The following is a 47,492-nucleotide window of genomic DNA, read 5'->3' on the forward strand; positions in this document are numbered from 1 at the left end:
CCCCCCCCCCCCCCCCCCCCCCCCCCCCCCCCCCCCTTTTTTTTTTTCACCCACAAGCCGCCATACCCGATACTGATCGGTCTCGTGGGCTCGGAGATGTGTATAAGAGCGAAGAACTCTCCGACGCGGCGGTGGTGTCGCGTTCGTGGGGCATGGCGGTCGCGACACTGGTCAGCCGGCTCACCGGGTTCGCCCGCATCGTGCTGCTCGCGACCATCCTCGGCGCCGCACTCACCAGCGCGTTCTCGGTGGCCTACCAGCTACCCAACTTGATTGCGGCGCTCGTGCTTGAGGCGACCTTCACCGCGATCTTCGTGCCGGTGCTGGCGCGCGCCGAGCGCGACGATCCCGACAACGGCACGGCGTTCATCCGGCGCCTGGTCACGCTGACGACGACGCTGCTGCTGATCATCACCGCGCTGTCGGTGGCCTCGGCGCCGATGCTCGTCAACCTCATGCTCGGCAGCGACCCCGAAGTCAACCGCGACCTCACCACCGCGTTCGCATACCTGCTGCTGCCCCAAGTGCTGTTCTACGGGTTGTCGTCGGTGTTCATGGCAATCCTGAACACCCGCAACGTGTTCGGGCCACCCGCCTGGGCGCCGGTATGCAACAACATCGTCGCGATCGTGACGCTCGGCGTGTATCTCATTGTCCCCGGCGAACTCTCGGTCGACCCGGTGCGGATGGGCAACGCGAAGCTCCTCGTGCTCGGCATCGGTATGACGCTCGGAACGGTGACGCAGGTCCTGGTGCTGTTGGCCGCGATCCGCCGCGAACGCATCAGCCTTCGCCCGCTGTGGGGCATCGACGAGCGGATGAAGCAGTTCGGTGCGATGGCCTCGGCGATGGTGCTGTACGTGTTGATCAGCCAGGTCGGGTTGATCGTCGGCAACAGAATCGCCAGTGGCGCCGCGGCTTCCGGGCCGGCGATCTACAACTACACGTGGCTGGTGCTGCAGTTGCCGTTCGGAATGATCGGGGTGACGGTGCTGACCGTCGTGATGCCACGGTTGAGCCGCAACGCCGCCTCCAATGATCAACGCGCGGTGCTCGCCGACCTCTCGCTTGCCACCCGGCTGACGATGGTGACGCTCATCCCCATCGTCGCGCTGATGACGGTCGGCGGACCCGCGATCGGCAGCGCGCTGTTCGCCTACGGCAACTTCGGCGAGGTCGACGCCAACTACCTGGGTATGGCGATCACCCTGTCGGCGTTCACACTGGTGCCCTACGCGCTTGTGCTGCTTCAACTTCGGGTGTTCTACGCGCGACAACAACCGTGGACACCGATCCTGCTGATCGTCGTGATCACGACCGTCAAGATCATCGCGTCGTTGATCGCGCCCTACCTCACCGACGACCCCGACCTGGTCGCCGGCTACCTCGGAACGGCCAACGGCCTGGGCTTCGTCGCGGGTGCGGTGGTCGGCTACTTCCTGCTGCGCGCCAATCTCGACCCGCCGGGCGGCCGGCTCATCAACCTGCAAGTCGTGCGTTCGGTGCTGGTCACGATCGCCGCCTCGCTGCTCGCGGCGATGGCCGGCCAGGTCGCCGACAAATTGTTCGGCCTGGAGTCGCTGACCCGAAACTGGGGCGGTGCCGGCTCCCTGCTGCGACTGGTCGTGCTCGGCGTGGTCATGGTGCCGGTCATCGTCGGCGTCCTCCTCGGCGCGCGCGTCCCCGATGCCCAGGCGGCCTTGAACGCGGTCCGGCGCCGACTCGGCGTTGGTGCCGGGCCCGGCACCCGAGGCGACGGGGTAGCTGTCGGGGCCGCCGACCGGCCACGGACGCGCACCCCTCTCCCGTACCCTGAACAGAGGAATTCGTCCGCACCAGGGCGTCGGCACCGCCCGCCGGCCGTCCGGCGCGGACCACCTGCCCCCGTTGCCGGGGACCGGATGCGGAAAGGACCAGCGGTGAGCGACGAACCCGCAGGCGGCTCCGCGCCCACACCCGATTCCGCGACCAGGGAGATTCCGACCGGGCAGTCCGACGTCGTCGCCGACGACCTGCGGCCCGACGTCCCCGACCCCGGTCATACCACCGAGTTCGCCGCCGAGAACGGCACCACCCGGCTACCGGTATCGGGCCGGCCACCCTCGGACTACGGCGGTGATCCCACCCGCGAGCCCCTCGCGTTCGACCCGCCGCGCGAACCGGCCATCGAGGCCGCCACCTCCGACGAGGACGTCCACCTCATCCCGGGCGCGATGGTCGGCGGCGGTCGCTACCGCCTGCTGGTGTTCCACGGCGGCCCGCCGACACTGCAGTTCTGGCAGGCACTCGACACCGCCCTGGACCGCCAGGTGGCGCTCACCTTCGTCGACCCGGACAACACCTTGTCCGACGAGACGCTTCGCGAGATCCTGACCCGCACCCGCAAGCTGAGCAGCATCGACATGCCCGGCATCGCGAGGGTGCTCGACGTGGTCAACACCGGATCCGGTGGACTGGTCGTGTCGGAGTGGATCCGAGGCGGCTCGTTGACCGAGGTCGCCGACACGTCGCCGTCCCCGATCGGCGGCGCCAGGGCGATGCAGTCGCTGGCGGCCGCCGCCGAGGCCGCCCATCGGGCCGGGGTCGCGCTCTCGCTCGATCACCCGGGGCGGGTCCGGGTCAGCATCGAGGGTGACGTCGCGCTGGCCTTCCCGGCGACGCTGCCCGACGCGACGCCCGAGGACGACATCCGCGGGATCGGGGCGGCGCTGTACGCCCTGCTGATCAACCGGTGGCCACTGCCCGAGCACGGTGTGCGCAGCGGCCTGGCCCCCGCCGACCTCGACTCGGCCGGACAACCGATCGAACCGCGCGCGGTCGATCGCCAGATCCCGTTCCAGATCTCGGCCGCGGCGGCGCGAGCAGTACAGGAAGGCGGCGGTATCCGCAGCGCGCCGACGCTGTTGAACCTGCTCCAGCAGGCGACGGCGATCGCCGATCGCACCGAGCTGATCTCCCCGGTCGACGAAGCCGACCGCTCGGTGTCTCCGGGCGTCGCCGGCGCTACCGACCCGGAGACCGAGGCGCGGCGGCGCAAGGCCCTGATGATCGGGCTTGGCGTCGGCGGCGCCATCGTCGTGGTCGCGCTCGTGGTGCTGGCGACGGTGCTGAGCCGGATCTTCGGCGACGTCGGTGACGGCCTGGGCGGCGACCGGCTCGGGCTCAACGACCCGACCACCGCCGAGGCGGCCGAAGGCAGCACCGACAGCGGCAATGTCGTCAAACCGACTGCGGTGACGGTCTTTTCACCCGAGGGTGAGGCCGATGCGCCGTCCGATGCGCCCAAGGCGATCGACGGTGACAAGTCCACGGTCTGGCCGATCGACACCTACACCGACCCGGTGCCGTTCCCGAACTTCAAGAACGGCGTCGGGCTGATGCTGCAGTTGCCGCAATCCACCACGGTCGGCGAGGTCGACATCGACCTCAACAGCACGGGCACGGCCGTCGAGATCCGCTCTGCGCAGTCACCGACACCGTCCTCGCTTGCCGACACCACCGTGCTGACGCCGGCCACCCAACTCAAGCCGGGCTCCAACACCATCAAGGTCGAGAACGCCTCGCCCACCTCCAACCTGCTGGTCTGGGTGTCGACGCTGGGCCAGGTCAACGGGGAGAGCCGGTCGGACATCGCCGAGATCACGGTCAGGTCGGCGTCCTGACCGGACGGTTGGCGTTGACCGGATTCATCCCCAGCCCGCCAAAGATGTGTCGGGAGGTACCCGCGTAGCCGTTTAGTGTTCGGCTGTGGGGAGCTTCGGGGGGCCGGACGGGGGACGCAGCGACGCGGAGTTGCTCGCCGCGCACGTCGCCGGTGACCGCTACGCGTTCGAGGAGTTGTTCTACCGCCACCAGCGGCAGCTGTACCGGATCGCGCGCATCACCAGTCGTAATCCCGACGACGCCGCCGACGCATTGCAGGACGCGATGCTCAAGGCGCACCGGCGGGCGCCCGCCTTCCGCTACGACGCGGCGGTGAGCAGCTGGCTGTACCGCATCGTCGTGAACTCGTGTCTGGATCGGCTGCGGCGCAACAAAACCCGCGTTGCCGAGACGCTGTCCGACGACGACGGACACATCGGCGATCCGGCCTCGCGCGTGGACACCGCGATCGTCGTCGAACGGGCCCTGATGCGGTTGCCCGTCGAACAGCGCGCCGCGGTGGTGGCCGTCGACATGCAGGGCTACTCCGTGGCCGAGACCGCCCGCATGCTCGGCGTGCCCGAAGGCACCGTCAAGAGCCGATGCTCCCGCGCCAGGGCCAAGCTGGCCGAGGCACTCGAGTACTTCGACGCGAAAACCACCGCTCGCACCGACTGAGCGGAACCGCCGGCACATCCGCCGCGTCTTATGTGTCGTGGTGGAGACTGGCTAGCGATGCAGACCGGAACGGACGACGACTCGGATCCCGCAGTTGAGCGGGTGCGTCGCGGCCTGGCCGAGTTGGCGCACGACGAGGACTCCGCGCCGGAGGTGCCCGCGGGCGTCACCGCACGCATCGGTGCTGCGATACGGGCCGCCGGTGAACCTCATCACGCCGTCGAACGGCCCCGGCTGCGCCGAACGCAGGTTCTCGGGCTGGTGACCGGCCTCGCCGCCGTGACCGCCGGGGTCGTCATCGGCACGTCGATGGCGGTGCGCGATCCCGCACCACGGTTTTCCCAGGCCGGGCCCACCGCCGGGCACATCACCGTGCCGCGTCGTGCGCCGGCCTTCCCGCTGACCGGTCCCCAGCTCGCCGGCCTGCTGTCGGCACCCCCCGAATACGGACCGCTGTCCGATCCGCGCCGCCGCGCCGCCTGCCTCGAGGGGCTGGGGCACTCGGCGACCACGCCCGTCCTCGGGGCGCTCCCGGTCGAGCTGTCCGGGCGTCCGGCTGTCGTGCTGCTTCTGCCCTCGGGCGCGGACACCGACGTCCTCGCGGTGGCCGTCGACGCCACGTGCCATGCGGCTCACGGTGGGCTGCTGGCCGAAACCGTGGTCGCACGACCGTAGTCTGTCCCCCGAGGTTGTTCGGAAACTCCGGGAACACCACCGCCTACGCTGGTGTTATACCGGTGCCGCGAAAGTGGCAGAAAGGCGCTCATGACCACCACATCCACGGTTCACGATCTGATCATCATCGGATCCGGTCCGGCCGGCTACACCGCAGCGATCTACGCGGCGCGTGCGCAGTTGAAGCCGCTGGTGTTCGAAGGCGTCCAGTTCGGCGGTGCGTTGATGACCACCACCGAGGTGGAGAACTATCCCGGCTTCCGCAACGGCATCACCGGTCCCGAGTTGATGGACGAGATGCGCGAACAGGCGTTGCGCTTCGGTGCGGACCTGCGCATGGAGGATGTCGACGCTGTCTCGCTCGAGGGTCCGGTCAAGACCGTCACGGTCGGCGACGACACCTACCGGGCCCGCGCGGTCATCCTGGCGATGGGCGCTGCGGCGCGGCACCTCGGCGTGCCGGGCGAGGAGGCCCTGATGGGCATGGGCGTGAGCACGTGCGCGACCTGTGACGGGTTCTTCTTCCGCGAAGAGGACATCATCGTCGTCGGTGGCGGCGACTCGGCGATGGAAGAGGCGATCTTCCTCACCAAGTTCGCCCGCAGCGTCACCCTGGTGCACCGCCGCGACGAGTTCCGCGCGTCGCGGATCATGCTGGATCGTGCCCGCGCGAACGAGAAGATCACGTTCCTGACCAACACCGACGTCCTCGCGATCGAAGGCAGCCCCAAGGTCAGCGGAGTCCGGTTGCGCAACAAGGTGACCGGCGAGGAGTCGAAGCTGGCCGTCACCGGTGTGTTCGTCGCGATCGGCCACGACCCGCGTTCGGATCTGATTCGCGGGCAGGTCGACCTCGACGAGGACGGTTACGTCCTGACGCAAAAGGGTTCGACCAGCACCTCGATCGAAGGTGTCTTCGCCGCAGGCGATCTCGTCGACCGCACTTACCGCCAGGCCATCACCGCTGCGGGCACCGGCTGCTCGGCGTCCATCGACGCCGAACGCTGGCTCGCCGAAATCGGTTCTGGCCCAAGCGATGAAACCATCGAAACACCCGTCTGATAGGAGTACCCCGATGACCGAGACCACCGGATCCACGGTAGCGGTGACCGACGACTCGTTCTCTCAGGACGTGTTGTCCAGCAGCACACCGGTGCTGGTGGACTTCTGGGCGACCTGGTGCGGTCCCTGCAAGATGATCGCCCCGGTGCTCGAGGAGATCGCCACCGAAAAGGCTGGCGCGCTGACCGTCGCCAAGCTCGACGTCGACGCCAACCCGGTCACGGCGCGGGATTTCCAGGTGGTGTCGATCCCGACGCTCATCGTGTTCAAAGACGGCTCCCCGGTGAAGCGGATCGTCGGCGCAAAAGGCAAGGCTGCGCTGCTGCGCGAGCTTTCTGACGTGCTCTAGCGGCCGTCCGGCGCGGCAATCCAGGGCACGGACACCCGCCTGGCGTTTTCTTGAATCGGCGAAGTGTCTGCGACAATCGTGCCAGCCCGTCAACTTGGTCGGCGCCCTCGCGCAGCTGACAACCGTGACTGAAAGGCCGCATATGTCCAGTCTGCGTCGCGGTGACCGCGGGTCCGCGGTCACCGAGATCAGGGCTGCATTGACGGCGCTGGGCATGCTCGACAACTCCGACGAGGAGATCACCACCGGCAGGCATATCGCGCTGGACCTGTTCGACGCCGAACTCGACCATGCCGTGCGCGCCTTCCAGCAGCACCGAGGTCTGCTGGTCGACGGGATCGTCGGCGAAGCGACGTACCGCGCGCTCAAGGAGGCGTCGTACCGGCTCGGCGCACGCACGCTCAGCCACCAGTTCGGCGCCCCGATGTTCGGCGACGACGTCGCCACACTGCAGGCCCGACTCCAAGACCTCGGCTTCTACACCGGCCTCGTCGACGGACATTTCGGTCTGAGCACGCACAACGCGTTGATGTCGTACCAGCGCGAGTACGGCCTGTACCCCGACGGGATCTGCGGCCCGGAGACGTTGCGCTCCTTGTACTTTCTGGGATCACGCGTCACCGGCGGCTCTCCGCATGCGATTCGCGAGGAGGAGCTGGTCCGCCGCTCCGGTCCCCGGCTCTCGGGTAAGCGCATCATCATCGACCCGGGCCGCGGCGGTGACGACCACGGTCAGATCATGCAGGGCCCGAGCGGGCCGATCAGCGAGTCAGACATCCTGTGGGATCTGGCGAGTCGGCTCGAGGGCCGGATGACCGCGATCGGGATGGAGACGTTCCTGTCGCGCCCGGCCAACCGTGCCCCCTCGGACGCCGAACGCGCCGCGACTGCGAACGCCGTCGGCGCCGACCTGATGATCAGCCTGCGCTGCGCCACCCAGCCCAGCCCCGGGGCCAACGGTGTCGCATCGTTCCACTTCGGGAACTCGCACGGCTCGGTGTCCACCATCGGCCGCAATCTCGCCGACTTCATCCAACGAGAAGTCGTGGCCCGCACCGGATTACGCGATTGCCGCACCCATGGGCGGACGTGGGACCTGTTGCGTCTGACCCGGATGCCCACGGTGCAGGTCGATGTCGGCTACATCACCAACCCGCACGACCGGGCCATGCTGGTGTCCTCGCAAGCCCGCGACGCCATCGCCGAGGGCATGCTCGCCGCCGTCAAGCGGCTCTACCTGCTCGGCAAAAACGACCGTCCCACAGGCACTTTCACGTTCGCCGAACTGCTCGCCCACGAGCTCTCGGTCGAGCAGGCCGGACGCGTCAGCCCGTCCTGACCGCCGATCGCGGTCAAAGACACCGAACTCGCACCCGCCCCGACCGGCTGGCGTATCTGCGCGAACTCGAACAGCCGCTCCAACGCCGCTTCGACATCGGCCTTCCAGCCCAGCCCCTGCTCCAACTCCAGACGCAGCCGCGGAAAGTACCGGTGCTGGGCGACGACGACGAAACCCGCGTCGAGAAGTAGATCAGCGTCGAGCACGCACTGTTCGACCGAGCAGTCGCCGAGGACTTCCACGACCGGGCGCAGCGCCGGCGTCACCGCACCCGGTTCGGCGAGCTCGCGGACTTCGGTGGTGTGCGCGAACGCTTCGAGCGCACGAGCACCGCGACGCACAAGATCCCCCACCACCGCCGAGATCAGCGCCCGCGACAATCCCTCGGAGTCCTCACCGGATTCGATACCCAGCGACGTGAGTAGGACGGCGTCGGCGCTGACGGGTGCAGTCGGGAACCGGTGTGCACGGGGAACGGCGCCGGGCGGCGCGTAGAACGCGTATCCCAGGCACGCCTCGTCTCCGCGAAGCGGGACGGGTCCGTCGTCGGTCTCGCCCTCGGCACACTGCACCGCGACCTGACCGCACGATCCCCATTCGAGCATGACCATCGACAGCCATGCTTCTTTCTCGAATTCGGGATCCGACAGGTGGTCGTCGACGCCGGGAACCGCTGCGCCGGTCGCATCCCGCCCGAGGGTCGAGGGATCGACCTCCCAATACACGCAGCGACGGGCATGCTTGGGCAACTGCTCGAACGCTTCGAGCCGCAGAGGCGTGATGCGTGCCGACACTAGAGTCCCCGAGTCCTACGCGGTGCAGAGGTACATAGCTGCCCCTCCAGAATAGAAGGGTGCGGACACCTCGACGCTCCGATTCGGGTGCCTCTCGCAAGGAGCGGCGAAACGCGTTGTGTCACAGGTGGTTTCCTTCGAAGGGCGGCGATCACGCCGATGAGGCCCGGGTTGTGTCACAGTGACGTAATTACCCGGTGTGGTAGGTCACCGTTCGGATGCGCTCATCAGTTCGACTATGCGCTGCAGATCGTCGACTGAACCGAATTCGACCACGATCTTGCCCTTGCGTTTGCCGAGGCTGACCGTGACGCGCGTATCGAACGCCGTGGACAGTCGCTCGGCAACGTCCTGGAGGCCCGGCATGTTGATCGGCTTGCGTTTGGGCGCGGCCGGCGCCGCCGGGCCCGCGCTGTTGGCCAGCGTGACCGCTTCCTCGGTCGCTCGCACGGACAGCCCCTCGGCGACGATCCGCGCGGCGAGCTCCTCCTGCTTCTCCGGTCCGCCTTCCAGCGACAGGAGAGCGCGCGCATGTCCGGCGGACAGCACCCCGGCGGCGACCCGGCGCTGCACGGCGATGGGCAGGCGCAGCAACCGGATCATGTTCGTGATCACCGGACGCGAGCGCCCGATCCGTGACGCCAGTTCATCGTGGGTGACCTCGAACTCGTCGAGCAGCTGCTGATAGGCGGCCGCCTCCTCTAACGGGTTCAGTTGCGCGCGGTGGATGTTCTCCAACAACGCGTCGCGCAGCATGCTGTCGTCGGTGGTCTCGCGGACGATCGCCGGGATGGTGGCGAGGCCGGCCTCTTGGGCGGCGCGCCAGCGCCGCTCCCCCATCACGAGTTGGAAGCGGGCGCCTCCCGGTTCGGGCTGCGGAAGCGGGCGCACGACGATCGGCTGCATGAGACCGAACTCGCGGATCGAGTGGACGAGCTCGGCCAGCGCCTCCTCGTCGAAGACCTGTCGCGGCTGCCGCGGGTTCGGCTCGATCGATGCCGGATCGATCTCGCGGTACACCGCGCCGACCTCATTCACCACGCCGTTGGACGGCCCGCCGATCACGACATCGGCGGCGGCGTCCCCCATCCGCGGGCCGAGCCCGGACTGGTCGCCGTCGGCTGGGCCGGTGGGGATGAGCGAAGCCAGGCCGCGGCCGAGACCGCTGCGCTTGCGTGTGGGTTGGCTCATCGTCTGCTCCTCTTCGCGTAAGCGCTCATCAGTACGTTCTGCCTTTCTCCGCACACGCTCATCGGTTGTTTCGATTCTGGCCGCGATCGGCGATCTCGCGGCTGGCATCCAGATAGCTCATCGCACCGCGCGAGCCCGGGTCGTAGCCGAGGATCGTCATTCCGTAACCGGGCGCCTCGGACACTTTGACGCTGCGCGGGATGACAGTGCGCAGAACCTTCTCGCCGAAGTGGGCGCGCACATCGGAGGCCACCTGGTCGGCGAGTTTGGTTCGGCCGTCGTACATCGTGAGGATCACCGTGGTCACGTCGAGTTGCGGATTGAGGTGCGCCTTGACCATTTCGATGGTCCGCATCAGCTGGCCGACACCTTCCAGTGCGTAGTACTCGCACTGGATCGGGATCAGCACCTCGGGCGCTGCGACGAACGCGTTGATGGTTAGCAGGCCGAGCGACGGCGGGCAGTCGATGAACACGTAGTCGAAGTTGAACTCCGTGAGCGACGCCAGCGCCGTGCGCAGGCGGCCTTCGCGGGCCACCATGCTCACCAACTCGATCTCGGCGCCGGCCAGGTCGATGGTCGCGGGCACACAATAGAGCCGCTCGTTGTGGGGGCTGCGCTGCAGGGCGTCGCGCAGCGGGATCTCTCCGATCAACACCTCGTACGACGACGGCGTGCCCGGCCGGTGCTCGATGCCCAATGCCGTGCTCGCGTTGCCCTGCGGGTCGAGGTCGATGACGAGCGTCTGCAGTCCCTGCAGAGCGAGCGCCGCCGCGATGTTGACGGCCGTGGTCGTCTTGCCGACCCCGCCCTTCTGATTGGCGATCGTGAACACGCGTTGCCGGTCGGGCCGCGGAAGACTGCCCTTCGATGCGGCGTGAAGCAACCGCACCGCGCGCTCGGCCTCGGCGCCGATCGGCGTATCGAGACCAACGGGATCTTCCCAGCGGTCCTGTGCCGCCTTCTCCGGCCACTGCTCTTTGGGAGCGGTGCCGGGCGAGGTTTCACGTGAAACATCGGCCGTTCCCGTTGCAAGGCCGACTGCGACGTCGCCGGTTTCACGTGGAACATTCGCGGCCGGGCCGGCGGGTGTCGGCACCCCGTTTTGTGACGCCATCATCCTCGTCCCCTGCCCGTTGGCCGGTGCGTTACCGCCTTCTCCCGCCGTGCCACGACGACGGTCGCGGGTGGATCCAAGTAGTTCGCGCCACACCTCATCACCCTTACATCGGCCGCGCCGAGCGACGCCATCACACGCCGATGGTCGCGGATCTCCTCTTCGGCACGCTCACCCTTGAGGGCGAGCATGTGGCCGTCGACGCGAAGGAGCGGCATGCTCCATCGAGTCAGCCTGTCCAGGGAGGCCACCGCCCTGGACACCACTACGTCCGTCTCCCCCAACTGCTTCCTCACCCCCGGCTCCTCGGCCCGTCCGCGAACGACCGTCACGTCGATCCCGAGTTCGTCGACCATCTCGCGCAGGAACTCGCTGCGGCGCAGGAGTGGTTCGATGAGCGTCACGTGTAAGTCGGGTCGGGCCAACGCCAACGGTATCCCGGGAAGGCCCGCGCCACTACCAATGTCGGCGACTCTCTGATCCGGCCCGATGAGTTCGGACAGCGCCACACTGTTGAGGATGTGGCGCTCCCAAATTCGCTCGACTTCCCGCGGACCGATCAGCCCGCGTTCGACGCCCGCGCCCGCAAGAGTCGCGGCGTACCGCTGGGTTCGGTCGAGGCGCTCCCCGAACAAGGAGGCGGCCACGTCCGGCGGCGCCGACACCTCCCCATGTTTCACGTGAAACATCCTCCGGATCGTCGCGTCGGACCGATGACGCCAATGAACTACACAGTTGTAACTCTGGGTCAGTCGGCGAGGACGACCACACGCCGCGACGGCTCGACGCCCTCGCTCTCGCTGTGGACGCCGTCGACGGCCGCCACCGCGTCGTGCACGATCTTGCGCTCGAACGGCGTCATCGGGGCCAGTTCTTCGCGTTCGCCGGTCTCGAGCACGCGGCGCGCCACCTTGTCGCCGAGTGCGGCCAACTCATCGCGACGCCGGCGCCGCCAGCGCGCGATGTCGAGCATCAGCCGGCTGCGCTCCCCCGTCTTCTGGTGCACGGCCAGGCGCGTCAGTTCCTGCAAGGCGTCGAGCACTTCACCCTTGCGACCCACCAACTTGTTCAGGTCGTCGCCGCCGTCGATGCTCACGACCGCGCGGTCCCCCTCGACGTCGAGATCGATGTCACCGTCGAAGTCGAGCAGGTCCAACAACTCCTCGAGATAGTCGCCCGCGATCTCACCCTCGGCGACCAGCTTCTCCTCCAGATCGTCCTCGGCTACCGGCGCGGAGGCATTGCCGTCCTCATCGACGAGTTCGTCGCGCTCGGTCGTCTCGGCGTCAGTCATGTCCTTCTCTCCTCATTCCACCGGGATCGTCCGGTCACCGTTTACGTTTCTTGGGCCGCGCGCCGGGTCGCGGCGTGCGGTTCGCTGCACCACTCGCTGCCTTGCCGCTCGCTGCCTTGCCCGGGCTACTGCCCGCCGGCTTCTTGCCCGCCGCGCCGTTCTCCGACGCCGCCTCGCTGCTTTCGGACTCGTCGCTCGACCCCGGCTCGGAAACCTCGGAGGCGTTCCCCGTCTGACTCTTACGGGTGCGTTTCGGCTTGGCTCCCGGCGGTGGTGCGTTCTTCGCCTGCCGCTCCTGCGCCTCGAGCTTCTTCGCCTCTTCTTCCTTCTCGATCTTGCCGAACACATAGTGCTGCTGACCGAAGGTCCAGATGTTGTTCGCGAGCCAGTACATGATGATGGCCAGCGGCAGGAACGGCCCGCCGGCGACGACGCCGAATGGGAACACGTACAGCGCCAGCTTGTTCATCAACGCCGTCTGCGGGTTGGCTGCCGCTTCGGGGCTCTGCCGCGCCACCGAAGCCCGGCTGTTGAAGTACGTCGCGACGCCGGCCAGGATCATGATCGGCACACCGACGGCGATCACCGACGCCCGGTTGAACTCCTTGAACGCATCCAGGCCGGTCGTCTGGATCATCCACCCACCGATCGGCGCGCCGAACAGATGGGCGTCCAGGAAGTGCCCGACGTCGGTGGCGCTGAACACGTAGTTGGGCAGCGACCGGTTCGCCGCCGGGTCCAGGTGCTGGGCCCCGATCCCGTAGCCGCCGGTGCGGTTGAACGACCGCAGCACGTGGAACAGGCCGATGAACACGGGGATCTGAGCGAGCATCGGCAGGCAGCCGAGGATCGGGTTGAACCCGTGTTCCTTCTGCAGCTTCTGCATCTCCAGCGCCATGCGTTGACGGTCCTTGCCGTACTTCTTCTGCAGTGCCTTGATCTGCGGCTGCAGCTCCTGCATTTGGCGCGTCGTCCGGATCTGCTTCACGAACGGCTTGTAGAGGATCGCGCGCAGGGTGAACACCAGGAACATCACCGAAAGCGCCCACGCGAAGAAGTTCGATGGACCCAGCAGGAAGGCGAACAGCTTGTACCACACCCACATGATCGCCGACACCGGGTAGTAGATGATGTCGAGGCTGAACCAGTTAAACACGCGTCTCGCTTCCTGCTCGCAATGCTGGATGGCCGCCACTGACGTCGGCAGTGGTGTTCCGATCCTCTGAAGACTCGTCCGCGGGAGCGCCCGCCCCGTCTTGGTCGCCGTGTCCGCCGGCGGCCGGGCGCTCTGGGATCGGGTCCCATCCTCCCCTATGCCACGGCCCGCATTTCAACAGCCGTACCGTCGCGAGCCAACCGCCGCGCACCAACCCGTACTCGGTCAATGCGTCGACGGCGTACTGGCTACAGGTCGGGGTGAATCGACACGTCGGCAGCCGCAACGGCGAGATGGTGTGCCGGTACAGCTGAATCACGAAGATGACGGCGCGCGCCGTCCGCGCCCCGGCCGACCTCACCGGGCGGCCTCGGACTTGGGTCTGACTCGGCGAAGGGCGGTGCGCAGTTCTTGTTCGAGCCGCGCCGATATCGCATGCCGACTGCTGGGCAGGGCGCGGATCACCACGCGATCGGCGGGGTCCAGCTCATCGACGAGGGATCGCGCGACGTGGCGCAGCCGCCGGGCGACGCGATGGCGTTGCACCGCGGTGCCGACGGCTTTGGAGACGACCAGCCCGATCCGCGGTCCGGGCTCTGAGGGCTCGTCGGACCGCAGGGCGTGCACGACGAGATCGGGCTGCACAGCGCGCATCCCTCGACTGACCGTGTTCCCGAACTCCGTTGACCGCGTCATGCGGTACCGCGCCGGAAGCACCAGCGTCAACTCCCGCTCGAAGTCACGTGGGAGTCACGCAGTCAGCTTGCGCCGACCCTTGCTCCGGCGGTTCGTGACGATCGCACGGCCTGCCCGGGTGCGCATCCGCAGCCGGAAGCCATGCACGCGCGCCCGGCGCCGGTTGTTCGGCTGGAAGGTCCGCTTGCCCTTGGCCACGGCTGTCTCCTTGTTGCGTCTGGCACCCGCAGCCCCCACCGACGACGTACGAATCGGTTTGGACGCAGTTGCCGTTGGTAAGCTCGTCCATCTTGCTAGCCGGCGCGGTCCCCGGTCGATGCCCGGGTCGCAGCCGTATCACCTCGTACGGGCGACTGTTCGAGGGTACTGAGGAGTTTTCGCTGGGTCAAACCTGGCCGAATGTCAGTGTGGACAGCCACATTTGCAACACGCGTCACCGCCGACCACCAGCCGAAAATATCCGTCCATGCAATGTTGCAGAACGGTTGGCACCCGCGAAGAAAACTGTTAGCTTCTGCCAGTGCCGTTCGATAACGAAACGGCGACGGACAACGAAGCGAGGATGCCCGACCAGTCGTGAGCCCACAGGATGCCTCACATCTGTGATGTGGCCCGACCCGCGGCCTCCCCGCCGGTAGAAAACAGAACGACGACGACTGTCCAGTCTCCACAGCCTGTGGATAACTTTGTGGACAGATCGTCATCGTTCCTTTGGTCGTCTCTGGGCCGGCCGCAAGGGGGTAGTCGTCGTTGACAGCTGACCCCGACCCCCCCTTCGTGGCCGTATGGAACACAGTGGTCGCCGAACTGAACGGCAGCCCCGCAGGTGCGGGTGGCGACATGGCGGGCCCGGGCCTCACTCCTCAGCAAAGAGCCTGGTTGAAGCTGGTCAAACCCCTTGTGATCACCGAGGGCTTTGCCCTGCTGTCGGTGCCCACCCCGTTTGTGCAGAACGAGATCGAACGCCATCTGCGGGAGCCGATCATCACCGCGCTGAGCCGCCAGCTCGGACAGCGCGTCGAACTCGGTGTGCGTATCGCCGACCCCCGGCCCGACGACACCGACGGCCCGCTCAGCGGCCTTTCGGCCGTCGGTGAACCCGACGAAGTCGACGACGATCTCGAAGCCAGGGCCAGCGCCGAGGAAAGTTGGCCGACCTACTTCACCAGCCGGCCACCGAACACGCTGACCGACGACCCGACAGCGGTCAACCTCAACCGGCGCTACACCTTCGACACGTTCGTCATCGGCGCCTCGAATCGGTTTGCTCACGCGGCGACCCTCGCGATCGCCGAGGCACCCGCGCGCGCGTACAACCCGTTGTTCATTTGGGGTGAGTCCGGGCTGGGCAAGACCCACCTGCTGCACGCGGCGGGCAACTACGCCCAGCGGCTGTTTCCCGGGATGCGCGTCAAGTACGTGTCGACCGAGGAATTCACCAACGACTTCATCAACTCGCTGCGCGACGACCGCAAGGCCTCGTTCAAGCGCAGCTACCGCGACATCGACGTGTTGTTGGTCGACGACATCCAGTTCATCGAGGGCAAGGAAGGTATTCAGGAGGAGTTCTTCCATACCTTCAACACGCTGCACAACGCCAACAAGCAGATCGTGATCTCGTCGGACCGGCCGCCCAAGCAGTTGGCCACCCTCGAGGACCGGTTGCGCACCCGCTTCGAGTGGGGCCTGATCACCGACGTCCAACCCCCGGAGCTGGAGACGCGCATCGCAATCCTGCGCAAGAAGGCCCAGATGGATCGTCTCGATGTGCCCGACGACGTCCTCGAGCTCATCGCCAGCAGCATCGAGCGCAACATCCGCGAACTCGAAGGCGCCCTGATCCGGGTCACCGCGTTCGCGTCGTTGAACAAGACCGCGATCGACAAGTCGCTGGCCGAGATCGTGCTGCGCGATCTGATCTCCGATGCCAGCACCATGCAGATCAGCACCGCGGCGATCATGGCCGCCACCGCCGAGTACTTCGAGACGACGGTCGAGGAGTTACGCGGCCCCGGTAAGACGCGCGCGCTCGCACAATCGCGACAGATCGCCATGTATCTGTGCCGCGAGCTGACCGACCTGTCCCTGCCGAAGATCGGGCAGGCGTTCGGCCGTGACCACACCACCGTGATGTACGCGGAGAAGAAGATTCGCGGTGAGATGGCCGAGCGGCGTGAGGTCTTCGATCACGTGAAAGAACTCACGACGCGCATCCGTCAACGCTCCAAGCGCTGACTCACTTCGCCCCACTCCCCTCCCGTCGCGCTCGTTCGCGTCCGGATACGGCCGTCCCGACAGAAATTTCGTCAAAAATCTTCTGTACCGCTGGCACCGCCAGTCACAGCGAGGCGTTGTGCACACCGGTGTGGAGAACCTGGGATCAACGGCCGAACTGCCACCCGGTTGCTACACAACCTCCAGCATCTCCACAGTCCGTCCCGCCCGGCGCCGCAGACATCCACAGTTACCTCACAGCCGCCTACGCCCGTACGCAGCGCTGACATGTGTTCATCCCCAGTCTCCACAGGCCCTAATACTGTTGCTTGTATATCTCTGAAGAATCTCCTTCGAAGAAGGCGCTTGGGGAAGCACCGAAGCATCGACGGTCCCACCGGCCGGAGGGCCCCGATGTCAGCCCGATCGATTAGCTTTCAAGTTGGGGCGGAAAGCTCTACGGTGATTCAGCACAGCCGTTACCGTCGTCGGGGACGCATCGTTGAGACGCGTGGTGAGACACCGGGAAACCGCTGTTTGAGGCTTGTCGTGATTGTGATCGAAGGGACCCTATGGACGTGGCGACGACAACGGTTGGTGTCACCGATCTGAAGTTCCGTCTGGTACGTGAAGACTTCGCCGAAGCCGTGGCATGGGTGGCCCGCAATCTGCCCACCAGGCCCACGGTCCCAGTGCTCGCCGGCGTCCTGCTGACCGGCTCCGAGGACGGGTTGATGATCTCCGGATTCGACTACGAGGTTTCCGCCGAGGTGCGGGTGCCCGCCGAGATCGCTTCACCCGGCAGCGTTTTGGTTTCCGGTCGGCTGTTGTCCGACATCACCCGGGCGTTACCCGCCAAACCGATCGACGTCAGCGTCGACGGCACACGGGTGTCGCTGACGTGCGGTAGTTCGCGCTTCTCGCTACCGACGATGGCCGTTGAGGACTACCCCACGCTGCCCGCGCTGCCCGACGAGACCGGCGTGGTGTCCGCCGAGCTGTTCTCCGAAGCGATCGGCCAGGTCGCCGTCGCGGCCGGCCGCGATGACACGCTGCCGATGCTGACCGGTATCCGCGTCGAAATCGCCGGGGAGAAAGTCGTTTTGGCCGCCACCGACCGGTTCCGGCTCGCGGTTCGCGAGTTGACGTGGTCCACGGCCGGGCCTGACCTGGAGGCCGCCGTGCTGGTGCCCGCCAAGACCCTTTCGGAAGCGGCCAAAGCCGGCTCCGACGGCGGCGACGTGCATCTGTCGCTGGGTGCCGGATCGGCGGTCGGCAAGGAAGGCCTGCTCGGTATCAGCAGCGGGGGAAAGCGCAGCACCACTCGTCTGCTCGATGCGGAGTTCCCGAAATTCCGGCAATTGCTGCCCACCGAGCACACCGCGATGGCGACGATCGGTGTCGGTGAACTCACCGAGGCCATCAAGCGTGTGGCGCTGGTGGCCGATCGCGGCGCCCAGGTGCGGATGGAATTCTCCGAGGACTCGCTGCACTTGTCGGCGGGCGCCGACGACGTGGGCCGCGCGGAGGAGGATCTTCCGGTCAGCTTCGCCGGCGACCCGCTGACCATCGCTTTCAACCCCACGTATCTGACCGACGGCCTGAGCTCGTTGCACTCCGAGCGGGTCACCTTCGGTTTCACGACGCCCAGCCGTCCCGCGGTATTGCGCCCGGCCAATGACGACGACGCAGATGTCGGTGCGACGGGACCGTTCCCCGCCCAGCAGACCGACTACGTCTACCTGCTGATGCCGGTGCGCCTACCTGGCTGAACCGGCTGGACGCCAGAAAACGCCGGAGAAGGGGCGCACACATGCAACTCGGCCTGGTCGGTCTCGGCAAAATGGGCTTCAACATGCGCGAGCGCCTGCGTGAAGGAGGCCATGAGGTCGTCGGTTATGACCCGAGACCGGAGGTGACCGACGTGCCCACGCTCGCGGCCCTGGCGGAGGCCCTCGACGCCCCGCGGGTGGTGTGGGTCATGGTGCCCTCGGGACCGATCACCCACGACACCATCGCCGCCCTCGCCGAGGAGCTCAGCGAAGGTGATTTGGTGATCGACGGTGGCAATTCGCGCTACACCGAGGACGGCCCGCACGCGAAACTGTTGGGTGACAAGGGAATCACCTTCGTCGACGCCGGTGTCTCCGGCGGCGTGTGGGGTCTGACGGAAGGCTACGGGCTGATGGTCGGCGGCAGCGACGCCGACGTCGAACGCGCGATGCCGATCTTCGACACGCTGCGACCGCCGGGGCCGCGCGAAGACGGGTTCGTGCACGCCGGGCCGGTCGGTGCGGGCCACTACGCGAAGATGGTGCACAACGGCATCGAGTACGGCTTGATGATGGCCTACGCCGAGGGCTATGAGCTGTTGGCGGCCGAAGAACTGATCACCGATACCCAGGCCGTCATTCAGGCGTGGAGCAACGGCACCGTCGTCCGGTCCTGGCTGCAGCAGCTGCTGGCCAAGGCGCTGAAGGAAGACCCCGAATTCGGTGAGATCAGTGGCTACACCGAGGATTCCGGTGAGGGCCGATGGACCGTCGAGGAAGCCATCAGCCATCGGGTGCCGATGCCGGTGATCGCGGCGTCGCTGTTCGCACGGTTCGCCTCGCGGCAGGAGGACTCGCCAGCGATGAAGGCGGTCTCTGCTCTGCGCAACCAGTTCGGTGGGCACGCGGTCAAGCGGGTCAGCGAGTCGGGGTAGGCGGTCGCGTCGTGTACGTCCGCCGCCTGGCGTTGACCGACTTTCGATCGTGGCCGCGCCTCGAACTGGATCTCGAACCAGGCCGCACTGTGTTCGTCGGCCCTAACGGGTTCGGGAAGACGAATATCGTTGAGGCGCTGTGGTATTCGTCCACGCTCGGATCACACCGGGTCGCCACCGACGGCCCCCTGATCCGGACCGGCGCCGAACGCGCGGTGGTGTCGACCATCGTCGTCAACGAAGGCCGGGAACTGTCGGTGGACCTGGAGATCACGGCCGGTCGTGCCAACAAGGCACGTATCAACCGCTCCCCCGTTCGCTCCGCGCGCGAGATCCTCGGCGTGCTGAGGGCTGTGCTGTTCGCGCCGGAGGACTTGGCGCTGGTGCGTGGAGACCCCGGTGAGCGGCGCCGATATCTCGACGAACTCGCCACCACCCGGCGCCCGCAGGTCGCCGCGATCCGCGCGGACTACGACAAGGTGCTGCGCCAGCGGACCGCGCTGCTGAAGACGGCATCCGGCGCTCGATTCCGCGGTGACCGAGGCGTTTTCGACACCCTCGATGTGTGGGACGGCCACCTCGCCGAGAAGGGTGCGAAGCTCATCGCGGCACGGGTGGATCTGGTCAACCAACTGGCGCCGGAGGTGGAGAAGGCATATCAACTGCTGGCGCCGTCGTCGCGGCCCGCGGCGATTCGTTACCGCAGCGGTGTCGACGTGGTGGAGGCAGAGGCGGCGGTCGGCACCGCTGACGCGGAGATGTTCGAGGCCGCGCTGCTCGACGCGTTGGCACGCCGGCGGGATGCCGAACTGGAACGCGGCGTGTGCCTGGTGGGCCCGCACCGCGACGACCTCGAACTGCGGTTGGGCGATCAGGTCGCCAAAGGCTTTGCCAGCCATGGGGAATCATGGTCGATGGCGTTGTCGCTGCGGCTGGCTGCCTACGAACTGCTACGCGCCGAAGGGAGCGATCCGGTGTTGTTGCTCGACGATGTGTTCGCCGAACTGGACAAGGCGCGCAGGCAGGCACTGGCCGCCGTCGCGGCCTCGGCCGAGCAGGTCCTGGTCACGGCGGCGGTCTCAGAGGATGTCCCGGTCGACTGGGATGCGCGCAGGATTGGAGTGACGATGCGCGACGAGGATTCCGGACGAATCTCGGTGGTGGAGCCGTGACGTCGCCCGACGATGAAGTCAAGCCGCCCGCGCACCTGGCGAACCTACGCGGTATGGATCTGGTCCGGCGCACGCTCGAGGAGGCGCGCGGTGCGGCGCGCAGCCAAGGTAAGGAGGTGGGTCGCGGTCGCGGCGCGGCGCCTCGAAGGATCGCCGGTAACAGTCGTCGGCGGTGGTCGGGTCCCGGCCCGGACTCACGCGATCCCCAGCCGTTCGGACCCGCGGCCAGTGACCTGGCCCGCAACCGCGGATGGTCCGGCCGCGTCGCCGAGGGCGCGGTGTTCGGCCGCTGGACCGGTGTGGTCGGTGAGGGCATCGCCGCGCATGCGACGCCGACCTCCCTGAATGATGGTGTGCTGACCATCTCGGCGGAGTCCACCGCCTGGGCGACGCAGCTGCGGATGGTGCAGGCGCAGGTGTTGGCCAAGATCGCGGATGCGGTGGGCGACGGCGTCGTGAAATCGCTCAGAATCGTCGGCCCGGTCGCGCCGTCGTGGCGGAAGGGCCGCTATCACATCGCCGGCAGAGGACCACGCGACACATACGGATAGCGGCGGGAACCGCCGTTGCCTGAATGGCGCGAGAACGCCGCAATCCTAGTTCTCAAGCGTCTTCAGGCACCCGAGATCGAGAAATTCCACAGGCGGCCCAAATAGGTGTGCAGAAACGCCGCCTCAGAGTCGGTGCTGTCAAGCTCTGCCGGTAGGATGGAAGCAGATCCGCAGGCGGTGGTCGACCGCCTCGCCAGCCTTCCCCGGCAAGAGACCAAGGAGACCCGTCCAACGTGGCTGCCCAGAAGAAGAGTGCTCCCAAGGAGTACGGCGCCGATGCAATCACCATTCTCGAGGGTCTCGAAGCCGTCCGCAAACGTCCGGGCATGTACATCGGGTCCACCGGCGAGCGTGGTCTGCATCACCTGATCTGGGAGGTCGTCGACAACGCGATCGACGAGGCGATGGCCGGCTACGCCACCCGGGTGGACGTGAAGATCCTCGCCGACGGCAGCGTCAGCGTGACCGATGACGGCCGCGGCATCCCCGTCGAAAAGCACAAGCAGGCGGGCATCCCGACCGTCGACGTCGTCATGACCCAACTGCACGCCGGCGGCAAGTTCGGCGGCGAGAACAGCGGCTATGCGGTCTCGGGCGGTCTGCACGGCGTCGGTGTCTCGGTAGTCAACGCGCTGTCCAGGCGGGTCGAGGTGACGATCCTGCGGGACGGCTACGAGTGGTTCCAGTACTACGACCGCTCGGTGCCCGGCGAGCTCAAGCAGGGCGGCAAGACCAAGGAGACCGGCACGACGGTGCGGTTCTGGGCCGACCCCGACATCTTCGAGACCACCGAATACGACTTCGAGACGGTCGCTCGCCGGCTGCAGGAGCAGGCGTTTCTCAACAAGGGCCTGACCATCGAGCTGACCGACGAGCGGGTGACCGCCGAAGAGGTCGTCGACGAGGTGGTCAGCGACACCGCCGAGGCGCCCAAGACCGCCGACGAGAAGGCCGCCGAGAACTCGAAGCCGCACAAGGTCAAGCACCGTGTCTTCCACTACCCCGGTGGTCTGGTTGACTTCGTCAAGCACATCAACCGGACCAAGACCGCGATCCAGCAGAGCATCATCGACTTCGACGGTAAGGGTCCCGGCCACGAGGTCGAGATCGCGATGCAGTGGAACGCGGGCTACTCCGAGTCGGTACACACCTTCGCCAACACCATCAACACCCACGAGGGCGGCACCCACGAGGAAGGGTTCCGGGCCGCACTGACGTCGGTGGTCAACAAGTACGCCAAGGACAAGAAGCTCCTCAAGGACAAGGACCCGAACCTCACCGGTGACGACATCCGCGAGGGGCTGGCCGCGGTGATCTCGGTCAAGGTCGCCGAACCGCAGTTCGAAGGCCAGACCAAGACGAAACTCGGCAACACCGAGGTCAAGTCATTCGTGCAGAAGATCTGCAACGAGGAGCTGACGCACTGGTTCGACGCCAACCCCGCCGAGGCCAAGACCGTTGTGAACAAGGCGGTTTCGTCGGCGCAGGCCCGGATCGCCGCGCGCAAGGCACGGGAACTGGTGCGCCGCAAGAGCGCCACCGACATCGGCGGTCTGCCCGGCAAGCTCGCCGACTGCCGTTCCACCGACCCGCGCAAGTCTGAACTGTATGTGGTGGAGGGTGATTCGGCAGGCGGCTCGGCCAAGAGCGGCCGTGACTCGATGTTTCAGGCGATCCTGCCGCTGCGCGGCAAGATCATCAACGTCGAGAAGGCCCGTATCGACCGGGTGCTCAAAAACACCGAAGTCCAGGCGATCATCACCGCGCTGGGCACTGGCATCCACGACGAGTTCGACATCTCGAAACTGCGCTATCACAAGATTGTTCTGATGGCCGACGCCGACGTCGACGGCCAGCACATCTCGACGCTGCTGCTGACGCTGTTGTTCCGATTCATGAAGCCGCTCATCGAAAACGGCCATGTGTTCCTCGCGCAGCCGCCGCTGTACAAGCTCAAGTGGCAGCGCAGCGAGCCGGAATTCGCCTACTCCGACCGCGAGCGCGATGGGTTGCTCGAGGCGGGTCGCAAGGCGGGCAAGAAGATCAACCCCGACGACGGTATCCAGCGCTACAAGGGTCTGGGCGAGATGGACGCCAAGGAGCTGTGGGAGACGACGATGGACCCGTCGGTGCGGGTGCTGCGCCAGGTGACCCTCGACGACGCGGCAGCCGCCGACGAGCTGTTCTCGATCCTGATGGGCGAGGACGTCGAGGCTCGCCGCAGTTTCATCACCCGAAATGCCAAAGACGTTCGCTTCCTTGATGTTTAGCGACAAGGACACCGTCGCAAATTCAACCCGATACTAAGGCTGACTGATGACTGACACGACGTTGCCGCCCGGCGACGAAGCAGGCGACCGCATCGAACCGGTCGACATCCAGCAGGAGATGCAGCGCAGCTACATCGACTACGCGATGAGCGTGATTGTCGGGCGCGCGCTGCCCGAGGTGCGCGACGGCCTCAAGCCCGTGCACCGCCGGGTGCTCTACGCGATGTTCGACTCCGGCTTCCGTCCGGACCGCAGCCACGCGAAATCCGCACGCTCCGTTGCCGAAACGATGGGTAACTACCACCCGCACGGTGACGCGTCGATCTACGACACCCTGGTCCGGATGGCCCAGCCGTGGTCCCTGCGTTACCCGCTGGTTGACGGGCAGGGCAACTTCGGCTCGCCGGGCAACGACCCGCCGGCCGCCATGAGGTACACCGAGGCGCGGCTCACGCCGCTGGCCATGGAGATGCTGCGCGAAATCGACGAGGAGACAGTCGATTTCATCCCGAACTACGACGGGCGGGTGCAGGAGCCCACGGTACTGCCGAGCCGGTTCCCCAACCTGTTGGCCAACGGCTCGGGCGGTATCGCCGTCGGCATGGCCACCAACATTCCGCCGCACAACCTGCGTGAGCTGGCCGACGCGGTGTACTGGTGCCTGGAGAACTTCGACGCAGATGAGGAGGCCACGCTGGCGGCCGTCATCGAACGCGTCAAAGGCCCGGACTTCCCCACTTCGGGCCTGATCGTGGGGTCCCAGGGGATCAGCGACATGTACACCACCGGCCGCGGATCGGTGCGCATGCGCGGTGTGGTGGAGATCGAGGAGGACAGCCGCGGCCGCACCGGCATCGTCATCACCGAGTTGCCGTATCAGGTCAACCACGACAACTTCATCACCTCGGTCGCCGAGCAGGTCCGCGACGGCAAGCTCGCCGGGATCTCCAACATCGAGGACCAGTCCAGCGACCGCGTCGGGCTGCGCATCGTCATCGAGATCAAGCGCGATGCGGTCGCCAAGGTAGTGCTCAACAACCTCTACAAGCACACCCAGCTGCAGACCAGCTTCGGGGCCAACATGCTGTCCATCGTCGACGGCGTGCCGCGGACGTTGCGCCTCGACCAGCTGATCCGCCATTACGTCAACCACCAACTCGACGTGATCGTGCGGCGCACCCGCTACCGGTTGCGCAAGGCCAACGAGCGGGCCCACATCCTGCGCGGGCTGGTCAAGGCGCTCGACGCGCTCGATGAGGTGATCGCGTTGATCCGGGCGTCGGAGACCGTCGACGTGGCGCGCCAAGGCCTGATCGAGCTGCTCGACATCGACGACATCCAGGCCCAGGCGATCCTGGACATGCAGCTGCGTCGCCTGGCCGCTCTGGAACGGCAGCGCATCGTCGACGACCTGGCCAAGATCGAGGCCGAGATCGCCGACCTCGAGGACATCCTGGCCAAGCCCGAGCGGCAGCGCGCGATCGTGCGCGACGAGCTCAGAGAGATCGTCGACAAGTACGGCGACGACCGGCGCACCCGGATCGTGGCCGCCGACGGTGAGGTCGCCGACGAGGATCTGATCGCCCGGGAGGACGTCGTCGTCACGATCACCGAGACCGGCTACGCCAAGCGCACCAAGACCGACCTGTACCGCAGCCAGAAGCGGGGCGGCAAGGGCGTGCAGGGCGCCGGGCTAAAGCAGGACGACATCGTCAACCACTTCTTCGTCTGCTCGACGCACGACTGGATCCTGTTCTTCACCACCCAGGGCCGGGTCTATCGCGCCAAGGCATACGAACTGCCCGAGGCGTCGCGCACCGCGCGGGGCCAGCATGTGGCGAACCTGCTGGCGTTCCAGCCCGAAGAGCGGATCGCGCAGGTCATCCAGCTCAAGACGTACGAGGATGCGCCATACCTGGTGTTGGCCACCCGCAACGGTCTGGTGAAGAAGTCGCGACTGGTCGACTTCGACTCCAACCGCTCCGGCGGCATCGTCGCGATCAACCTGCGCGACGGCGACGAACTCGTGGGTGCGGTCCTGTGCTCAGCCGACGACGACCTGCTGCTGGTGTCGGCCAAGGGTCAGTCCATCCGGTTCTCGGCAACCGACGAGGCGCTGCGGCCGATGGGTCGGGCGACCTCCGGTGTGCAGGGCATGCGGTTCAACACCGACGACGAGCTGCTGTCGCTGAACGTGGTGCGGTCGGATACGTATCTGCTGGTCGCCACCTCCGGCGGATACGCCAAGCGCACCGCGATCGAGGAGTACCCGGTGCAAGGCCGCGGCGGTAAAGGGGTACTGACGATCCAATTCGACAAGCGCCGTGGCAATCTTGTGGGTGCGTTGATCGTCGATGACGACACAGAGTTGTACGCCATCACCTCCGGTGGGGGCGTCATCCGGACGGCGGCTCGCCAGGTTCGCAAGGCCGGGCGGCAAACCAAGGGCGTTCGGTTGATGAACCTGGGTGAGGGCACGACACTGATAGCCATCGCGCGCAACGCGGAGGAAGGCGACAGCACCGACGAGGTCAACACCGACCCCGGTGCCTGATCCGGGGACGGGACCAGTGAGGAGCCGTAGGTGAGTTCACCGAACGAGCCGGGACGCCCCCGCGGGGGCGACAGTCCAGGCGGCGCCAACGGCTCCGCGACCAACCAGGACGCCCTCGGCACGCGGTCCGAGGTTCCCGACCGCGCCGAGGTGCCGCCATGGCAGCGCGGCCCCGCGGCGGCGCGGACCGCACAGCCGGGTCAGCGGCCTCCGGAGCCACCGAGGCGGGCGCCTGGGGCGGGCCCGCGCGAGGGCAGCCAGGGCGACGACGGGCATCCACCCGAGCGGACGGCCGAAGACCAGCGCGGCAATCCGAACAACTCCCCCAATGTCGGTGGCCGACCGAACCGCTTCATGGTGGGCGGTTCGACGCCGACCGAAGAGGTGCCGGCGCGCAGCGAGCGGCCCGAGTCGCCACGGCCTGAGGCGTACGCCAGCGAGCTACCGGACCTGTCCGGGCCGATGCCGCGCCCGGCGCAGCAGCGCAAACCCGCCGACCGCCCACACCCGGAACCGGGAAGCCGGCCCCCGGCCGGGGCTCGCGTCCAGGTCGGCGCCCGGCACAAGGGCCCGGTGCGGGCCAGCATGCAGATCCGCCGGATCGACCCGTGGAGCACGCTTAAGGTGTCGGCGGTGCTGTCGGTCGCGCTGTTCTTCGTGTGGATGATCGCCGTCGCGTTCCTGTACCTCGTGCTCGGCGGCATGGGCGTGTGGAGCAAGCTGAACACCAACGTCGGTGACTTGCTCACCAGCGCGGGCGGTGGTTCCGGCGGCGAGCTGGTGTCCAGCGGAACCATCTTCGGCGGCGCCACGCTCATCGGGTTGGTCAACATCGTGCTGCTGACCGCGATGGCGACCATCGGTGCGTTCATCTACAACCTGACCACGGACTTGGTCGGCGGCGTGGAAGTCACGCTCGCCGACCGGGACTGATTGTCGGCCCGCCGACGCGATTGATTGTCGGCCCGCCGACGGAACTGAGGCGTACACCGCGGTTTGGGCGCGAGCCCACGATTGCGGTAATCTCGTCGCTCGGCCATCGGAGCCGGTACGGGGCTATAGCTCAGGCGGTTAGAGCGCTTCGCTGATAACGAAGAGGTCGGAGGTTCGAGTCCTCCTAGCCCCACGGAAAGGTTCACACCATGAGGCGGGTGCTGCTGATCGCCACGGCGATCGCCGCGGCAGTCACCGTCGCGGTCTGGCGCTCGCGCCACGGCATCGAGGTGTGGCACGCGGCGCCCGACGCGCCGCCTGCAGACCAGGGGCCTTAGCTCAGTTGGTAGAGCGCTACCTTTGCAAGGTAGATGTCAGGAGTTCGATTCTCCTAGGCTCCACAAGTAAAACCGCAGCTAGGCGGTGTTCCGTTGCAGATCGACCGCGGTAGTAGAACTGCTAGTGCCCACATTTTGCCCACACTCTCGCGTTAAAAGATCGTTGATCGCCACCCCGACCGCCTCCACGTCCGACCCGTACAGGTGCCCGTAGCGGTCCAGCGTCAGCCCAGCGGACTCGTGGCCGAGCATGTTCTGCAATGCCTTGATGTTCGCCCCGGCCTGAATCGCGAGGGACGCCGCCGTGTGCCGAAGCTCGTGGATCTTGAAGTCGTAGACCGCGGTGGTTTCACCCGCAGCGTCGACGACGGTCCGCGGGAACAGTTCAGTGGCCGCGACGGCCTGAGTCCACCACCGCCGCCGCACGTTGTTCCCCCGCATGTGCCCGCCCTGCGAGTCGGGGAAGACAAGAGAGTCCGGCTCCCCTGGTTTGAGCAGATCGGCGACGAACGCTGGCAGGCTCACCGTGCGCCCCTTGCCGCTCTTGGGCGAACCGATCTCAAACACCCCGTCGACGAGGGCAACGGATCGGCTGATGCGGATTGTCCTCTTCTGAAGATCGAGATCCCGCCACCGCAGTTCCGCGACTTCCCCGAATCGAAGGCCACACGTCCCGAGGACGTACACCAGCGGCCGATGGACACCGGCAGCGTCGGCGAGTGCGTGCAGTTGCTCCAGCGTGATGAACCGCTGCTCGGCGGCGCGCACCGGCGGCAACTCCACCCCATCCGCAGGATTCATCACCAGCCGGTTCTCGGCCACCGCCATCGCCAGCACCTGACGCAACACCCCGACCGCTTTATGTACCGTCGCCGGGGCTAGATCAACACTGAGATCGGCGACCCACTCACGGACCATCTGCCGACTGATATCCCCGAGAGCGATGTCCGCACGCCTGGCGATGACCGTGTCGACGATGACTCGATACGTGGCGCGGGTCGACGGCTTCAACTTGTGCTTCGAATCAAGCCACTCCCGTGCATACTCCCCGAGCTTCACCCGACCCGCCGCCGGCGCGACATATGCGCCTTTGCGCTTGTCCACCTCAAGCTGATTGGCCCAAGCCTCGGCTTCACGCTTCGTCCGAAACCCACGCTTGTCCGTCTGGCGACGATCCGGCGTTCGATACCGGACCCGATAACGGGTTGCGCCAGAGGCGGTTTCGTACTTATCAATCGTTGCCATCGAGAGTCCTCTGTCGGGCCTCGTTTTCCATCTGATCCCTGGTCCACTTAGGGAAGGCACGCACGAAATCAAACAGTCTGCCTCCCGGTAGAGGGCCTGAGCCCGACAACCAGATCCACGCCTGATGTGCAGTCAATGGTTTCTCGACGGCGGTGAGCTTCACGTGGTCATGGGGGCCCGCCTCGTCGAGGTTCGGCATCAGTAGCGATGTCGGGGAAACATCAAGCGCGACAGCAAGCGCAACGAGATCGTCAGCGTCTACTCGCCTACCACCGGATTCGATCTTGCGAAGTCCCCACGTTGGAATCTCACGCCCTATCGAGTTCAGCAGCTTGGACAGGTCGGTGAAAGCCATGCCGCGCGTCCGGCGCAGATGCTTGACATTGCGAGCCACCGCGGCGCCCGTCTCCCCGAGCGATTCGATGGGCTCCCACTTGTCTTCCGCTGGGCGAGGTGACATGCGGTAAGCATAAACGAGAAAATCCTCGTTACAACGATGATGTTGACAAAAACTCACTAGGCGGGACACAATCTGCTGTGTAGCGAGGATTTACTTCGTTATAGAGAGGAGTTTATCGACATGACGACCACGACCGCCGGAACGGCCGACGCAGGGGCCGCGCTGGTGGCTGAGATGGATAAGCAGATTCCAGAGCACCTATTGCCACACATCGCCAAACCCGAACACGTCGCCAAAGTCATGCACACAACCGTCGACGCCCTCGCCCAGGACCGCTACCGCCGGCGCGGTCTTCCATGGGTGAAAATCTCAGGCCGCGTGCGCTACTTGCGAGCCGATGTCCTGAAGTTCTTGGCGCACAACCGGATTGGCGGCGACGATGCCGCTTAACCCCACCAAGAGCGAAGCCCCGGAGGCGGCAACCTCCGAGGCTTCAGAACCAACCCTCACCAAAAATCAGATTGGAGACCCCATTATGTCACGACCGGCCGACGACTCGAAGAACCATGGCTGCCTATTCGCGTGGTGCGAAAACACCGCCCGCGATACCGCGGACCAACGCAACGAGCACTATCTGCCCGGACGATACATTCCCGCGACTGGCCGCAGCTTGTCGCGCCCCAGGGACCGCAGCGCCCACCAAGAAACGCTCGTAACGGTCGGAATCGGCGCTCGGTTCAACATCGGCCTCGACCCGTGTCCGAGCATTTTTCTGCATCTCGACGGCGGATGGAACAGCGACGACGTCGACGCCGAACTTCGTCTCGACGAGGCGATCTGCCTATACGCCACCCTCGGCGATGTCATTCGCCGAGTCGCCGAGGACTCAGAGATCAGCGTCCCCGAAGTACTCCGCTACTACCAACCGGCTCTCTTGCCCGAGGAGGACGACGAGTGACGGGCACCGAGTCTCGCACCGTCGACTGGTGGAGCGTGCACACCCACGTCGAACCCCTACTTGAGGAGATGGAGTGCTGGCCGATGGTCGGCACTCTGCCCTGGCAACACCTACCCACCGACGACCCCGCCAAGCTCGCCGCGATCTTCGACGCCGCCCGCCACTGGGCGCTCCGCGTCGACACCGCCCAAGCCCAGATGGCCGACGCCTCCCGCGAGGTCTCGGAATCAACTGACTGGCTACAGATGTCGCGAACCCGGTCAGGTGTCTACATCCCGCGGGAGGTGGCGTGATAATCGACGTGCCCGGCCGCCGGCTTGTCGTGACCCGCGGCTCCCAGGTAAAAGCCAAACGCCTCGTGTGGTGGGAACTCGGCCTCGTACTCCAATACGCCATCAACCTGCTCGCCGCCCGCGAGGGCAAGGGAAAGAGCACCGTCGCATCAAGCTGGGCTGCACGCGAAACCCGCGACGGCGGAACCGTCCTCTGGATCGGCACCGAAGAATCCCGTGAACACGCCATCGTTCCCCGCCTGATCGCCAGCGACGCCGACATGGACCGCGTCATCTTCATCGACGTCGAAACCGACCTCGGAACAGGCGCCCTGGTCTTCCCCCTGGACCTACACGCCATCGAGAACGTCATCCGCGAACACTCCGTCACGATGATGTTCCTCGACCCCGCCAAAGCCGTCGTCCCACCGGGCTTCTCAGGAAACGACGACATCGCCGTGCGCCAATACCTCGAACCCATCGCCACCCTCGCCCACCGCTGCAAGGTCACCATCATCGGCCTAGCCCACTTCGGTAAGCGCGACGGGGCCGACTCCGGACAACTCCTCCTCGGATCGGTGGCCTGGTCCCAAGTCGCCCGCTGCGTCCTGTCCATCGCCGAGGACCCCGACACCGGCACGCGCGTGTTGACCAACACTAAAGCCAACTACTCGGGCACCGACAGATCCGTCGAGTTCCGCATCGTCAGCACCATGATCGACACCGACGACGGACCCACCGAGATCGGCTCCGTTGAATGGCTCGGCGACACCACCCTCGACGCCCGCGACATCCTGTCTGGGCTGCACGACGACGACACCCACGACATCGACCGCTGGCTCAGCGACTTCCTGGCTAACGGATCAGTCAAAGCAACCGAGGTGTTCTCGTCGGCTGACGCAGCAGGCTACTCCAAGGACCAAGCCAAACGAGCAAAGAAACGCCTCGGCATCATCGCTGACCGACCCCACAATCCCGGGCCATGGTTCTGGTCGCTTCCAATCGCACTGAGCACAGAGCGCACCGAGCAGGGAGCACCCTCGCGCGCGCTCCCTGCGCTCCCTGCGCTCCCTGTGAGGTCAGAAGGGGTGCAGCAGGGAGCAAAACCCCCCAGGGAGCAGAGCGCGCACGACTGCTCCCTGCCCCCCTCTCCAGCCGCCATGCCTGCGAAACTGCCCGCCTCGAAACCAGAACCCCCGAGGGAGCACCGCCGCACTATCCGCGGTCAACCGGCGTCGAGCTATCCCGCATGCATCCATTGCGGCAAGCCCGTGGTCGCAGGCCAAGGTGAAGCCCACTTCGAATGCAGCAAACGACAGGCCGCATCGTGAACCACCGAGTGATCTTCGTCCCCGACGACTACTGGACCAACCCACCCAAGGAGAACACCACCATGACCAACCCCATCGCCGGCGACTGCCGCCGCGCCTCCAGCCTCGTCGTCCACTACGGCACCCAAAACCAAGAAGGCGTCAACACCGTATTGCGAGAGGCCGTCGAACTCGGCCGCGCCACCGAACTCATCACCGCCACCCTCGACCTCTTCCAACACGTCGTCCCCCAACTAGTCACCACACTCGGCATCGCCTGCATCTCCGACACCGTCACCCGCCTCTCCGAAGACGAGGACGCCGACCCCGACTGCAACCGCGCCGCACGCCTCATCACCCACCACGCCAACAAAAACGTCAAGTGCATCAACATCGTCCTCACCGAGGCATGCGAAGCCGACCGCGTCACCCCGCTCATCCTCGCCACCCTCGAGCTCTACAGCGTCATCTGCCCCATGATCTTCACCCACCTCGGACTCACCGCACTACAACAGTCCGTCCTCGACTTCGCAGTCCGAGAGGAGACCACATGACCCTGTCGTGCTGCGTCGAGTGCGGAGAACCCTGCACAGGTGCCCACTGCGACGACCACGCCGTCAAGGTACCCGCTCACCTCCGCGGCTACGACTACCGCTGGGCGCAACTGTCCCGACGTGCCCGTCGCGAACAACCGTTCTGCACCGACTGCGGCAGCACCGAGAACCTGCAACTCGACCACCTGCCAAGCGCATGGGAACGGAAAGCCAAGGGCCTACGCATCCGCCTCGGCACCGACGCCGAAACCGTATGCGGCCCATGCAACCTCAAACGCGGCGCAGCCCGCGGCACCAACACCAGGGGACGGGGACCGTCGAGCGGTCGTTCACAACCCCCGGCTAGGCAAAATCTGCGACTCACACCCGATGGAAGCCGCGTCCGTGGGGATCAGCGCAGGTTGAGGGGGTCTTCGCCTTGAGGGTCGACCACAAACGCCTGCCAATGATGAGGGCTATAGCGGATGGTGTCGCCGCCCACCTGCACGGACAAGATGCCGTCTTTGAAGGAGTAGCTCTCGGCGCTCGGGTAGATAACGCTGCCGTCGGACGTCTTGATCTGAATGTTGTACGACACCCCTGGAGCCTGTCATGAAGGCGGGGCCGAAGGGAACGGTTAAGGCCGCGCCGCTGGACTTCTCCGGGATGCCTGCCGACCGTGCGGGCCGGCGGTTGGCGTTCATAGCCGATTACTTGAAGGTGCCGAAGGGTGTCGGTGCCGGTAAGCCCGTTCGGTTGCGTGATTTCCAGGTGGAGATCGTTGAGTCGGTGTTCGCGCCCAGTGTCCGCACGGGTTTGGTGTCGGTCCCGCGTGCTAATGGCAAGACGGCGCTGGCTGCGATGTTGTCGGTGGCGGAGTTGTTCGTGGGTGATGCGTCGGCGGAGGTCTTGGTCGTCGCCAGTGATCAGCGGCAGGCGAATATCACGCTGCGGATGGCGAAGCGGATGATCGAACTGAATACGAAGCTGGCCGAGCGTGCCCAGGTGTACGCGGACCGGATTGTGGTGCCGCACAACGATTCGGTTCTGCTGCCGCTGCCGGCCGAACCCGGTGCGTTGCATGGGTTCGACCCGTCACTGCTGATCGTCGACGAACTGCACGTCGTCACCGAGGCCGTGTGGGAGGCGGTGACGTCGGTGTCGGGTAAGCGCCCGGAGTCGTTGACGTTGGCGATCTCCACCCCTGCCAGTTCCCCGGACAGCATCATGTGGCGGCTCGTCGAACACGGCCGCGCCGGTGACGATCCGGCGTTCGCGCTGCGGGAGTTCGCAGCCCCGGACGGGTGCACCACCGACGACCGTGGGGCGTGGCGGATAGCCAACCCCGCTCTGGCGTGCGATGAACCGTTCCTGGCTGAGGACGGGTTGGAGGCTGCGCAACGGACGCTGCGCGAACCGGTGTTCCGTCAGCTTCGCCTGGGGCAGTGGGTGACCGGCGTCGAGGCGTGGCTGCCGTGGGGAGCCTGGGCCGCCTGCGCGACTCGCCGCCGCGTTGAGCCGCGGGAGCGTGTCGTGTTGGCGTTCGACGGGTCGGCATCTGGCGACTCGACGGCGCTGGTGGGTTGCACCCTCGACGGCCACTTGTGGGTTGAAGGGTTGTGGGAGAACCCCGGTGACCCGCGGTGGCGTGTCCCGCGTGAGGACGTCACACGCGCTGTCGATGTGGCGTTCACCAAGTACGACGTCGCCGAGTTGGCGTGCGACCCGTGGGGTTGGCGCTCGGAGATCGAGGACTGGGCCAAGCGACACGGGGAGCGCCGGGTGTTGGAGTGGAACACCGCCCACGCGGCCCGGATGGCGCCGGCCACCGACCGCCTCTATCAAGCCGTCGTCACCAACGCGGTGACACACGACGGCGATCCACGCATGGCTGCGCACATCGCGCACTGCGTGGCGAAGCCGACCCCGCAAGGGGATCTCGTCTCAAAGGACAAGCGCGGATCACCGCGCAAGATCGACGCAGCCGTGGCCGCCATCGTGGCCTATGACCGTGCCGCCTGGCACTCAACCAAATCCCGTAAACGCGTTAGGAGTTTCGCATCGTGACCCAAGACGAACTGTTGATCAAGCTGATTCAGCGGCTCAACGAACCGGCCGCCCGCTACGCCGACCTGGACCGCTACTACACCGGAACCCAACCCCTCGCATTCCTGTCCCCTGAGGCTAAGACGGCGCTGGGCAACCGGTTCGGCGTCATGGCGTCCAACATTCCCCGCTTGGCGGTGACCGCACTCGCCGAACGGCTACGTATTACCGGCTTCGTCGGTGACAGCGCGTTGTGGGCTGATTGGATTCGCAACGACCTCGACCAAACCTCCGGGGTAGCCCACCGCGAAGCCCTCCTCCTCGGTGACAGCTATGTGTTGGTGTGGGCTGACCGGTTCGGTCGCCCGAAGGTGACTGTCGAGTCGGCGAAACAGGTTGCCGTGCAGACCGACCCCGGAACCCGCGAGATCGTCGCTGCGGTCAAGCGGTGGGAAGACAAAGACAACAACACCACCGAGGCCGTTCTGTACCTTCCCGACCGGATCGTCAGGTTACGGGCGAACCAGGTGGGCGCGATCCAGGGCTACGACCAGATCGACGAGATCGCCAACCCGCTCGGCGTCGTCCCAGTCGTCAACCTGCGCAACACCGACCGCATCGTCGGCGACTGGGGATTCTCCGAAGTCGATGACCTCAAACCTCTGGTCGACGCGTTGAATAAGTCGCTGGCCGACATGATGGTCACCTCCGAATACGTTGGCCGCCCCCGCCGCTGGGCGACCGGCATCGAACTGACCGAGGAACCCGTCGTCGATGACAACGGCGACCCGGTCCTCGACGAGGATGGTCAGCCGGTCGTCACCGAGGTCAACCCGATCCCCGAAGGGCACCGGGCGATGATCTCGGAAAACGATCAGGCCAAGTTCGGGCAACTTCAAGCCGCCGACCTCGCCGGATACGAAGCGTCGGTGCGGGTGATCCTCGGCCAGATCATGGCCGTGTCCACACTTCCAGCCCACTACGTCGGCGTGTTCACCGACAACCCCGCATCCGCCGACGCACTGCGGGCTGCTGAAGCGTCACTGACGGCCCGCGCTGAGGCACGGCAAGCCACGTTCGGCCGGTCCTGGGAACAGGTCGCCCGCCTGATGATCGCCGTCCGAGACGGCCGCGACCCCAACCTGATCGACGACATCAGGATTCAATGGGCCGACGCTGCCACCCGCTCCGTCGCCCAAGAAGCCGACGCCACGGTCAAGCTGTACGCCGCCGGACTTCTCCCGGCGTCGTATGCGCTGGGGAAGCTCGGTTACAGCGACGACGAAATCCTGAAGATCAACGCCGCCCGCACCCCGGCCGAGGCGGTCCGCGATGCGGCTTAGCGTCCGCGACCTCGACGCCACAGTCGCGACAGCACCCGACACGGCGCGACCCATCCGAATGCGGCTCGGCGCACTGACGTACTGCATGACGTTCCCCGAGGCCATCAACCTTGCCAACCAGCTCGCCGACGCCGCAACAGCCCTACGACCGCCACTGTTCAAGAAGGAGAAACCATGACCGACGAAACACCCACCGAAGACACCACTGCCGAGGTGGTGGAAAGTGCACCACCTGGTACCACCCCCGAAGCCGAGGAACCGGCCGCCGAAGGGCCGGATCATCCGGAATCCGACCCCGACGACGAACCGGAGTCGTTTCCTCGGGAAGTCGTCGAGAAACTGCGCCAGGAGAACGGCAGGTACCGGCAACGCGCCCAACGCGCCGACACCCTCGCCCAACGCCTGCACACCGAATTAGTCCGCGCCACCGGACGTTTGGCCGACCCGACCGACCTTGCGTTCGACGAAGCCCACCTCGACGACCCCGACGCCCTGGCCGACGCCATCGACGACCTACTCACCCGCAAACCCCACCTCGCCACGCGCCGCCCCAGCGGAGATATCGGGCAAGGGCCACGCGGATCAGCCGCCGCGCCTTTCAGCCTGCTCGGGTTGCTGAAAGAACGCACCTGATCAACTAAACTGGGGTTACTAGCGGGCCTGGCGCCCTCCACGATTGACGTCCTGGCGACGTGTCGAACCCCATCGACATAACGCAAAGGACACCACTGTGGCTATCGAAACCACCACCGATAATTCAACACTCATCCAGTCGCAGGTAGCCAACCTGCTCGTCCAGCCCCTCGAACAGGCTTCGACGTTCCTGGCCGCCGGCCCCGTCATCCTCGACTCGTCGAGCCCGGTACGGGTGCCACGCATCGTCAACGGCGTCTCCGCCGGCTTCGTCGCCGAAGGCACTCAGATCAGCGACGGCGACGTCGCGTTCGACGAAGTCACCTTGCTCCCTAGCACTTTGAAGGGCCTCAAGGTGCTGGTGAAGCTCACCAACGAGTTGATCCGCACCAGCGTCGTCGGCCTCGAGGCAGTGCTGCGCACCCGCCTGGTGACGGACGTCGCGAACGCCCTCGACGCCGCCCTGTGGGACGGCACCGGCACAAGCAACACCATCAAGGGCATCCTGCGGCAGACCGGCATTGCAACCGGCACCCTCGATCTCACCGACCCCGACAGCCTGATCGACGGCTTGGCCACCGCCCAAGGCAACAAAGTCAGCCCAACGCATTGGGTGATGACCAGCGCATCGTTCGCCGCGGTCCGCAAGGTCAAGGTCGGCACCGACGACGCCCGCTATGTGATGGACCCCAACACGGTCCAGAACGGCACAGAACTGCGGCTGCTGGGCCTGCCGGTCATCATCACCGACAACATCCCCAACACCGGCACAGCACCGGGCAAGGCCCGCGCCGCCCTGGTCGACTTCTCCAAAGTCGTCGTCGCCCGCGATGTCGACGCCGAGGTCAAGATCCTCGACCAGACCTGGGGAGATTTCGATAGCATCGGAATAAGGGTCGTCTCCCGCTGGGACACTGCACTTTTGCAGCCCGAGGCCGTCACCCTGCTCACCGAGGCCTAAATGAGCGTCGATCCGGCTGACGTCGACAACCTCGTCGACTGGCGCAACACCCAAGCCACGACGGTGGTCCCGTTGATCACCGCGATGGCCAAGGCGTACACCAGGGGACGAGGTTTCGACGCGGCTGGTGAACCCAACGACGAGGTGGCCGCGGTGATCACCACCGCGGCCGCCCGCCTCGTCGCCAACGGCAGACAACTCGCCGTCAGAGACAAAGTCGACGACGTCGAACAGGAATACCGCGGCGGCTTCAACGGCTGGACCCTCGCCGAACAAATCGTCCTCAACCGCTACCGAGTGAGGGCACAGTAGTGCAGCTCGGCGACCAGACCGTCACCTTCGTGACGATCACCGAAGGGCCACCCGACCGCAACGGCTACCCAACCCAGATCCGCACCGAAACCGACGTTCACGGGTGCCTGTTCCGGCCCATCGACGTCGACGAGAAAGCGGGCTTGTTCGAGATCGCAACCGAGGTGTGGAAAGCCACCTGTCCACCCGAGCCCGTCGCCCTCGCCGCCACAGCGGCCGGGGAGGTCAAGCACGTCGGCCTCACTTATCAGATCATCGGCGGCGTGCAACCTTTCTACGACCTCGACGGCGAGATCCGCCATGTCGCCGTCGTGTGCCGGCGGCAAGTGGGATGAGCTTCCGGGCTGGCGTCAACCTCGACCTTGGCTCCTTTCCGAACGAGGAAGGACCGCCACGACCGGGACTCCTCCCCGAGCGGTACCTGCGCCAGCCCGGCCTACCCTCAATGACATGACATACACGTGTCCGCAATGCCAAGCGGAAGCCGAGGTCGACGAGCGAATCTCGTTCCCCGAGACCTTCGGCGGCAAGCCTTCACGACCGGACCGCCTGATACTGGACTGCCCGAACTGCGGCACGGTGACGGTCAATTAGTTCTCGATGCCCACGCCGTGCCCACAATCTGCCCACAGTTACACATAACTCGCGTGAACTACAGTGATGTGCTTCAGCACGTTAGGTCCGTCGAAACCCCCTGACATGCAGGCGGATTCGCCTTTGCAAGGTAGATGTCAGGAGTTCGATTCTCCTAGGCTCCACTTCGATTCCGACCCGACCCTGAGATCGCTCAGGGTTTCGGCGTCACTTCCACACTCGGCGGCAGCGGCGAGGGCTCGGGCTGCGTCGACCGGCGCACGATCGAGAACGCCACCGCTCCCCCGGCCACCGCGACGACACCGGCCGCCGCCAACACCAGCCGGCGCCTGCGCTGTCGGGTCTTGGCCGCACGCGTAGGAGCCGTCCCTTGCAACACCTGGGAAACGGCTTCCTGCGCCGCGGCGAGCTCCTGCGTGATCGCCTGTTGCGCGGCGGCCAGGTCCTCGCTCAGCTGAGCTTTGATGCGGCCCCGGCGATACCGGTCCCCCACCCACGCCGCCGAGGACTGTGCACCGTTGACCCCGAGACCCAGAGCCCCGCGCGTGACATCGACCGGCCCGACCGCCGTGTACTTCAGGCCGCGGCTCAACCGCTGGCCGGGGGTCAACCGGATCTCGGTCCTGGTGCTCATGGGCGTGCCTTTCTCGCGGCCGGGGTGCGACCACAACAGCCTGCCATTTACCGGAACCCAACGGTGCCGGAAGGGCGCCGAAGGCGGCGTGGCACACTGACATCCCGTGACGAGCCCCATTCAGACAGCGACCGCGACCCTGCACACCAACCGCGGCGACATCAAGATCGCACTCTTCGGTAACCACGCGCCCAAGACCGTGGCCAACTTCGTCGGCCTTGCGCAGGGAACCAAGGACTACAGCGGTGAGAACGCATCGGGCGGCACGTCCGGACCCTTCTACGACGGCGTGGTCTTCCACCGCATCATCGACGGCTTCATGATCCAGGGCGGCGACCCCACTGGTACGGGTCGCGGCGGGCCGGGCTACAAGTTCGAGGACGAGTTCCACCCCGAGTTGCAGTTCGACCGGCCCTACCTGCTGGCCATGGCCAACGCAGGGCCCGGCACCAACGGGTCGCAGTTCTTCATCACGGTCACCAAGACCCCGCACCTCAATCGCAAGCACACGATCTTCGGCGAGGTCGTCGACCCGGAGTCGCAGAAGGTCGTCGACGCCATCGCGACCACCGCGACCGACCGCAGCGACCGTCCGACCGACCCGGTGGTCGTCGATTCGATCACGATCGCCTGATCTAAGACCCGCCCTACACGTCGCCGAGACGACGGTTTCTGACGGATTTCGCGCCGTACGTATCAGAAACCGTAGTCTCGCGCGCCTGCACGCCTGCTGGTCAGGAGCGGGGGCCGGCGTAGCCGGTCTGGGTCAGCACATCGAGTACGTGCAGCGGGTCGGTGCCCAGATCCCAACGGGTGAACACGATCAGATCCCCGCTGTGGGTGTCGATCTCGAGTAGCCGGACTTTGCGGGCCAACCGGCGGAACTCGGTGATCCGGATCAGTTTGATCTCGGTGCGTGGCAAAACCTTGGTGCCGAACCACCCGCGGCTGACGAGGGCGTCATTTTTGATTGCCAGCTTGGGCCGCGCGCGCCACGAGAAGATTGCAAACACGAGCAAACCCACCCCCGCAACGCCCCCGAGAAGACGCCCCGGCGGGTCTGTGATCAGGCTCACAGCGACGGTAGCCAAGATAATTCCGCCTACGGCGCACGCGGCGATGCCACCGACGGGTGGACTCCACTGAGTTTGCTGCACGCGTTCTCCACACCCTTCCACCGGGATGTATGCGGTTATCCACAAGTGCTATCCCCAATGGGGATGAATCACATCCGTGTGATCCGATTACCGAACGGTTGCTGGCAGGGTAACGCCAGGCGACAAGGTTGAATTCATTTCCGGGGGAAGAATCTCAGCGCCACCGCATGGTGAGCAACAGCCCGGTAATCATGAAGGCAAAGGCGATCGCGTAGTTCCACGGGCCGAGCTCGGCGAGAAACGGGATGGCCGACGATGCCAGCTGGAAGACCAGCAGCCAGACCAAGCCGATCAGCATCAGGCTGACGAACAGCACGACGAACCAGGTGCTCGACGGCCCGGCTTTGACCTTGACGGGCGTACGGCTCACCGGGTTGGCGGCGAAGTCGTTCTTCTTGCGGACCTTGGACTTGGGCATGGGTGACCTTCGGGACTACTTCGGAACTACTTGAGTGCGACGATGTACCTACGAGCCTAACGTAGGCCCGGCACACCAGAGTCAGGGAAGCCAGTTGCAGCGGTCGCATCGTCGGAAGCCGACTCCGCAGGCGGTCGGTCGGCGGTCGACGTCATGGCAGTACGGGGTGCCGGTGGTGTGTCTGCTCGCGGGCCTGCTGCTCGCCGCCACCCACGGTGTCTCCGGCGGTGACGAGATCCGCCGCAGCGACGCTCCGCGTCTGGTCGACCTGGTCCGCGAGGCCCAGCAGTCCGTGGACCGGCTCAGCGCGGAACGCGATGCGCTGGTGTCGACCGTCGACAGCCACCACGGAGGCAGTCCGGGCGCGGATGCGGCACTGACCGCGATCACCGCACGCTCGGCGCGGCTGGCCGCCGATGCGGGCCTGGACCCGCTGCGTGGCCCAGGCCTGGTCGTCACGCTCAACGACGCGCAACGCGACGCCGAGGGCCGCTTCCCCCGCGACGCCACCCCCGACGACCTCGTGGTGCACCAGCAGGACATCGACGCTGTGCTGAACGCGTTGTGGAGTGCGGGGGCCGAGGGCATTCAGATGCAGGACCAGCGCATCATCGGCACCTCGGCGCCGAGGTGCGTCGGCAACACCCTGCTGCTCAACGGGCGCACGTACAGTCCGCCCTACGTCATCACCGCGATCGGCGATGCGCCCGCGATGCAGGCGGCGTTGGCGGCTGCTCCCCTTGTCACGCTCTACCGCCAGTACGTGGTGCGGTTCGGCCTGGGTTATTCGGAAGATCCGCGGGCGTCGGTCGAACTGGTCGGCCACAAGGAGCCGCTGCGGATGCAATTCGCCAGGCCCGCGGGACCGATCGGATATTGATCGCGGCCTGCCCCGGTTGGCACCTCGTACCCGGCGCGATCCGGTAGGCCGAACGCGCAACCAGTAACCTGTGCTGATGCAGGTCCTGGTCGTCGACAACTACGACAGCTTCGTGTTCAACCTGGTGCAGTACCTCGGTCAGCTCGGGGTGCAGGCTCAGGTGTGGCGCAACGACGACGACCGACTGGCCACCGATGCCGATATCGCCAAGGCCGCCGCTGATTTCGACGGAGTGCTGCTGTCCCCCGGCCCCGGCACGCCCGAGCGGGCGGGCGCCTCGATCCCGCTCGTCAAGGCGTGCGCCACGGCCGGTACCCCGCTGCTGGGCGTCTGCCTCGGGCACCAGGCGATCGGGGTCGCGTTCGGCGGCACCGTGGACCGCGCACCCGAACTGCTGCACGGTAAGACCAGCGTCGTCCACCACACGAACTCCGGTGTGATGCAAGGGCTTCCGAATCCGTTCACCGCCACCAGGTACCACTCACTGACGATCCTGCCCGATACGGTGCCCGACGAACTCGAGGTCATCGCGCGCACGGAAGGCGGCGTCATCATGGCTGTGCGCCATGCCGGGCTGCCGATCCACGGCGTGCAATTCCATCCCGAGTCGATCCTGACCGAGGGTGGTCACCGGATGCTGGCGAACTGGCTGGGCTACTGCGGCGCAGCGCCCACCGAATCCCTGGTTCGGCAGCTGGAAGACGAAGTCTCCAGCGCTATCGCCGCGGGCCGGGAAGCGACTACGACGCGAAGCTCAGCGTGATCGTGTCCCCGAAGTTGACGCCGCTACCCGGCGCCGGGTTCTGAGTCACCACCGCGTTGGTGCGCTGACCGCTGTTCTGCACGTCGGCGCCCTTGTCCAGGAAGCCCGTCCAGCCCAGCGCTCGTAGCCGGGGCTCCGCGTCCGTCCAGAACATGCCCCGCAGGTCGGGCATCAGGAACTGGTTGCAGGCCGACAGCTGCAGCTGGATGGGCGCGTCGACCGCCGTGTCCTGGCCGGCCGTAGGCAGGGTGCCGATGACCTGTCCGCACGGTTCGGGGCTGTCGACCTGGACGGACACCACATTGGTGAACCCGGCGGCGGTCAGGATCTGACGCGCCGGCGCCTCCGGCTGGTTCTCGACGCTCGGCACGGGACGGCTCTGCGGACCGGAACCGACGATGATCGTGATCTCGTTGGTGATCGCGGACGTCTGGTTGGCCGGGGGATTGGTGCCGAGCACCTTGTCCTTCAGCTCGGGTGTCGATGGCGACGATGACGACTTGAACTTCTCGAAGCCGGCCTCTTTCAGCCGCTCCGTCGCCTGGGTGTAGGACAGGTTTTTGACGTCGGGGACCTCGCGCTGCTCCGGGCCGGTGGAGACGTTGATGGTGATCTCCTCGCCCGCTTCGACCGACGAGTCGGCGCTGGGATCGGTCCCGATCACGTGGTCGGGGGGCACCGTCGAGTCCGGACGCTGTTGGGTCCTGGTCTTGAATCCGCGGTTCTGCAGCTCGGCGATCGCGTCCGCCGACGGCTGACCGCTGACGTCGGGCACTTCGACGCTACGGGTGGTTCCGCCGAACATGTTGATCGCGACGGTGACCACGACCGTCAGGATGGCCAGCACCGCGACCGCAGCCAGCCACCGGGCGACCGAGCCGCGACGGACGCGGTCGCCGTCGTCGGGGGCCGACACCGGTGGCATCGGGTCGATCGGCTCGGTGCGTTCGTGGCCCGTCGGCGCCGACAGCAGCGAGCTGCGTTCGGCGTCGGTGAACACCTTGGGCGCTTCCGGTTGTTCGCCGCTGTGCACCCGGACCAGATCGGCGCGCATCTCGGCGGCGGTCTGATACCGGTTGTCGGGGTTCTTCGCCAACGACTTGAGCACCACTGCGTCCAGTTCGGGGCCGATGGCGGGATTGCGCTGCGACGGCGCCACCGGATCCTCGCGCACGTGCTGGTAGGCCACCGCCACCGGCGAGTCACCAACGAAAGGTGGCTCCCCGGTGAGGATTTCGTAGAGCACGCAGCCCAGCGAGTAGACGTCGGAACGGGCGTCGACCTTCTCGCCGCGGGCCTGTTCGGGCGAGAGGTACTGCGCGGTGCCGATCACCGCGGCGGTCTGGGTGACGCTGTTGGCGTCGGCCAGTGCCCGGGCGATGCCGAAGTCCATCACCTTCACCGCACCGGTCTTGCTGATCATGATGTTGGCCGGTTTGACGTCGCGGTGGATGATGCCGTGCTGATGGCTGAAGTTCAGTGCCTGGCAGGCGTCGGCGATCACCTCGATCGCCCGCCGGGCTTCCATCGGGCCGTCGTTGTGGACGATGTCGCGCAGCGTCACGCCGTCGACGTACTCCATGACGATGTAGGGCAGCGGGCCTTGAGGGGTCTCGGCTTCGCCGGTGTCGTAGACCGCGACGATGGCCGGGTGGTTGAGCGCCGCGGCGTTCTGGGCCTCGCGACGGAACCTCAGATAGAAGCTCGGGTCGCGGGCGAGGTCGGCGCGCAGCACCTTGATCGCGACGTCGCGGTGCAGGCGTACGTCGCGCGCGAGGTGGACCTCGGACATGCCGCCGAAGCCGAGGATCTCGCCGAGCTCATAGCGGTCGGACAGGTGTTGCGGGGTCGTCATTGCAATGTCTGTTCTGGAGCCGAATACCGCTGGTAGGGCTCCTGTGCCGGGGCTGACGGCGATGCCAGCGGCATTGCCGGTGACGCCATCGCCTGCGGTGTGGTTACCCCTGATTGTCCATCACCACCGCCACCGCTTTCGCGGACGGTCCGGTCCGGAAGCGCACCCGGTGACTCGAAGGGGGTGGTTTCGGTGATCGTGTTGGTGATCGTCGGCGGCGGGGTCTGCTTGTCCTGGCGGTCCTGGGCGTTGAGCACGATCAGGATCGCGATGATGATCGCCAACGCTCCCAGCACGCCCGCGGCCCACAACAGCGCGCGCTGGCCGGAGGAGAACGTCCGCCGCGGCGGGGGAGGCCGATGGCTGCCCGTCGCCGAGCGCGGGCGGGCGGCGGTGGCCGGGGCGCGCCCGGTCATATCGGCGGCGGCGCGGGCCTGCGTGGCCGACGGCACGGCGGTGGGCGCGGCCCGTCCGATCGAGGGCGCGGCATTCGGCCGCGGCGGGCGGCGTCCGGAGCGCACCGCCGCCACCGCGTCGGCGAACGCACCACCGGAGCGGTATCGCATGCCGGGGTTCTTGACGAGCGTGATCTCGATCAGCTCACGCACGTTGGGCGGCAGGTCGGCGGGAAGCGGCGGCGGCGTCTCCTTGATGTGCTTCATCGCCACCGTCAGCGCACCGTCACCGGTGAACGGCCGCTTACCCGAAACCGATTCGTAGCCAACGACTCCCAACGCGTAGACATCGCTGGCCGCGGTGGCATCGTGGCCCAGCGCCTGCTCGGGGGCGATGTACTGGGCGGTGCCCATCACCATGCCGGTCTGCGTGACGGGTGCGGCGTCGACGGCCTTGGCGATGCCGAAGTCGGTGAGCTTGACCTGGCCCGTCGGCGTGATCAAGATGTTGCCCGGCTTCACGTCGCGGTGCACCAACCCCGCGGTGTGGGCGACCTGCAGGGCCCGGCCCGTCTGCTCGAGCATGTCGAGCGCATGGCGCAGCGACAGCCTGCCGGTCCGTTTGAGCACCGAGTTCAGCGGTTCACCGTTGACGAGCTCCATCACCAGGTATGCGGTGCGTCCCTCGCCGTCCATGTCGGTCTCGCCGTAGTCGTACACGCTGGCGATGCCGGGATGGTTGAGCATGGCGACGGTGCGGGCCTCCGCGCGGAACCGTTCGACGAACTCCGGGTCGGTGGAGTACTCGGCCTTGAGCACCTTCACCGCGACACTGCGGCCCAGCCGGGAGTCCACGGCCTCCCAGACCTGTCCCATGCCGCCGGTGGCGATCAACCGCTTCAACCGGTAGCGCCCCGACAGCGTCACTCCCACGCGAGCCGTCATAAGGCCCCCTGGTCACTAGCCGCGCAGACCGCCTGTTGCCGGGCCGTCATGAGCCCTCCCGCAGGGCGGCGGCGATCGTGGCCCGGCCGATCGGAGCGGCCAGCGCGCCGCCGGTCGCCGACAGCCGGTTACCGCCGTTCTCGACCAGAACCGCGACCGCCACCTTGGGGGCCTGGGCCGGGGCGAAGGCGATGTACCAGGCATGCGGAGGGGTGTTGCGTGGATCGGTACCGTGCTCCGCTGTGCCGGTCTTGGATGCGATCTGCACGCCGGCGATGGCTCCCTTCTGCTGAGTCACCTGCTCGGCGGCGACCATCAAGTCCGTAAGTGTATCGGCGACCTGCTCCGACACCGCCCGGCGCTGCTCCTGCGGCGCCGTCGTGGCGATGTTCGTGAGGTCCGGTCCCTTCAGGTTATCGACCAGGTACGGCTTCATCGCCACTCCTTTGTTGGCGATGGCCGCGGCGATCTGGGCGTTCTGCAGGGGTGTGAGCGCGACGTCCTTCTGCCCGATGCTGGACATGCCCAGCGCGGCGGCGTCGGGGAGGGGCCCGACGCCGGACTCGACCACCTGCAGCGGGATCGTCGGCGCCGGTGCATCGAGCCCGAACCCACGCGCCGTCGAACGCAGCGCGTTGGCGCCGGTGTCGATCCCCAGCTCGACGAACGCGGTGTTGCAGGACCGGGCGAACGCCTCCCGCAGCGACGTGGTGGGCCCGCCGCCGCAGGCCGAGCCGCCGAAGTTCTCCAGCGTTGCGGTGCTGTCCGGCAACGGGATTCGCGGTTCCGCGGTGAGCTGTGTGTTCACCGTAGCGCCGCGCTGCAGCGCCGCCGCGGTGGTGATCACCTTGAAGGTCGACCCCGGCGGGTAGGTCTCGGAGATCGCCCGATTCAGCAGCGGCGATTCGGGGTCGTCGCGCAGGCGTTGCCACGCCTCGGTCTGGGCGGCCATGTCGTGGGTGGCCAACAGGTTCGGGTCGTAGGACGGCGACGACACCATCGCCAGGATCTTGCCGGTCGACGGCTCGATGGCCACCACCGAACCCTTGCACGGACCGTCGCAGCCCTCTTCCATCGCGTCCCAGGCCGCCTGCTGCACCTCCGGCTTGATCGTGGTGTCGACGTTGCCGCCGCGCGGGTCGCGGCCGGTGAAGAAGTCGGCGAGCCTGCGGCCGAACAGGCGCTCGTCGGAGCCGTTGAGGATGGAGTCCTCGGCACGTTCCAGCCCGCTGCTCGAGTACTGCAGCGAGTAGAAGCCGGTGACCGGGGCGTAGGCCAGCGGATTGGGATACACCCGCAGGAAGCGGAACCGGCCGTTTGTGGACACCGAATACGCCAGTAACTGGCCGCCCGCGGAGATCTGCCCGCGCTGCCGGGAGTACTCATCGAGCAGCACCCGCTGGTTGCGCGGATCCGAGCGCAGCCCGTCGGCCGTCAAGACCTGCGTCAGCGTGGCATTGCCCAACAACAGCACGATCAAGGCCATGACCGTGACGGCGATGCGGCGCAGCGAGGTGTTCATACTTTTTCGATCACCTCGGTGCTGGCCGCCGCGATCGGGGTGGGTGCCGGGGGTCCGGCGATGATCGGGCGCCGCGCGGCGTGCGAGATGCGCACCAGAATCGCCAGCAGCACGTAGTTGGCCAGCAGCGACGAGCCGCCGTAGGACAGCCACGGCGTGGTCAGCCCGGTCAGCGGAATGAGTTTGGTGACACCGCCGACGACGATGAACAGCTGCAGTGCGAGCGTGGAGGCCAGGCCCGCGGCGAGAAGCTTTCCGAAGCTGTCCCGCACGGCGATCGCGGTGCGCAGGCCGCGGATGATCACGATGGTGTAGAGCATGAGCACCGCGGCCAGCCCCACCAAACCGAGCTCCTCACCGACCGCGGCGATGATGAAGTCGGTCGACGCGGCGGGAACCGTGCCGGGCTGACCGTTGCCGAGGCCGGTGCCGAAGATGCCCCCGGTGGCGAAGCTGAACAACGACTGCACCATCTGGTAGCCCGCGCCGTCGGGATCGGCGAATGGGTCGAGCCACGTCTGCACCCGCACCTGCACGTGGTCGAAAAGGTGATAAGCCACAACGCTTCCCGCGGCGAACAAGGCCAGCCCGATGACAACCCAGCTGAGCCGGTCGGTCGCCGCGTAAACCAGCACCAGAAACGACGCGTACAGCAGCAGCGAAGTGCCGAGGTCCTTCTCGAAAATCATCACGCCGACCGAGGCGATCCACGCGGCCAGCAGTGGCGCGAGGTCACGGGGACGGGGCAGATCCATGCCGAGGACGTGTTTTCCGGCGCTGGTGAACACACTGCGCTTGGACACCAGGACCGCGGCGAAGAAGATCAGCAATAGAATCTTGGAGAACTCGGCGGGCTGAATCGAGAAGCCCGGCAAGCGGATCCAGATCTTGGCGCCGTTCTGTTCGGACAACGCGCGCGGCAGCACGGCGGGTATGGCGAGCAGGACGAGGCCGCCGAGCCCGCACACGTAGCCGTAGCGGGCCAGCAGGCGGTGGTCACGAAGGAAGATCACGATGAGCGAGAACCCGACGACGCCGAGCAGGGTCCACAGCATCTGCTGGTTCGCCGTGCCGCCGAGGCCGTCCTGGGACAGTTCGCCTGCGGCCAGGTCAAGGCGGTGGATCATCACCAGCCCCAAGCCGTTCAGCAGCGCGACGACCGGCAGCAACAGGGGATCGGCGTACGGGGCGAAGCGTCGTATCGCAAGGTGGGCACCGCTGAAGAGCGCCATGTAGGCGACGGTGTAGCGCGCGAGATCCCAGTGCAGTCCCTGTTCCTGGTTCGCCTCGACGAGCAGGAGCGCAAGGCTGGTGATGACGGTGGCGAAACCCAGCAGGAGTAGTTCGGCGTTGCGCCGGTTGGGAAGTGGAGGCGCGACGGAAACGGCGGACTGCGGTTGGGTCGTCATGAGACTTCCCGGCAGTTGACTCCCGGCTCGGGTGGCGGGGGCTGTCTCTTATACACATCTCCGAGCCCACGAGACCGATCAGTATCTCGTATGCCGTGTTCTGCTTGAAAAAAAAAAGGGGGGGGGGGGGGGGGGGGGGGGGGGGGGGGGGGGGGGGGGGGGGGGGGGGGGGGGG

50 protein-coding genes and 2 tRNA genes are annotated in these 47,492 nt (G+C 66.5%); 33 read left to right on the plus strand and 19 right to left on the minus strand.

The genetic code is table 11. The features are described from left to right. The first annotated feature begins 152 nt into the window (after positions 1-152). From murJ to A5759_RS22570, 6 genes are all read left to right on the plus strand, one after another. Positions 153-3,662 carry a murein biosynthesis integral membrane protein MurJ gene (gene murJ, locus A5759_RS22545; RefSeq protein WP_082962252.1) on the plus strand — a complete coding sequence of 1,170 codons (3,510 nt, stop codon included), beginning with the start codon at positions 153-155 and terminating at the stop codon, positions 3,660-3,662. A gap of 85 nt (positions 3,663-3,747) precedes the next feature. Beyond that, positions 3,748-4,320, plus strand: coding sequence for an RNA polymerase sigma factor SigM (gene sigM / locus A5759_RS22550; RefSeq protein ID WP_068201409.1), 573 nt, complete (start codon positions 3,748-3,750; stop codon positions 4,318-4,320). 57 nt (positions 4,321-4,377) lie between these two features. Then, positions 4,378-4,995: a hypothetical protein gene (locus A5759_RS22555; protein WP_068201412.1), complete on the plus strand. Its 618-nt coding sequence runs from the start codon at positions 4,378-4,380 to the stop codon at positions 4,993-4,995. 90 nt (positions 4,996-5,085) lie between these two features. Further along, complete coding sequence (gene trxB / locus A5759_RS22560; RefSeq protein ID WP_068201414.1) at positions 5,086-6,057, plus strand: thioredoxin-disulfide reductase; 972 nt, start codon at positions 5,086-5,088, stop codon at positions 6,055-6,057. A gap of 13 nt (positions 6,058-6,070) precedes the next feature. After that, positions 6,071-6,406, plus strand: a complete 336-nt coding sequence (trxA, locus tag A5759_RS22565) for a thioredoxin (RefSeq protein WP_068201416.1) — start codon at positions 6,071-6,073, stop codon at positions 6,404-6,406. A 142-nt stretch (positions 6,407-6,548) separates the two neighbouring features. Continuing rightward, positions 6,549-7,745 carry an N-acetylmuramoyl-L-alanine amidase gene (locus A5759_RS22570; RefSeq protein WP_064394699.1) on the plus strand — a complete coding sequence of 399 codons (1,197 nt, stop codon included), beginning with the start codon at positions 6,549-6,551 and terminating at the stop codon, positions 7,743-7,745. Here the strand turns inward: A5759_RS22570 and A5759_RS22575 are convergent. The 9 genes from A5759_RS22575 to rpmH all read right to left on the minus strand — a co-directional run bounded on the left by A5759_RS22575 (position 7,640) and on the right by rpmH (position 14,191). Further along, positions 7,640-8,539 carry an acetyltransferase gene (locus A5759_RS22575; RefSeq protein WP_068201418.1) on the minus strand — a complete coding sequence of 300 codons (900 nt, stop codon included), beginning with the start codon at positions 8,537-8,539 and terminating at the stop codon, positions 7,640-7,642. The genes A5759_RS22570 and A5759_RS22575 overlap by 106 nt on opposite strands. Before the next feature lie 207 nt (positions 8,540-8,746). Then, positions 8,747-9,730 carry a ParB/RepB/Spo0J family partition protein gene (locus A5759_RS22580; RefSeq protein ID WP_066840988.1) on the minus strand — a complete coding sequence of 328 codons (984 nt, stop codon included), beginning with the start codon at positions 9,728-9,730 and terminating at the stop codon, positions 8,747-8,749. 58 nt (positions 9,731-9,788) lie between these two features. Further along, entirely contained in the window at positions 9,789-10,850 is a 1,062-nt protein-coding gene (locus tag A5759_RS22585; protein ID WP_369816258.1) for an AAA family ATPase, read from the minus strand. After that, positions 10,847-11,536, minus strand: a complete 690-nt coding sequence (gene rsmG, locus A5759_RS22590) for a 16S rRNA (guanine(527)-N(7))-methyltransferase RsmG (protein WP_068201420.1) — start codon at positions 11,534-11,536, stop codon at positions 10,847-10,849. The genes A5759_RS22585 and rsmG overlap by 4 nt, the downstream gene beginning before the upstream one ends. A 59-nt stretch (positions 11,537-11,595) precedes the next feature. Continuing rightward, positions 11,596-12,141 carry a R3H domain-containing nucleic acid-binding protein gene (locus A5759_RS22595; protein WP_068201422.1) on the minus strand — a complete coding sequence of 182 codons (546 nt, stop codon included), beginning with the start codon at positions 12,139-12,141 and terminating at the stop codon, positions 11,596-11,598. A gap of 34 nt (positions 12,142-12,175) precedes the next feature. Further along, positions 12,176-13,246, minus strand: coding sequence for a membrane protein insertase YidC (yidC, locus tag A5759_RS22600; protein ID WP_231984727.1), 1,071 nt, complete (start codon positions 13,244-13,246; stop codon positions 12,176-12,178). Positions 13,247-13,289: 43 nt separating this feature from the next. Continuing rightward, the gene (gene yidD, locus A5759_RS25740; protein ID WP_082962247.1) at positions 13,290-13,658 is read right to left on the minus strand and encodes a membrane protein insertion efficiency factor YidD; all 369 of its coding nucleotides are present in this window, start codon (positions 13,656-13,658) and stop codon (positions 13,290-13,292) included. Next, a complete protein-coding gene (gene rnpA, locus A5759_RS22605) occupies positions 13,655-14,014 on the minus strand; it encodes a ribonuclease P protein component (RefSeq protein ID WP_068201426.1) in 360 nt (119 codons plus the stop codon). Before rnpA ends, yidD begins: the two co-directional genes overlap by 4 nt. Positions 14,015-14,047: 33 nt before the next feature. Further along, on the minus strand, positions 14,048-14,191 hold the full coding sequence (rpmH, locus tag A5759_RS22610) for a 50S ribosomal protein L34 (protein ID WP_064346175.1): 144 nt from the start codon (positions 14,189-14,191) through the stop codon (positions 14,048-14,050). 552 nt (positions 14,192-14,743) lie between these two features. Between rpmH and dnaA the strand changes: the two genes are divergently transcribed. The 11 genes from dnaA to A5759_RS22660 all read left to right on the plus strand — a co-directional run bounded on the left by dnaA (position 14,744) and on the right by A5759_RS22660 (position 26,795). Next, positions 14,744-16,228: a chromosomal replication initiator protein DnaA gene (gene dnaA / locus A5759_RS22615; protein ID WP_068201428.1), complete on the plus strand. Its 1,485-nt coding sequence runs from the start codon at positions 14,744-14,746 to the stop codon at positions 16,226-16,228. A gap of 551 nt (positions 16,229-16,779) precedes the next feature. Beyond that, positions 16,780-17,979, plus strand: coding sequence for a DNA polymerase III subunit beta (gene dnaN, locus A5759_RS22620; protein WP_066840978.1), 1,200 nt, complete (start codon positions 16,780-16,782; stop codon positions 17,977-17,979). Between the two features lie 5 nt (positions 17,980-17,984). Further along, positions 17,985-18,914: a phosphogluconate dehydrogenase (NAD(+)-dependent, decarboxylating) gene (gene gnd, locus A5759_RS22625; protein WP_255392539.1), complete on the plus strand. Its 930-nt coding sequence runs from the start codon at positions 17,985-17,987 to the stop codon at positions 18,912-18,914. An 11-nt stretch (positions 18,915-18,925) separates the two neighbouring features. Then, positions 18,926-20,086 (plus strand): DNA replication/repair protein RecF, encoded by a 1,161-nt coding sequence (gene recF, locus A5759_RS22630; RefSeq protein WP_068201434.1) that lies wholly within the window; start codon positions 18,926-18,928, stop codon positions 20,084-20,086. Further along, on the plus strand, positions 20,083-20,637 hold the full coding sequence (locus A5759_RS22635) for a DUF721 family protein (protein ID WP_068201435.1): 555 nt from the start codon (positions 20,083-20,085) through the stop codon (positions 20,635-20,637). The genes recF and A5759_RS22635 overlap by 4 nt, the downstream gene beginning before the upstream one ends. Before the next feature lie 233 nt (positions 20,638-20,870). Then, positions 20,871-22,907: a DNA topoisomerase (ATP-hydrolyzing) subunit B gene (gene gyrB, locus A5759_RS22640; RefSeq protein WP_066840971.1), complete on the plus strand. Its 2,037-nt coding sequence runs from the start codon at positions 20,871-20,873 to the stop codon at positions 22,905-22,907. A gap of 46 nt (positions 22,908-22,953) precedes the next feature. Beyond that, positions 22,954-25,461, plus strand: a complete 2,508-nt coding sequence (gene gyrA, locus A5759_RS22645; protein ID WP_068201436.1) for a DNA gyrase subunit A — start codon at positions 22,954-22,956, stop codon at positions 25,459-25,461. A gap of 30 nt (positions 25,462-25,491) precedes the next feature. Next, positions 25,492-26,394: a DUF3566 domain-containing protein gene (locus tag A5759_RS22650; protein WP_068201438.1), complete on the plus strand. Its 903-nt coding sequence runs from the start codon at positions 25,492-25,494 to the stop codon at positions 26,392-26,394. Positions 26,395-26,513: 119 nt separating this feature from the next. Beyond that, positions 26,514-26,587 (plus strand) — tRNA-Ile (locus tag A5759_RS22655). A 16-nt stretch (positions 26,588-26,603) separates the two neighbouring features. Beyond that, positions 26,604-26,732 carry a hypothetical protein gene (locus A5759_RS26500; RefSeq protein ID WP_255392538.1) on the plus strand — a complete coding sequence of 43 codons (129 nt, stop codon included), beginning with the start codon at positions 26,604-26,606 and terminating at the stop codon, positions 26,730-26,732. Beyond that, positions 26,723-26,795 (plus strand) — tRNA-Ala (locus tag A5759_RS22660). The genes A5759_RS26500 and A5759_RS22660 overlap by 10 nt, the downstream gene beginning before the upstream one ends. A 15-nt stretch (positions 26,796-26,810) precedes the next feature. Here the strand turns inward: A5759_RS22660 and A5759_RS22665 are convergent. Together A5759_RS22665 and A5759_RS26170 are read right to left on the minus strand one after the other, a co-directional pair. After that, positions 26,811-27,977: a tyrosine-type recombinase/integrase gene (locus tag A5759_RS22665; protein ID WP_082962248.1), complete on the minus strand. Its 1,167-nt coding sequence runs from the start codon at positions 27,975-27,977 to the stop codon at positions 26,811-26,813. Beyond that, the gene (locus A5759_RS26170; RefSeq protein WP_068201440.1) at positions 27,964-28,437 is read right to left on the minus strand and encodes a helix-turn-helix domain-containing protein; all 474 of its coding nucleotides are present in this window, start codon (positions 28,435-28,437) and stop codon (positions 27,964-27,966) included. The genes A5759_RS22665 and A5759_RS26170 overlap by 14 nt, the downstream gene beginning before the upstream one ends. A 120-nt stretch (positions 28,438-28,557) precedes the next feature. Between A5759_RS26170 and A5759_RS22675 the strand changes: the two genes are divergently transcribed. From A5759_RS22675 to A5759_RS22695, 5 genes are all read left to right on the plus strand, one after another. Then, a complete protein-coding gene (locus A5759_RS22675) occupies positions 28,558-28,827 on the plus strand; it encodes a DNA-binding protein (RefSeq protein ID WP_231984724.1) in 270 nt (89 codons plus the stop codon). A gap of 85 nt (positions 28,828-28,912) precedes the next feature. Beyond that, positions 28,913-29,335 carry a hypothetical protein gene (locus A5759_RS26175; RefSeq protein WP_068201442.1) on the plus strand — a complete coding sequence of 141 codons (423 nt, stop codon included), beginning with the start codon at positions 28,913-28,915 and terminating at the stop codon, positions 29,333-29,335. Beyond that, positions 29,332-29,628, plus strand: coding sequence for a DUF2742 domain-containing protein (locus A5759_RS26180; protein ID WP_197506163.1), 297 nt, complete (start codon positions 29,332-29,334; stop codon positions 29,626-29,628). Before A5759_RS26175 ends, A5759_RS26180 begins: the two co-directional genes overlap by 4 nt. After that, a complete protein-coding gene (locus A5759_RS22690) occupies positions 29,625-30,938 on the plus strand; it encodes an AAA family ATPase (protein WP_197506165.1) in 1,314 nt (437 codons plus the stop codon). The genes A5759_RS26180 and A5759_RS22690 overlap by 4 nt, the downstream gene beginning before the upstream one ends. Continuing rightward, complete coding sequence (locus A5759_RS22695; protein WP_197506167.1) at positions 30,911-31,471, plus strand: hypothetical protein; 561 nt, start codon at positions 30,911-30,913, stop codon at positions 31,469-31,471. The genes A5759_RS22690 and A5759_RS22695 overlap by 28 nt, the downstream gene beginning before the upstream one ends. Before the next feature lie 391 nt (positions 31,472-31,862). Here A5759_RS22695 and A5759_RS22700 read toward each other — a convergent pair whose 3' ends face one another. Further along, a complete protein-coding gene (locus A5759_RS22700) occupies positions 31,863-32,048 on the minus strand; it encodes a hypothetical protein (protein WP_068201448.1) in 186 nt (61 codons plus the stop codon). Positions 32,049-32,062: 14 nt separating this feature from the next. On the opposite strand from A5759_RS22700, the gene A5759_RS22705 reads away from it, so the two are divergent. The 8 genes from A5759_RS22705 (at position 32,063) to A5759_RS26010 (ending at position 37,339) form a co-directional block, all read left to right on the plus strand. Then, on the plus strand, positions 32,063-33,517 hold the full coding sequence (locus A5759_RS22705) for a terminase large subunit domain-containing protein (RefSeq protein WP_068201449.1): 1,455 nt from the start codon (positions 32,063-32,065) through the stop codon (positions 33,515-33,517). Continuing rightward, positions 33,514-34,839 (plus strand): phage portal protein, encoded by a 1,326-nt coding sequence (locus A5759_RS22710; RefSeq protein ID WP_068201456.1) that lies wholly within the window; start codon positions 33,514-33,516, stop codon positions 34,837-34,839. Before A5759_RS22705 ends, A5759_RS22710 begins: the two co-directional genes overlap by 4 nt. Further along, on the plus strand, positions 34,829-35,017 hold the full coding sequence (locus tag A5759_RS22715) for a hypothetical protein (protein ID WP_068201458.1): 189 nt from the start codon (positions 34,829-34,831) through the stop codon (positions 35,015-35,017). Before A5759_RS22710 ends, A5759_RS22715 begins: the two co-directional genes overlap by 11 nt. Then, positions 35,014-35,472 (plus strand): hypothetical protein, encoded by a 459-nt coding sequence (locus A5759_RS22720; protein WP_068201460.1) that lies wholly within the window; start codon positions 35,014-35,016, stop codon positions 35,470-35,472. The genes A5759_RS22715 and A5759_RS22720 overlap by 4 nt, the downstream gene beginning before the upstream one ends. Before the next feature lie 43 nt (positions 35,473-35,515). Continuing rightward, positions 35,516-36,433 carry a phage major capsid protein gene (locus A5759_RS22725; protein WP_304441221.1) on the plus strand — a complete coding sequence of 306 codons (918 nt, stop codon included), beginning with the start codon at positions 35,516-35,518 and terminating at the stop codon, positions 36,431-36,433. After that, entirely contained in the window at positions 36,434-36,745 is a 312-nt protein-coding gene (locus tag A5759_RS22730) for a hypothetical protein (RefSeq protein ID WP_068201463.1), read from the plus strand. It abuts the gene before it with no gap. A 29-nt stretch (positions 36,746-36,774) separates the two neighbouring features. Then, the gene (locus A5759_RS22735) at positions 36,775-37,080 is read left to right on the plus strand and encodes a hypothetical protein (protein ID WP_231984725.1); all 306 of its coding nucleotides are present in this window, start codon (positions 36,775-36,777) and stop codon (positions 37,078-37,080) included. A 115-nt stretch (positions 37,081-37,195) separates the two neighbouring features. Next, positions 37,196-37,339: a hypothetical protein gene (locus A5759_RS26010; RefSeq protein WP_156617007.1), complete on the plus strand. Its 144-nt coding sequence runs from the start codon at positions 37,196-37,198 to the stop codon at positions 37,337-37,339. A gap of 193 nt (positions 37,340-37,532) precedes the next feature. Here the strand turns inward: A5759_RS26010 and cwsA are convergent, their stop codons facing one another. Then, positions 37,533-37,973: a cell wall synthesis protein CwsA gene (gene cwsA / locus A5759_RS22740; RefSeq protein WP_068201465.1), complete on the minus strand. Its 441-nt coding sequence runs from the start codon at positions 37,971-37,973 to the stop codon at positions 37,533-37,535. Between the two features lie 106 nt (positions 37,974-38,079). Here cwsA and A5759_RS22745 point away from each other — a divergent pair, with 106 nt between their 5' ends. Further along, positions 38,080-38,607 (plus strand): peptidylprolyl isomerase, encoded by a 528-nt coding sequence (locus A5759_RS22745; protein WP_064346142.1) that lies wholly within the window; start codon positions 38,080-38,082, stop codon positions 38,605-38,607. Positions 38,608-38,707: 100 nt separating this feature from the next. Here A5759_RS22745 and A5759_RS22750 read toward each other — a convergent pair whose 3' ends face one another. Together A5759_RS22750 and crgA are read right to left on the minus strand one after the other, a co-directional pair. Next, the gene (locus tag A5759_RS22750; RefSeq protein ID WP_068201466.1) at positions 38,708-39,130 is read right to left on the minus strand and encodes a PH domain-containing protein; all 423 of its coding nucleotides are present in this window, start codon (positions 39,128-39,130) and stop codon (positions 38,708-38,710) included. A gap of 154 nt (positions 39,131-39,284) precedes the next feature. Next, positions 39,285-39,548 carry a cell division protein CrgA gene (gene crgA / locus A5759_RS22755; protein WP_064394683.1) on the minus strand — a complete coding sequence of 88 codons (264 nt, stop codon included), beginning with the start codon at positions 39,546-39,548 and terminating at the stop codon, positions 39,285-39,287. A gap of 94 nt (positions 39,549-39,642) precedes the next feature. Between crgA and A5759_RS22760 the strand changes: the two genes are divergently transcribed. Both A5759_RS22760 and A5759_RS22765 read left to right on the plus strand, forming a co-directional pair. Beyond that, positions 39,643-40,428, plus strand: coding sequence for a DUF881 domain-containing protein (locus A5759_RS22760; RefSeq protein ID WP_082962251.1), 786 nt, complete (start codon positions 39,643-39,645; stop codon positions 40,426-40,428). Between the two features lie 76 nt (positions 40,429-40,504). Then, entirely contained in the window at positions 40,505-41,191 is a 687-nt protein-coding gene (locus A5759_RS22765) for an aminodeoxychorismate/anthranilate synthase component II (protein WP_068201477.1), read from the plus strand. On the opposite strand, the gene pknB is transcribed toward A5759_RS22765, so the two are convergent. From pknB to A5759_RS22785, 4 genes are read right to left on the minus strand one after another with little or no spacing between them, the layout of a single operon-like run. Continuing rightward, positions 41,169-43,046 carry a Stk1 family PASTA domain-containing Ser/Thr kinase gene (gene pknB / locus A5759_RS22770; protein WP_068201468.1) on the minus strand — a complete coding sequence of 626 codons (1,878 nt, stop codon included), beginning with the start codon at positions 43,044-43,046 and terminating at the stop codon, positions 41,169-41,171. The two genes, A5759_RS22765 and pknB, sit on opposite strands and share 23 nt — an antisense overlap. Continuing rightward, positions 43,043-44,386, minus strand: a complete 1,344-nt coding sequence (locus A5759_RS22775; protein WP_068201469.1) for a protein kinase — start codon at positions 44,384-44,386, stop codon at positions 43,043-43,045. The genes pknB and A5759_RS22775 overlap by 4 nt, the downstream gene beginning before the upstream one ends. 46 nt (positions 44,387-44,432) lie before the next feature. After that, complete coding sequence (gene pbpA, locus A5759_RS22780) at positions 44,433-45,908, minus strand: D,D-transpeptidase PbpA (protein WP_068201471.1); 1,476 nt, start codon at positions 45,906-45,908, stop codon at positions 44,433-44,435. Next, positions 45,905-47,317 (minus strand): FtsW/RodA/SpoVE family cell cycle protein, encoded by a 1,413-nt coding sequence (locus A5759_RS22785; RefSeq protein WP_068201472.1) that lies wholly within the window; start codon positions 47,315-47,317, stop codon positions 45,905-45,907. The genes pbpA and A5759_RS22785 overlap by 4 nt, the downstream gene beginning before the upstream one ends. Positions 47,318-47,492 lie beyond the last annotated feature (175 nt).

Source organism: Mycobacterium sp. 852014-52144_SCH5372336, assembly GCF_001665615.1.
Classification (GTDB): domain Bacteria; phylum Actinomycetota; class Actinomycetes; order Mycobacteriales; family Mycobacteriaceae; genus Mycobacterium; species Mycobacterium neumannii_A.

Excerpts from the sequence above, each read along its gene's own strand:
- murJ (WP_082962252.1), top strand. The coding sequence starts at position 153 with ATGGCGGTCGCGACACTGGTCAGCCGGCTCACCGGGTTCGCCCGCATC.
- A5759_RS22555 (WP_068201412.1), top strand. The coding sequence starts at position 4,378 with ATGCAGACCGGAACGGACGACGACTCGGATCCCGCAGTTGAGCGGGTG.
- trxB (WP_068201414.1), top strand. The coding sequence starts at position 5,086 with ATGACCACCACATCCACGGTTCACGATCTGATCATCATCGGATCCGGT.
- trxA (WP_068201416.1), top strand. The coding sequence starts at position 6,071 with ATGACCGAGACCACCGGATCCACGGTAGCGGTGACCGACGACTCGTTC.
- A5759_RS22570 (WP_064394699.1), top strand. The coding sequence starts at position 6,549 with ATGTCCAGTCTGCGTCGCGGTGACCGCGGGTCCGCGGTCACCGAGATC.
- A5759_RS22580 (WP_066840988.1), bottom strand. The coding sequence starts at position 9,730 with ATGAGCCAACCCACACGCAAGCGCAGCGGTCTCGGCCGCGGCCTGGCT.
- A5759_RS22585 (WP_369816258.1), bottom strand. The coding sequence starts at position 10,850 with ATGATGGCGTCACAAAACGGGGTGCCGACACCCGCCGGCCCGGCCGCG.
- rsmG (WP_068201420.1), bottom strand. The coding sequence starts at position 11,536 with ATGTTTCACGTGAAACATGGGGAGGTGTCGGCGCCGCCGGACGTGGCC.
- A5759_RS22595 (WP_068201422.1), bottom strand. The coding sequence starts at position 12,141 with ATGACTGACGCCGAGACGACCGAGCGCGACGAACTCGTCGATGAGGAC.
- yidC (WP_231984727.1), bottom strand. The coding sequence starts at position 13,246 with ATGTGGGTGTGGTACAAGCTGTTCGCCTTCCTGCTGGGTCCATCGAAC.
- dnaN (WP_066840978.1), top strand. The coding sequence starts at position 16,780 with ATGGACGTGGCGACGACAACGGTTGGTGTCACCGATCTGAAGTTCCGT.
- gyrA (WP_068201436.1), top strand. The coding sequence starts at position 22,954 with ATGACTGACACGACGTTGCCGCCCGGCGACGAAGCAGGCGACCGCATC.
- A5759_RS26500 (WP_255392538.1), top strand. The coding sequence starts at position 26,604 with ATGAGGCGGGTGCTGCTGATCGCCACGGCGATCGCCGCGGCAGTCACC.
- A5759_RS22665 (WP_082962248.1), bottom strand. The coding sequence starts at position 27,977 with ATGGCAACGATTGATAAGTACGAAACCGCCTCTGGCGCAACCCGTTAT.
- A5759_RS26170 (WP_068201440.1), bottom strand. The coding sequence starts at position 28,437 with ATGTCACCTCGCCCAGCGGAAGACAAGTGGGAGCCCATCGAATCGCTC.
- A5759_RS22675 (WP_231984724.1), top strand. The coding sequence starts at position 28,558 with ATGACGACCACGACCGCCGGAACGGCCGACGCAGGGGCCGCGCTGGTG.
- A5759_RS26175 (WP_068201442.1), top strand. The coding sequence starts at position 28,913 with ATGTCACGACCGGCCGACGACTCGAAGAACCATGGCTGCCTATTCGCG.
- A5759_RS22695 (WP_197506167.1), top strand. The coding sequence starts at position 30,911 with ATGCAGCAAACGACAGGCCGCATCGTGAACCACCGAGTGATCTTCGTC.
- A5759_RS22705 (WP_068201449.1), top strand. The coding sequence starts at position 32,063 with ATGAAGGCGGGGCCGAAGGGAACGGTTAAGGCCGCGCCGCTGGACTTC.
- A5759_RS22715 (WP_068201458.1), top strand. The coding sequence starts at position 34,829 with ATGCGGCTTAGCGTCCGCGACCTCGACGCCACAGTCGCGACAGCACCC.
- A5759_RS22720 (WP_068201460.1), top strand. The coding sequence starts at position 35,014 with ATGACCGACGAAACACCCACCGAAGACACCACTGCCGAGGTGGTGGAA.
- A5759_RS22730 (WP_068201463.1), top strand. The coding sequence starts at position 36,434 with ATGAGCGTCGATCCGGCTGACGTCGACAACCTCGTCGACTGGCGCAAC.
- A5759_RS26010 (WP_156617007.1), top strand. The coding sequence starts at position 37,196 with ATGACATACACGTGTCCGCAATGCCAAGCGGAAGCCGAGGTCGACGAG.
- cwsA (WP_068201465.1), bottom strand. The coding sequence starts at position 37,973 with ATGAGCACCAGGACCGAGATCCGGTTGACCCCCGGCCAGCGGTTGAGC.
- crgA (WP_064394683.1), bottom strand. The coding sequence starts at position 39,548 with ATGCCCAAGTCCAAGGTCCGCAAGAAGAACGACTTCGCCGCCAACCCG.
- A5759_RS22765 (WP_068201477.1), top strand. The coding sequence starts at position 40,505 with ATGCAGGTCCTGGTCGTCGACAACTACGACAGCTTCGTGTTCAACCTG.
- pknB (WP_068201468.1), bottom strand. The coding sequence starts at position 43,046 with ATGACGACCCCGCAACACCTGTCCGACCGCTATGAGCTCGGCGAGATC.
- A5759_RS22775 (WP_068201469.1), bottom strand. The coding sequence starts at position 44,386 with ATGACGGCTCGCGTGGGAGTGACGCTGTCGGGGCGCTACCGGTTGAAG.
- pbpA (WP_068201471.1), bottom strand. The coding sequence starts at position 45,908 with ATGAACACCTCGCTGCGCCGCATCGCCGTCACGGTCATGGCCTTGATC.
- A5759_RS22785 (WP_068201472.1), bottom strand. The coding sequence starts at position 47,317 with ATGACGACCCAACCGCAGTCCGCCGTTTCCGTCGCGCCTCCACTTCCC.